The following is a 55,455-nucleotide window of genomic DNA, read 5'->3' on the forward strand; positions in this document are numbered from 1 at the left end:
TTACGGCGATCGCCGCCGGCCTCAACTTCCTCGGCTTCAATCCGATGAAGGCGCTGGTCTGGTCCGGCATCGTTCAGGGCTTCTCGACGCCGCCCTTGCTGCTGCTCATCATGCTGATGACGAACAGCCGCAGGATCATGGGGGAGCAGGTGAACAGCCGCAGCACCAACATACTCGGTTGGGCAACGACCGCCGCCATCTTCTCGGCGACGATCGGCCTGGTGGCCACCTGGTTCATGTAAATCCGGCAGGACAAGGGACGCCGCTAGTTGGATTACCCGTTCCCGCTTGCGGATTGCCCCAGCTTTGCCGACCTTGGAAACTCCACAACATCTCCCACCGGCCGCTTGTATTGCGCTGCGACAATTGCATCGATCAGGAGATCCAGAGCCGCACGAGCCGTGCGGCTCGTCTCGTCCTCGCCGCTCAAATAGTGGCAGGCTCGTTCAAGGTGCAGGTGTGCGGCGGCAAAGTCGCTTGTCATAGGCATCTCCCTGTTGCCCGCCCGCCGGCAAGATGACCGCCTCGATTTAGCCAAAAGCAAATATCCACAGCCGGATTTAAATCAAATTGACCTGATTCACCGCAGCCGCGGAGCCACTCCAGCGCCGTGGCCTGTGCCTTGCTTGCATCCTCCCCGAGGACCGCTAGGCCGTCGAGGGATTGTACCACAGGCACATGGTTCCCCGACGTCTCGCCGGGAGCGCCCGAGGGCGACTTGCCTGATATGTCCGGCCGGCTGTTTATGCGCTCTATCCGACGCGCTGCGCCATCGCGGCTGAAGGCGCTGCGGCGGATCTTGCAACGCGCTGCGGCGCGTTGAATGAACCAATTGCGGGCGATGTGCCGCAAACTCAGTTCGCTCATCACCCAGCTTTTGAAATTTTCTCGCTCTTTTAATTCTACAAACTCTCTAGACTTAAAATAGATCGCTAGACCCAAGATCTTGAAATAGAGCGCTTGAGAGGGAGCCAGGAATGTCGAAAAAGCTCGTGGTGGGGCTGTCGGGCAACTTGACCCGGCCATCGAAGACCAAGGCGTTCGTCAGCCACATTGTCGGGCAGGCCGCCGAAAGCATCGGCGCGGCCTCGGCCGTCTTCGACATCGAGGATCTCGGCGCGTCCCTGCCGCAGGCAAGGCGCCTCGGCGATCTCGACCCGGCGGCGCGCAACATCGTCGAACGGCTGCTGGGCGCCGACATCCTGGTGGCCGGCTCGCCGACTTTCAAAGGCAGCTATACCGGGCTTTTCAAGCATTTCTTCGACCTGCTCGATCCGTCATCGCTGAGGGGCAAGCCCGTCATCCTCGCCGCGACCGGCGGCGGCGAGCGCCATTCGCTGATCGTCGAGCACCAGTTGCGGCCGCTGTTCGGCTTCTTCGAGGCGCTGACCGTGCCGACCGCGATCTACGCCTCCGACAAGGATTTTGCCAATGGCGTGCTGGTGTCGGAAGCCATCCACGCCCGCGCCCGGCAGGCGGTCGCCGAGGCATGCCGTGTAACCGGGGTGCCCTACGGCGTCGGCCTTGCCGCCTGAACGCACCACTGACCCGAGATCCCCTTTCCGATCCGTCCAGGAGCACGCCGCGATGACCAGATCCACCAAATCCAGGCAAATCAAACTGGGCGCTTTCCTGCCCGGCGGCGGACAGCATATCGCCGCCTGGCGCCACCCCGAGGCGCCGGCCGACGGCGCCACCAATTTCGAGTTCCACAAGCAGCTCGCCCTGACCGCCGAGCGCGGCCTGTTCGATGCCTATTTCCTCGCCGACAATCTGACCGTCGGGCTCGGCGCCCGCGAAGGCGGCAATGCCAAGATCGCTGGCTTCGAGCCAGTGACGCTGTTTGCTGCGCTGGCGCCGCTCACCACGCATCTCGGCTTCATCGCTACCGCCTCGACCACCTACGAGGAGCCCTACACGCTCGCCCGCAAATTCGCCTCGCTCGATCATCTGTCGAATGGCCGCGCCGGCTGGAACGTCGTCACCTCGGCCGGCGACGAAACCGCGCGCAACTTCAATCGCGAGACGCAGCCTGCCCACGCCGAGCGCTATGCCCGCGCGCATGAGCATGTCGAGACGGTCAAGGCGCTGTGGGACAGCTGGGAGGACGATGCCTTCATCCGCGACAAGAAATCGGGGCGCTTCTACGACAAGGACAAGCTCCACGACATCGACCACAAGGGCGCGCATTTCAGCGTGAAAGGGCCGCTCAACGTGCCGCGCCCGGTGCAGGGGTACCCGGTCGTGGTGCAGGCGGGGCAATCGGAAGACGGTCGCAAGCTCGCCGCCCACTCGGCGGAAGTCATCTTCACCGCCCATCAGAACCTGGCGTCGGCGCAGGAATTCTATCGCGATATCAAGGCGCGCGTGACGGCCGCCGGCCGCAATCCCGAGCAGGTGCTGATCATGCCGGGCGTGGCACCCTTCGTCGGCCGCACCGAAGAAGAAGCGCGCGCCAAGTACCAGCAACTGAACGATCTCATCCTGCCCGAAGACGGCGTCGCCCTGCTCAACGGGCTGGCCGGCCAGACGCTCGACATCACCGGCTATCCGCTCGATGGACCGCTGCCGCCGAGCAAGGAGACCGAAGGCATGAAGAGCCGCCAGGCGCTGATCCGCCAGATTGCCGACGAGCACAACTTCACCATCCGACAGCTCTACCAATGGGTGGCAACGGCCCGCGGCCATTATACCGTCATCGGCAGCGCCACGCAGGTCGCCGATCAGCTGGAGGAATGGTTCGGCAACGAAGCCGCCGACGGCTTCAACATCCTGCCGCCCTGGCTGCCCGGCGGGCTCGACGACTTCGTCGAGCTCGTGATCCCCGAACTGCAGCGCCGCGGCCTGTTCCGCACCGCCTATGAAGGCAGGACACTGCGCGAGAACCTCGGCCTCAGGCGGCCGGAAAACCCCTGGACCGCCGCCCGCTCGGCGGTGCTGGCCGCCGAATAATCCCGAGAAGCCCGATATTTTCCAAGCAGGAGGCAAGACGATGACCTTGCAGCACATCGAACAGGCCGCCAGCCTCGGCACGCCTGACAGCACGACAAGCCTCGGCACGGACCTCCTGCGCCTCGGTGGCCAGGCGGGCATCCGCTTCCTGTCGCGCTACGGCGTCCTCATCGCTTTCCTCGCAATCTGGCAAGTGTCGAGCAGCGCGGGCTGGGTCAACGCGGCCGTGCTGCCGCCGATCGACATGATTGTCGCAGCACTTTGGAAGGGGCTGGCCGGCGGCACTCTGCTCGGCGACATCGCCATCAGCCTGCAGCGCGCCGGTCTCGCTTTCGCGGCCGCCGTGCTGGTCGCCATCCCACTTGGCCTGTTCATGGGTCAGGTGCGCACAGTCGAAACCGCGCTCGATCCCATCCTGCAGGTTTTCCGCCAGACCTCGGCGCTGGCGCTCTATCCCGTATTTATCCTGCTGCTTGGGCTCGGCGAGGCGTCCAAGGTATTCGTCATCTTCTGGGCGACGCTGTTCCCGCTGCTGCTCAACACCATCGGCGGCGTCAAGCAGGTCGATCCGAAACTGCTGGAGATGGCCCGCGTCTATGGTGCCAGGCAGCTCACCGTCTTCCGCCGCGTCGTGCTGCCCGGCGCTGTGCCCTCGATCTTCGTCGGACTGAGGCTCAGCGCCACCACGGCGCTGCTCCTGTTGATCGCCTCCGAAATGATCGGCGCCAACAAGGGCATCGGCTTTCAGGTGATGAACGCGCAGTACAACTTCCAGATCCCGCTGATGTTTGCGGCAATCGTCATCCTCGCCGGCCTCGGCCTGATCGCCAACCAGGCGCTGGTCAGCCTGCAGCGCCGGCTCTGCCGCTGGAGCAATGCCGTCGACTGACCACCCGCCCTTACCAATCTCAACCAGGCCAGAACTCAAATCAGGAAAGACCCGGACCATGAAAATCACCCGCCGTTCCCTGCTTGCCGGCGCGCCCTTCGCCGCCGGCCTTCTCGCCGCCGGCCTGCCGCGCTTCGCCTTTGCCGAAGCCGCACCCGTCAAGTTCCGCTCCCTCGCCAGCCGTGGCAGCATCTCTCCGCATGAGCTGGCCGGCGAGCTCGGCTATTTCAAAGGCCTCGGTATCGAGGTGGAGAATGTCGGCTATTCCGGCGGCGGCCCGGAATCATTGTTCGCGCTCGCCTCCGGCAGCGTCGATATCGGATCGGCCGCAACCGCCGCCGTGATCAATTCGATCTCCGGCGGCAACGACTTCGTCGCCGTCTATCCGAGCAACGGCATCAACAGCAAGGTGCGCAGCGTCTTCTACGTGCTCGACGACAGCCCGATCAAATCGATCGCCGACATTGCCGGCAAGACCATCGCCGTCAACACGCTCGGCGCCCATCTCGACTACACCGTGCGCGAGGCGCTGCACAGCGTCGGCCTGCCGCCGGATGCCGCCAATCTCGTCGTCGTGCCCGGACCGCAGCTCGAACAGACCTTGCGCTCCCGTCAGGTCGACATCGCGGCGCTCGGCTACTGGCAGGCGACGTTTGCCGGCGCCCTCGTGGACAACGGCGGCGTGCGTGGCGTGTTCAACGACACCGACGTGCTGGGCGAGCTGGCCGGCGGCTTCGTCGTGCTCAGGCGCGACTTCATCGCCGCGCATCCCGACGCCGCCCGCAACTTCGTCGAACAATCGGCGCGCGCCTCCGACTGGTCGCTGCAGAACCCCGACGAAGCGCGCAAGGTGCTGGCAAACATCCTCGACAAGCGCGGCGAAAACGGCGAGCTGGCGCGTTACTGGACCGGCTTCGGCCTGCGCCATGGCGCCAAGGCGACGGACCGCGACATCGACTTCTGGGTCAGCGTGCTCGAGCGCGACGGCCGCCTGCCAAAGGGTAAGCTGAAGGCAGCGGACATCCTCTACCGGCCGGGCGAAACCAAGACCAACTGACAAAAGCAACCGACCAACCAGTTGGGAGACGAGCGCGATGAGCAGCACAAGCGGCGGTCAGGTCAGCATACGCGACCTGTCCAAATCGTTCAGCATCAGTGGGCGCTCGCTCGCCGTGTTGAGGACCCTCAACCTCGACATCCGCTCGGGTGAATGCCTTGTCATCGTCGGCGCCAGCGGATCGGGCAAGACCACGCTGCTGCGCATCCTAGCCGGGCTGGAGGCTGCCGACAGCGGCGGCGTCGCCATCGACGGCAAGCCGGTGCACGGCGTTGGCGCCGAGCGTGCGGTGATCTTCCAGGAGCCGCGCCTGCTGCCCTGGCTGACCGTGCTCGGCAATGTCGCCTTCGGCCTCGAAGTGCGCGGCGTGCCGAAGGCGGAGGCCGAGGAACGGGCGCGCTTCTATATCGCGCTGGTCGGCCTCGCCGAATTCAGCGATGCGTTTCCCCGGCAGCTGTCGGGCGGCATGGCGCAGCGCGTCGGCATCGCCCGCGCCTTGACCGTGCAGCCCGAAATCCTGCTGCTTGACGAGCCGCTGGGCGCGCTCGACGCGATGACCAAGATCGGCATGCAGGAGGAACTGGCGCGCATCTGGAGCGAGGAGAACGTCACCATGGTGATGGTGACGCACGACCTCGAGGAAGCAATCTACCTTGCCGACAGGGTGCTGATCCTGCCCAAGGAGAAAGGCGGCGCGGCGCGCCTGATCGACATCGACCTGCCCCGCCCGCGCGAGCGCAGCGAAAGCCGTTTCGTGCGCTACCGCGAGGAACTGCTGCGCGAATTCGGGCTGCACTGAAAGCCGCCTAAGAGGGCTTGGATTCCTCGCCCCGCGAAGCGAGGAGAGGTGTCTCGGCGAAGCCGAGACGGAGAGGGGCCCTCCTTATAAGTGCCCTTAAGTGCCCTGCCCCCACGCTCTTCCTGGAACCGGATTCCCCGCCCCCGCATTTCCTTAACCGGGAGGCGAAGGAGCGCGGCATGAAAGCTTTGTTCGCAATCTTTGGCGGCTTCGTGCTGACGCTCGCCGTATTCGCCAGCGGCCTCGCCTTCGCCACCTGGCTTATAATAGCCAAGCCGGTACGGCCGGCCGCCCCGGTCTCCAGCGTCGCCGAACTGTGGACCAGGGACCCGCGACCGGTGAACCCGGCCTCGCAGCGCCTGGAGCGCCTCCCGGCCCGCCCGGTCCCCGTTCGCACCTCGGAAGTTGATCGCAGCTCGAAACCCGCCGATGCCGCAGCGTCGACAACCGATATCACCGCGACCGGCTCTATCCAGCCACCAGCGGAAGAGCAGCAGACGCTACCCGCCGCCCATGTCGAATGGTGCGCCAGCCGCTACCGCTCCTACCGGCCGGACGACAACCGCTACACGTCCTACAGCGGACAACAGCGCCCCTGCATCTCGCCCTATCTCGACATCACCGATGACGGCAGCTACGTCGAGGCGAGCGATAGGTCGTCACTGGAGGGCTACCCGCCATCGGACGAAACCGGCGCCGCCGAGCTCTCATTCGACCACGTGCAATACTGCTTCAGCCGCTACCGGTCATATCGACCGGAGGACAACAGCTATCAGCCGTATTCGGGCGGGCCGCGCAGGCAGTGCGAGTAGGCAGGCCGTGGGGTGGCTGGCGGCCGCAGTGCATGGCGCCTTGTGCGACCCCACCCAACGATCACGCAGATTTCTTGGATCGTTCGGGTTGGCGTGGCGTTCATCCGATACCCAAAGGAGAAATCAACATGGGCGACGACCGGGAAGACAAGATTCGTGAGCGCGCATACCAGATCTGGGAACGCGAAGGCGGGATCCATGGCGATCCCGAGCGGCACTGGCACCAGGCCGAGGCCGAGATCGACAGGGAGGCAGCCCTGCCGCTGACGGCAGGCGATGCTTTGCCGGAAACCCGCGAGGTCGCGAGCTCCGACGTTTTGACGGTGGAGGCCCTGGCGATACGCACCGGCATATCGGGCGAACAGGCGCAGGAGCTGATCGACAGGCTGGGCAACGACCGGGCGGCGATCGAGCAAGCCGCGCGCAACCTCAAGGGGAAGCAGCAACTCGGGGAGTGACAGATGATCAGAAAACTCAAAGACGGAAAATACCGCCTCTATTCGCGCAAGAAGGACGAAAAGACCGGCAAGCGCCGCAATCTCGGCACCTTCGATACCCGCGAGGCCGCCGAAAAGCACGAACGCGAGGTGCAGTATTTCAAGAGGCATTGAGGGGAGTGCTGTCGCTTCCCAGGCAGCCGCGCCGGAGGGCAGCCTCCTGGCGGCTGTCCAGCGTCACGATGTGGTCCTTGGCGGTGCCTCCAGCGTTCCTGTTGAAATTGAACAAAACGGGAACAAAAATGTCAAGAGCGAATTGACTCTGCGAGGAATGCCTTCCTATTTGTCAGTAGGCGGGGCGGTTGCTCACAAATCGAGGAGAGCCGCGATGGGCAGACGAAAAAGCCGGTTTGACAGGCTGTCGGCGAGGGATGCGGAGGCGATCATCAGGGACGCTTTGAGCCTGCGCAAGACGGTGCTGTCGTCGCAGCTGCATCTGAAGGCGCATGGCGAGCTGTTCTGGCAGCTTTGCGGGCTTCTCGAGAAATTGCACGGGGTGCTGGCCAGCGTCGCGGAGAAGGAGCCTGATTACCGGATGGCGGAGCTTGGCCTGCTTCCGCTGCCCGAGGATTACTCGACCCGGAAATGAGCCATGGCCGGGCCGATGGACAGCGTTGGGCGTGCCGCCAAGGCCAACATGCTGCTCATCGTGGAGTGCGGCCATTGCTACCATGTCGGACGGTTCAGGGCGAATGACGTGGCCCAGGTGGTGGGCTGGAACAAGCCGCTGGAAGCGATCAGGTTCAGGTGCAAGCGATGCAGCCGCAAGGACACGACGGTGAAGACGCAGTTCATCGACCAGGATCATCCGCCAAAGGGCTACATCTGGGTGCTGCAGAAGTTCAAGCGCTAAAATAATGAGCCTTGCACCGGCGCCTGTTGCGGAAACTTGATCTGCGTCGCCGGCTTGTCGACGATCACCAGCGCATCATCGGGCGCCGTGCGCTGCAGATGCCTTGCCTTGGACCATGGCGCCGTCAGCCAGGTCTCGGTTTCTTCCGGCGTGGCCAGGATCACCGGCATTGCCTTTTCGTGGATCGGCGCGACCAGCGCGTTGGGCTGGGTCGTCATGAAGCCATAGACCTGGTGATCGGCAGGGCGGTCCTTGACCTTGCGAAGGCCATGCCAGCGCGTCCACAGGCCGGCAAAGAAGAATAGCGGGCGGTCCTCGCCGAGTGCAAACCAGTAGTTGCGCTGAATGCCGGTCTCGGGGTCCTTGTCGCCGGGCGTCGGGCTGGGCTCGGCGAAGCTGGTGACGGGCACCACGCAGCGGTTCTCGATGCCGAGATATTGCTGCCAGTGGCCGTATTGCGGATTGCGGATATTAGTGGTGCCGTAGTCGGCCTTGCCCTTGACCCGCTCCAGTGGCGTCGGCATGCCCCACAGCAGATTGGCCAATTCGCGTTCGCCGTCCGGCGCGTTGCGCACCACCGGGCCGGGCTGGTTGGGATAGATGTCGATGGAGGGTTCGAGATTGCCGAGGATGTCGCGCAAGGCGCGGGTCCACTGGCGGATAGCCTCCTGGCTGGTCGTGATGTTGTAGAGATTGCACATTTTCAGGCCGTTCCCGGATGCTCAGGCATCTTGTTGGAAACGGCCTGGAATTTCCAGCGCTGTCCGTTGGGTTGCTGACACGGCAGGCCGTGTCAGCAATGGCTTTGTGAGACCTACCGCGCCGATTGTCTCATAGCTTGTGCGGCTACCGCCGCGAGAAAAGCCCTCGCCGCGGCATCGCAGGCCGCTCGAGACGGGCCTTTGGCGAAAAGAAGAAGCTCGGCGGCTCGAATGTTGAGCCCGTGCTTCCTTGCGAATGTGGCTAGATCGTAAGGCTTGTTGTCGTAAGGTTCGTCGTAGTCGATCGTCAGATCGTAGTTTTCTTTCATTTTCTTCCTCCCGTTAGCGATCTCCCCCCTCCTGTCGCTAACGCAAAATTAACGTCGATGGCGGCGGGCGAGTCCACCAATCAGAGATTGTGTAAAAAACGTACGAGCTCGCATGCTCGCCCTCGCAACGGGCCTGCGAGCAATCGCCGCCGACCGGACCGGTCGAAAGAGCCGATTATGATGGCAATGTTGGAAAGGCTGCCACGGCCTGGTGCTACGAGGTGTCCGCGACGCCTAGCGTGCCTAAATGGCCGGCATTTTCATCTTCCAGGCCCCGGTCCGCAGCCGGCCTCTTTGGGTCCGGCTAAAGGATAAATCCGGCTAATAACACCGTAAGGAGCAGCGACAGCGGAACGGCCGCAAGACACCAGATCTCCAACGTGTTGTTTTGCATCGGGTCCATCATCAGCCTCACTTTTTGGTTTGTCATTGTGACACTAACGGTTGGTCGGAGGTAGCGGTTCCAAGCGACCCCGTTCATAGAGCGCTGCCTGTGCTGCATATTAGCAACAGCTTGACGACCGCTGAGCCCGTACCGCTTGGACAACTTCACTGGCGCCGGTGGATGCGTATTCCGCAGGACTGCAAGCGCCCCTCGGCATCAGTCGTGCGGGGATCGATCGCCGCCCATCATCAGCGCCGAGCCGGTCATGCCCCGGAACCCAATGGCTGCATCTATCTCCGGCCGAAGTTTCGCTACCACCGAGCCGATCCGATGTTCACTCCAGCCAGCGATGCGCGTTTACAGGGACCTAAGTCTGACCTGCCTGCGCAATGGTCTTGTGTACGGCCGGCGTCGGGAACAACTGCGCCCGTCTTCAGTTGATGGCGTCACCTCCTCGAGGAGACATCGGCGCAGAATCAGTCCCTTCATGCGCTGATTAGGGTCCGCCTGCCATTGCTGGATTTGGCAGGCGGACCCTTGGTTCGGTACGCTCCAGATGGAAAGCGGGTAAGCTCGGGATCACTCATCATCCCAGAAATCCCGTAGAGACATATGGCGGAGGTCTTCCTCGCCCCTGAGATGCTTGACCTGGCTTGACATCCGAGACGACCTCCCAGCGCGCGCATGCAGCGGGGTCGCCCTCAGCCTTCCAGCGCCTCGTGCTGGTAAAGCTCGTCCATGCTGAGCGTCGCCAGGGCGGCGAACGGTGCCTGCTTTTTCACGCGGCCGTGGCTCAGGATCACGACGTCGTCGCAGAACGAGATGGTGCTGCGATGATGGCTGATGACGATGGTGGTGCGACGGCCGGCGCGCGACTTGAGCGTCTCGACGATTGCCGCTTCCGACAGGCCGTCCACCGCATTGGTGGCTTCGTCGAGGATGAGGATATCGGGATCGCGCACCAGCGCCCTGGCCAGCGCGATCCGCTGCCGCTGTCCCGCCGAGAGATTGACGCCACGATAGCCGACGACCGTCCAGTAACCCTGCGGCAGTTGCTCGATGAAGCCATGCGCTTCGGCCAGTTTTGCCGCGCGCTCGGCGTCATCGGCCGAGGCCGCGTCCTGGCCGTAGATGATGTTGTCGAAAATCGTGCCGTCGACCAGCTCCAGCTCCTGGCTGGCGAGCGCGATGTGCTTTCGCCATTGGCTGGGGTCGATGCGGTCCAGAGGCGATCCATCAACGAGAATCCTGCCGCTATCCGGTTCGACGAAGCGGCACAAAAGGTTGACGATCGTCGTCTTGCCGGCGCCCGACCGGCCGATCAGCGCGGTCGAGCGGCCGCTACCGATATCGAAACTCGCCGCATGCAGCACCACCGCGCGCTGCTCCGAGCCGGAATAGGTAAAGGTGACGTCCTCGAACTTGATGCCTTGGCTGAGCCCGGGGAACGCTGCGCTGCCTTGCGGCGGCTGGGGCTTGTCGGACGGGTCCAGCATCCACGTCACCTCTTCCAGCGATCCGCTGAGGCCCTGCAGCTGGCTCCAGGCCATTTGCAGCGACCGCATGTAGGGCTGCAGCCGGTAGAGCAGGATGACGAAGGCGACGATCAGCGGGAAGGAAACATTGGCGAACCAGGCGCCGATCACCACCGCCAGGAACAGCATGGCGTGCAGAACCTCGGTCAGCGGCGGCAACGCTCCCTGGCGGGTTAAAAGCACGAACGCCGCCCGGCGCACCGCGTCGGATGCCTGGTCGAAAGCCGCTTTCTCGCGTTGCTCCTGGCCAAAAATGCGGATCAGCCGCCCGGCATGCACCAGATGCAGCATCTGCGATGCGAGCTGGCTGTTGCGGGAGGCGACGCTGCGGCTCGGCGCCTTCAGATTGGCCGACAGCACGGCGTGCGCGACCTGGACCAGCGCCAGCCCCAGCGTCACCAGCAGCGTCATCTGCCACGACAGGAGCAGCAGGAAGGTCAGGAGGATGATTGCGGCCGACGCGTTGACGATTGCTCCCAGCGTGATCTGGATGGCATCCGAGGCCCGCCAGGATTCGTTGGAGATGATGTTGAGCAGCCGTCCGGGGCTTTGCTGCAGGAAGAACGGGTAGCCCACCCGCAGCAGCTGCTCCGACAGCGCGCTGCGGATCGAATGGCTTGCCTTGCCGTAGATGAAGGTGGTCAGCAGCGTGTTGGCAAAGGCGAACAGGTTCTTCAGCACGATCGAGCCGAGAATCGCGACCGAAATGACGATCAGCCGGTCGCGCTCGCTCAAGCTCGATCCGACATGCTGGAAGACGGCGGAGAAGCCAGCCATGCCGGTCTGCCCCTGTTGCCCCATGATTATGTTCAGCAACGGAATGATCAGGCCGATACCAAAACCTTCAAGCGCGGCGCTGAGCAGCCCGAGCACCACCACGGCAGGAAGCAGGCGCAACTGCTTTCTTCCGAGCGCGCGGCGCAGCATCGGCAGGCTGGGCGGCATCAATCGCATGGTGGCGGATCACCTCGCCTCGGCATTTGCCTGTTGCTCCTGTCGCATTTGCGCCGGCTGCGGCGATTTCGCCAGCAAAAGCACCGCGAATTTGGCTGCGCCGAGCAAATTCATGCCGACGATCGGCCAGTGCGACAGCTTGAGTTCACGGTCGAACAGAGGGCCTTTCACCAGTTCGCGCAAGGCCGCCCTCATCGACCAGTAGCAATGCCGAAGCAGCCACGGCGCGTGGCGGATATGTTTCAGGCAAAGCCCGCCATTACCCATGCTGTAGTCGCGGTGCAGCTTTTCGATGGCCTTGCGGTCGCGCCGGCCGTGATGGTGATAGATGGTCATGTCGGGCACATATTCGACCGGAATCCCAAGCAGCACCGCCCGCACCAGATAGTCCGTATCCTCGGCGGAGCGCAGCGGGCCGCCGGCGCCGAACCGTTCGTCGAAACGGCCGATGCGGGCGGCAACATCGCGGTGCATCGTCATGTTGCAGCCAAGCACGAAGCCGCCGGGATGGACATCCGGCGTAAGCCGCGCGCGCACCGGCGACCGCTTGATGGTGAACGGCAGGTCGCGAGGATCGCCGATCTCGACGCGGCCACCGCGGATGACCCGTTCGCCGGCCGCATAGTGCCGCTGCAGATCGCGCAGATAATCCTTGTGGACAGCGCAATCATCGTCGACGAAGACCAGCACGCGGCCCCGCGCCCGCTCCAGCCCGGCGTTGCGCGCGGCCGCCAATCCGGGTCGCGGCTCGCGAATGGCCGTGAACGGAATGTCCGAAAGTTCGGCTATGCCGGCCAGCCGTTTGGCCGTGCTGTCGGTCGAGCCATTGTCGACAACCACCAGTTCGGCAGAGAAGGCAGCGTAGGCGCGGCACGCGGCCTGGATCGACTTTATGCAAGGCTCGAGCACGTTGACGCGGTCGCGTGTGCAGACAATGAAGCTGACCTCCGGTGCCGGCCCGTGCTGCGGCCGGGGCGACATGGCCGCCGGCACCGTCGAGCGGCCGCGCTGCTGGAGCTGATGGGATTTGACGAACATGCGCTGCTAGCTCAACTGGTTCGAAGGCAAAACCGCCGCGGCCGGCACGGACTGCAGATACCGCGACAAGGCATCCACCTGCCTGGTGACCGACATCGAGGCGAGACTGAAGCGCGGCGCGAAGGCACCGGTGCGAAACACGTACTGCTCGCGCCGCCGGATGAGTTTCCATTTCGCCGTCCGCGTCAGGAATTCGTGCATCAGCTGCGGCTGCCTTTCCCCCGATATCAGCTGGTAGAGGAAATAGAACAGGTTCAGCGTGCCAGCCTGGTAGCTCGGCCTCGTCTCGGCCGGCAGCGCGGCAATCCTTTCTTCAAGCGCAAGGATCCATTCGGCGGCACGGCGAACCGTGTCCATCGACGGGACTTCACCGATGCCGCGGAGGTCCTGCGTCTCTTGTACGAGCCCTTCGCGCTCGAGGTTCTCGGCGACGATCTTCAAATGCGTCCTGCGCATTTCGCGCTTGTGCCTGTTGGTCACGCTGTCGTCATGGATACGATAGGCGATCAGGCTTTCGGGGATCATGGCCGCCGGGTAGCGGTCGGTCAGCCGCCTGAACAGGTCGAAATCCTCGGCATGCTTGTAGCTGGTATCGTAATATAGAACATCTTCTTCTATGACATTCCTGTTGTATACCACGGTGGAATGCATGAAGATCGTGAAGAACATCGACAATATACGCAGCGGATTGTCCTGGAATATCGGATCGGGCGAACCCCTGACGACGCGGTTGCCGAGCAAGGTATCGAAACCCGCGCCGCATAGAGCGAGGTCAGGCTGCTGGTTGAACAGCGCGACCTGCCGCGACAGGCGCTGGGGATAGGCGATGTCGTCGGCGTCCATCCTGGCGACCAGATCGCCGCGCGCCACGGCCAGGCCTTCGTTCAAAGTTGCGATCAGGCCACGGTTTTCGCGTGAGATGATCGAGATGCGGCTGTCGGCCTGGCGGTATTTCTGCAGGATCTGCAGCGAGTTGTCGGTCGAGCCGTCATCGATGGCGATGACCTCCAGACGATCGTAATCCTGCCGCAGGATGCTGCCCAGCGCAGCGGCGAGATAAGGTCCCGCATTGTAGATCGGCAGCAGAACTGACACCAAGGGAGCAGCCATGATCAGCTCCGATCGGTTCGTCGCAGCTTGCGTGGCAACGGTGAAGTGCCACCATCAAGCGGCCTGCCCAGATATGCTCCCGCCGCGAGCCATCCGGCATTGCCCACGTCAATGCCTGCCGGGATGGCGCCGCGGCCTTTTCGAGCAACATAGGGGAAGTGGCGCTTGAGGCTGTTGAGCGGCTTCTCGAAAAGCAGCCACGAGACCGAAGCCAGCATGAGCGTTGCCGTTCCCGCCACCAGAAACCGCCCGGGCCCTTGCTCCGAGACGTTGAGCGGGATCCACGGCTGCGATTTGACGACCAGCGCCAGCACTATGGGATGGTAGAGATAGACGCCGTAGCTGATGCGGCCAAGGCCAAGCAGCGGCGGCAGTTCGAGAAGTTTTCCGATATAGCCGCCAACCCCTGTCGAACAGCTTGCAACGATGACCACCAGCGGTACGAGAGGCAGGATCTGCAACAGCAGCCAGAGGCCCCATTCCTGCACCGGATTTGCCGGCGCCGGCGCAAACCACTGCAGAACGAAAAACGCCGCCGCGAGCCCCGGCCAGCCATTTCGAAGCCATTGCGGCAAGCCGGCTGTTCTTGACCGGTAGGCGGCAAGCAGCGCGCCTGACGCCAATGCGTCCATCGACGCCGGCGGCAGCAGGTCGCGTGCCAAACCCGGCGTTCCAGCGATCGGCCAATAAAACCGATAGGCCAGCGACAGCACGATAACGCCGATGCAGATCGATTCCAGGCGCCGGCGCGGCGCCAGCAGGACGATCAGCGGCCAGACGATATAGAACTGCTCCTCGATGCTCAGGCTCCAGAAATGGCAGAGCAGCCAGGGCGTCCATTCATTCTGCGCCGCGTACCAGAAATTCGACAGATAGAACGCATGCCAGACCAGCGATCCTCTAGACTGCTCCAGGTCCACCAACCAGACGAAACCCAGCACGGCGAAATAGGGCGGGAATATCCGCAGCGCCCGCCTGATATAGAAGGATCTCAGCGCCGGTCCGGCTTCGAATTCGGCGGCCGAGCGGGCTTCGAGCAGCAGGCGGGTGATCAGAAAGCCGCTCAGCACGAAGAACAGACGCACGCCGATATGGCCCCAGAACGAGGACCCTCCAGCCGCGAAGAAATGGGAGTACAGCACCATCGTCACGGCGATGGCCCTCAGCGCGTCCAATTGGGTGTCGCGCGCATTTCCCATTAGTGACGTACGCCGGCGGGACGGCGAAACTGCCAATCGGTCAATATAGCGGCTTCGTTCACGGCGCATTCCAATCGGAAGCGCCCCCCTTGCGCAGAATAGGACCACCATTGTGCAACGCAACACAAAAAGTTGACACATTTGAAACAGGAACGTGAGGCACGGCTAATAAAAGCCAAAAACAGCAGGAACCAGCCCGAATTGTCCATTTTTGACGATTTTCTCGCACTCCCTTGGCCCGCCGATATCGGCGGCAGGGTGCTGCGATGCAGCATGTTCGCCGCCATCACGGGCGCGCAAGATCTGGGTCTGGACACAGATGCCCCCCACAGGACCGGCCGGCAACCGACGCTCGGCGACCTTTTTGCTGCGCTGGCGCGGCCTGCTGTTAACGCGACAACAGTGGGAGCAAGCGCAAGCTTCCCGCCTCCGAGTTACGCCTCCTTGCTGGCATTCGCGAGCACCACTGCGCGACGCTCCGGGAGCCCCAATCCGACGAGCGCGCCGGCGAGCGAGAGCAGAGCGGAGACGTCGATTGCCGAGGTGAAGCCATCGCTGAACGCGTCGGTGGACGAGAAGCTTCCAGTGCCGGCGAACACCGCACCGGCGATCGCGATCCCGGATACGCCACCGAGGAAGCGGAATGTGTTGAACGTGCCGGCAGCCTTGCCGACCTCCGGCCGGGCGACCGCATTGAGAACCGCGTTCTGCGCGGCAGGCATGGCCATCGACACGCCGGCACCGGTAATGATCAGCGGGGCGACTAGCTGGATATAGGGCAGATCAGGTGCTGCGATCTGCGCCAGCCAGGCCATTCCAGCCGCTTGCAGGATCAATCCGGCCACGACAAGCCAGCGCTCGCCAACGCGGTTGATCAGGCTGCCGGCGATCGGTGCGACCACGAAAAGCGTGGCGGTCCAAGGCAGCAATCCCATGCCGGCGCCGAGCGGCCCACGGCTCTGGGCAAACTGCAGAAACTGCGGCAACAGGAACACGAGCCCGTACATGGCGGCGCAGAGCAGGAAGTTCGCCCCTACGCCCGAGGAGAATGCGCGCGCCTGAAAGAACCGCAAAGGCAGCATGGGCTCACGGGTACGCAGCTGCCAAAGGACGAATGCGATGGCCAGAAGCAGCCCGGCCGTCAGCGCCGACAGCACTTCAGAGCTGCTCCAGCCCACGATGTTGCCGCGCATCAGGCCCCAGACCACTCCGAATGCCGCCGCAGTTACCAGCACGACGCCGAGGACATCGATTGCCGTGCCCGGCCCGTAACTCTCCGGAATCCGACGCATCACCAGCGGGATGAGAACGATGCCGACCGGGACATTGAGCCAGAAGATCCAGTGCCAGGAGAGCCCTTCGGAAATCGCACCGCCCGCCATCGGGCCGATGATCAGGGCCAGGCCGGTGATGCTGCTGAAGATACCCAGCGCCTTGCCTCGCTCCTCCGGGGGAAAAGCGACGCTCAGCAGCGCCATGGCCAGCGGCATGACCATTGCGGCACCTGCGCCCTGGACCGCACGGGCCGCAATCAGCAATCCGGCATTGCCAGCGAGCGCGCAGGCAACCGACGCTGCGACGAACAACGCCAATCCGGCAACGAGCGTACGGCGGCGGCCGAACCGGTCACCGAGCGCAGCCCCGGTCATGAGCAGGACGGCAAAACTCAAATTATAGGCGTTCATCGTCCATTGCAGCGTCTCCAGCGAGGCATCGAGCTCGACCCGCATCGTGCTCAATGCGGTCGCCACAACCATCGCATCGAGAACGACCATCAAGGAGCCTATCGACGTGAGGGCGAGAACCCAGACCTTCGTTGATCCCGCACTTTGCTTGCTCATGACTATGGCGCCTCCGGCTTGAACAAAGGGCTAGCCAAGTTCACGAGCCCATGATCCAGAGACGCGTAGGGATCATGAAAAGATTCCAGCTAGAGAAAGTTTTTTCGACCGAATCCTTTTGCCATCGTCGAGCGTCTATAGGACGCTGCGCCCGATGGCGGGCGCCTCTGCCTGGGAGATACGCATGAAATCGACCCTTGTGCGATGACCGGATCCGCAATCGGCACGCCAGAAGGACGGGAGCCATTTGACCGGCTGCTCGGCGAATTACGGCCGAAACTGCACCGTTATTGCGCCCGCATGACCGGTTCGGTGATCGATGCCGAGGATGTCGTCCAGGAAGCTACGGTCAAGGCGCTCGAGGCGTTCCCCGGGACCGGGCCGATAGCCAATGTCGAGGGCTGGCTGTTTCGCATCGCGCACAATGCCGCGCTCGACCACCTACGCCGTCGTGCCAGGTTGGATGCCGCGCATATCGTTGAGGATATCGATATGATCCCTGACCCCGGTATGTCGGCCGAGGGTCGACACACCGCAGCCGCAAGCCTGCAGACCTTCATGCGCCTGCCCGCGACGCAGCGTAGCAGCGTCATCCTCATGGATGTGCTCGGCTATACGATCGAAGAGGTCGGCAACATTATCGACAGCAGCGTTCCGGCGGTGAAAGCCGCACTGCATCGCGGCCGTTTGCGCCTGCGCCAGGTCGCCGGCGAGCCTCACGATCGGCCTGTGCCGGTGTTGGCCGAGGCCGAACGGGCGCGTCTGGCAGCCTATGTAGAGCGGTTCAACGCCCGCGACTTCGATGCGATCCGCGACATGCTGGCCGAGGACGTCCGGCTTGACCTCGTCAACCGGCTCCGGGCGAGTGGCCGCACGAAAGTGGGCCGGTACTTCCATAATTACGCGGGTATCCACGATTGGCGGCTGCTTCCAGGCCTGGTGGATCGGCAGCCAGCCATTCTGGTGATCGATCCGGACGACTCGGCCAGAGGGCTAAAATATTTCATCATGCTGGAATGGGCCGGCGACAGACTGGCGAGAATTCGCGATTTCCGCTATGCGCGCTACACGCTTGATGGCGCCGAGGTGGTGCCTCTGCTTGCATAGCAATTCGCGTTTCATAATGCCGAACACTGCCAGCTATTTTTGGATCGCGGCCGCTTGCCATCCAAGCGGCCGCCCTTTTCCGCCGATCCTGCTTTAAGCCGGTTGCAACTCCCTGCGCGGCAGCGGCGGGAAGGCGATCGCAATCGCCATCGCGCCAAGCCCGACAAGGGCCGAGCCGATGAACAGCCAGGAATAGCTGGCATAGGCATCGAACACCATGCCGCCGGCGAGCGGGCCGAAAGCCATGCCGAGGCTGGACAGCATGGTTACGGCACCGAACACCGTGCCGAGGATGCGCTGGCCGAAATATTCCCGCGCCAGCACCGCATAGAGCGGCATGACGCCGCCATAGGTGGCGCCGAAGATGACGGCGAGCGTGTAGAATTGACCAAGCTCGCTGACCGCCAGATAGGCGGCGATGACCACGGCCTGTATGGCCAGCCCGGTGATCAGCACCGGCTTGACGCCCAACCGATCGGCAAGCACGCCGTAAAGCAGCCGGCCACCCAGCCCTGCCAGGCCCTCGATACTGTAGATGCTGACCGCCGCCATCGGCGCTATGCCGCACAGCATCGCATAGCTCACCATGTGGAAGATCGGCCCGGAATGCGCCGCGCAGCAGGCAAAGAAGGTCAGTCCCAACACGATGAATTGCGGCGAGCGCAGCGCCTGCGGAACCGTCATGCCGGCACCCTCGGCGGCAACGCTTGGGGTAGCGCTGTCGGCAGCGGGTTGGGGCGGCTGGCGCACCAGAAGCGCGGCCGGCAGTAGCAGCACCCACGCGGTTAAGCCGATGTCGAACATCGCGGTGCGCCAGTCGTAGGCCGAAATCAGCCAGCGGGCGAACGGCGAGATGGTCATTGGCGCCACGCCCATGCCGGCCGAGACCAGCGAGACGGCGAGGCTGCGGTTCGTGTCGAACCAGGCGGAGGTCAGCGCGATCATCGGCGCGAAGAAGGCGCTTGCCGCGAGGCCGACGAGCACGCCGTAGGCCAACTGGAAAACGAGCAGCGAACCGGTGCGGCTGGCCAGGACCAGCGCCAGGCCGAGCAGCACGGCGCCGGTCATGACGACGATGCGGGCGCCAAAGCGGTCGTAAATGGCGCCCCAGGCGAAGCCGCCGAGGCCCATTACCAGGAAGTTCAGCGTCATCGCACTCGATATGCCGGCGCGTGACCATTGTGTGTCGAGCGCCATCGGTTCGAGAAAGATCGCCAGCGAGAACATCGCCCCGAGGGCGACACAGGTCATCAGCGCGCCAGCCGCGACGATAACCCAACGATAGGGAAGGCTCATTTCACTTTTCTCCCATGCCGGAAGCGTTGATACGGCACGACCTTTTCGAGCTCCGCCGAGCCGCTTGCGTCCGAAGGACGTTGGACATGTCTTGAATCCGACAATCCGGTTGCATTTTTTATCCAGTCGGCGCGATGGCGCCGTTCCACGGCTTTCTGGATTGACCGCGCACCATTCGAAGCTAGATTTCCAACCGGCGATCAGGAGCTGTCAAGCATGGCAAATCAGGAACTTCATCGCGGCCGTCTCATCGACCACCTCCAGTTGGTGGTCAGGGATCTCAAGGCCAGCCGTCGTTTCTACGAGGCGGTTCTCAACGTGCTCGGCATACCGATCGGTGGCGCCGGCAATGATTATTTCTGGGCCGACGAGCTGTTCATCTCCAGCCCCGACAGCCCGGCGGCCCTGGGAAAGCTGACCGGGCGCCACCACCTGGCCTTCCAGGCAAAGGACCGCGCGATGGTCGATGCCTTCTACAAGGCCGGCCTCGACGGCGGCGGCACCGACAATGGCGCGCCCGGCGAACGATCCTACCATCCCGGCTATTACGCCGCCTTCCTGCTCGACCCCGACGGCAACAATATCGAGGCCGTCCACCACGGCCCGGCCAGCCGCAGCGCCGATTCAGTGAAGATCACCTTCTAGCTTCCGGTAAGGGTGGTTCGCTTGCGCAAACGGCCGGCACGGTTGGTCTCTGGCAAAAGCTGGGTGTTTGCGTCATAGACCATGCGTCTGTCCTATCGCGTCAGCGCAGCCATTTGGCCTGCAAGGAAATCGACGAACAGCCGCGCACGGACCGGCAGCTGTCGCCCGTACGCATGGACGATGTGCACCGGCATGGTTGGCATCGCCACCTCGGGCAGGATGCGGACCAGGCGACCCGTGTCGAGATCGTTCTGCACGGCAAACCGCATCAGATGCGCGATGCCGGCGCCGGCAAGTGCCGCATTGCGGATGGCGCCGCCGTCGTCGGTGTCTAACCGCCCATCCGGCACGATCATCGTACCGTCGGCAAACGTGACCGGATAAGGCCGGCCAGCCATCTGGTGGCGGACGAATTCATGGTCCCGTAAATCCTCGACCGATGCCGGACGGCCGCGCCGCTCGACATAGGCTGGTGAGGCCACCAGCATGATCGGCAGATTGGCGATCTTGCGCGCGACGAGCCCAGTGTCTGAGAGCGGCCCCATGCGCACCGCAACGTCATAGCCTTCGCGGATCAGGTCGGCGTGGCGGTCGGTGACGCTGAGCTCGACCTTCACTTCGCCATGCTGCGCAAGGAACGCTTGCGACCATGCGGCGATCAGGCCGCGACCGAGTTCGACCGGCGCTGTAACGCGCAGCAGGCCGCGCGCCGTATCGGCCATCTGGACGATGTCTTCGGCATCGTCCAGCGCCCTTAGCAGCGGCGCCACGCGCTCGTAGTAGGCGAGGCCTTCGCTGGTGAGCCCGAGCCGACGCGTCGAGCGCTGGATCAGCCTGACGCCGAGCCGGCGCTCGAGCCGCGCCACGCTTTTCGACACCGCCGACGGGCTGGAGCCGACCAGCCGGCTGGCGGCATGGAAAGAGCCGGCATCGACGGTTCGGACGAAGGCGACGAGACCGGCGGTCTTTTCGAGGATGGTGGTCATTCCGGAATTCCAGGCACGAAAGAACGGATTGTGGGCACCATAATACGCGTTTCGATCATGATTAAATACCGCTCATCGCCAACAAAGGAGAGATTTGATGAGCAAACTGAACGGCAAGGTCGCCATCGTCACCGGCGCCTCCAAGGGTATCGGCGCCGCCATCGCCAAGAGTCTTGCCACGGCCGGCGCCGCAGTGGTCGTCAACTACGCCTCGTCACGGGAAGGCGCCGACCGCGTCGTCGCCGAGATCGAGGACCGTGGCGGCCGCGCCGTCGCCGTCCAGGGCGACGTGTCGCAAGCGGCTGATGTGCGCCGCCTGTTCGAGGCGGCGAAATTGGAGTTTGGCGGGCTCGACATACTGGTCAACAATGCCGGAGTCTTCGCATTCGAGCCGCTGGAAGCGGTTACCGAGGCCGAGTTTCATCGCGAGTTCGACACCAATGTGTTGGGCATCATTCTGACCACGCAAGCAGCGGTGAACCATTTTGGCGCGGGCGGCGGCAGCATCATCAACATAAGCTCGGTCGCCAGCCGCAATCCGCAGCCGAACTCGCTCGTCTACGCCGCGACCAAAGGTGCGGTGGACACGATCACGCTGTCGATGTCGCGGGAGCTCGGCGCACGCAACATCCGCGTCAACGCCATCGCGCCCGGCGGCATCGATACCGAGGGCCTCGCGCGCATCGGCATCGTCGGCAGCGAATTCGAGAAGCAGATCATAGCCATGACGCCGCTCGGTCGCTTCGGCCTGCCCGACGACGTCGCCCGCGTCGCGGTGTTCCTCGCCTCCGACGAAGCGTCCTGGCTGACCGGCGAGCGCATCACCGCCTCCGGTGGCTGGCGATAGGCATGGAGGGCGCGAACCTGCCGGCTCGCGGACCGTGCTACTCGCGGCGCGACGCACTGCAATCGATGACGAGAGCGATCTAAGCCCTATGTAGCAGCGAGGGAGGAGCGCCGTGCGCCATCGATGACGGCGAGATGCCAGGGAGGTAACGGATGACGGGCGACGAAAAAGCAATCCGAAAGCTGGTCGAGACGTGGATGGATGCGAGCAAGCGTGGAGACATCGCGACCGTCCTCAGCTTGATGACGGACGACGCGATCTTCATGGTTCCCGGCCGGGAACCCTTCGACAAGGAGATCTTCGCGGCAGCCGCGCGGGAGACGGCCGGCGTTCATATCGACGGCACGAGCGATATCGTGGAACTACAGCTTCTCGGCAATTGGGCCTTCATCCGCAGCCGCATCAATATGACCGCGACTCCGCCGAATGGCGAGCCGGTCCATCGATCGGGATATGCGCTGACGCTCCTGCGCAAGGAGGCGGATGGTGAGTGGCGGCTCGCGCGCGACGCAAACCTGCTGACCCAGCAAGGCTAGAGCCGGTCTCCGGCATCTCTGCACCTAGGCGAAGATGCGATGCAGGTCGCTCTGATCCCCCTCCACCTGATCACACCGGCAAGAGGGCGTTCGGCTTGACATCGGCGATGGAGGCGAAAGTGTGCGTTTCGCGCACGCCAGGCAGTGGCAGGATGACCCGCTGCAGGAAATCCTGGAACACCGCCATATCGGCGATCCGCGCCTTGACCAGATAATCGAAACCACCAACCACCATATGGCACTCCAGAACCTCCGGAGCTTTCGCCACGGCTTCGGCGAAGCGGTCAAAGACATGCGGCGCCGTGTGGTCAAGCCGGACCTCGATGAACACCAGCGTTCCCCGGCCGACCTTGCGCGGATCAAGCACGGCCCTGACCGCGGTGATGAACCCGTCGCGGAACAGGCGCTTCACCCGCTGGCTGGTTCCGGTCGGCGACAACCCGACGCGCCCGGCAAGATCAAGCGTCGTCCGACGGCCGTCTTCCTGGAGCAGCCTGAGCAGGCTGCGGTCTATCTGGTCGAGATCCTCCATTCCACAATCCACGCTATCTCAGAGATTTTTGTGCTTATTTCACGCAGAGATGCCAAAAACAACGTATTTCATCACATAAAACGTCGCAATAACCTGCGCTTCCCTCTCTCACCTAAGCAAACGCGGTGAGCCGATTTCGACGACCACAGGAGTGCAGGATGACCAAACAAGCGTTCAGCCCAGCCGGCAGGAGTGCGGCGGAAATCAGCAAGGGAGCGACCGAGATCCTGGTGCTGAGCGAAGCCGACGTGATGGCATGCATCGACCTCAGCCAGCTTCTCGATGTTCTGGAAGACGGCTTCAAGGTGCTGTCACAAGGCAAGGTCGTCAATCCACCCCGACCACAACTCGACATCCCCGGGGCCGGCTACAGCCTCGCCATGCCGGCCTGGATGGAGGGCATGAACCTGACCGTCAAGATCGTCAACGTCTTCGAAGGCAACCTGGCCAAGAACCTGCCCAGCCACCTTGCCACCATCAGCCTGTTCGATCCGCTGTCCGGCCTGCCGGTCTGCATCATGGACGGCACCTTCATAACCGCAGTGCGAACCTCCGGCTCCGCCGTGCTGTCGGTGCGCGCGCTTGCGCGCCGGGATGCCAGGATAGCGACCGTGGTGGGCGCCGGCGTGCAGGCCAACCAGCACCTGCATCTGTTGCCGCTGGTGCGCGACTTTGCCGAAATCCGTGTCGCTTCAAAGAGTTTCGACGATGCGGCAGCGCTTGCCCGGCTGCATCCGTCGGTGGTGGCGGTCGCCGACCTCGAGGCGGCAGTGCGCAGTTCCGACGTGGTGTGCCTGGCGACCCACTCCTACCAGCCGGTGATCGACGCAGGCTGGGTCCAGCCGGGCACGCATGTCTCGTCGGTCGGGGTGGCACCGCCCGGCGGTGAAATGCCGATCGAGCTCATCGGCAAATCCAGTCTTTTTGTCGAAACCAAGGATGCGTTCAAACCGACCCCGGTCGGCTCTTGCGAGCTTGCCGGCTTCGATCCGGCTTTCGGCACCGAGCTTGGCGCCATGCTGCTCGACCGCGCGCCGGGTCGCGTTTCGGATCAGCAGATCACCACCTACAAGGCGATGGGCATTGCCATGGAAGACATGGTCGCCGCCGACCTCGCCTATCGTTGCGCCCGGCGTCTGCGCAAGGGAAAGCTCATCGTGCTGTAGGCGCGCGCCGCGAGCCATGCGGGATCGACGGTGCTGACAATGGCGCTTTCGCGCAAGCGGCCGAGCTAAAGGCCGGCCCCTCAGGCCGGCTCGCGCTTCAGCGCCTGCGCCATGCAGTGAATGCCGCCGCCGGTCTTCGAGATCTCGCTCATGTCGATGGCCGCCACCTCGAAGCCGCGCGCCTTGAGCTGACCGATCAGCGTCTGGCTCGAGGTCGGCGCGATCACCCGGTCCTTGCCCAGCGACATGAAGTTGCAGCCGAGCGCCATGGTATCCTGGAACGGCACGTCGATGATTTCGTGGCCCTTGCCCTTCAGCCAGTCGACGATGCCCGGCTCCGTGCAGGCGAGGCAGACAGCGGTCAGTTTTTCAGCGATCGGCACCACCATCAGGTCGATATGGACATAATATTCGTCGATGAAGGCGATGCGGGTCTCCCAGCCCTCCTTGTCGAACCAGGCCTGCACTTGGCGCGCGCCCTCCTCCTGCGTGCGGGCGCCACCGCAGCCGATCAGCACGACGCCGTCCTCGATGACGTTGAAGTCGCCGCCCTCGAACGTGCCCGCGGTGACCATGTCGTAGATCGGGATGCCGAGCTTCTCATAGGTGCGGATCGCCGCGTAGTTCTCGCCGCGCCGCCACCATTGCGACATGGCGGTGATGATGGCGCCATACGGCGTCATGACGCTGGAATCGCGCGAGTAGACCTGCATCGGCAGCTCCGGCGTCGGCTCGTGCCAGTGGATGTTGACGCCGAAATGCTCATAGGCGGCGACCAGGTCCTTGTGCTGCGCCTGCGCGATCTGGACGTTGCATGGCGCTTCGCGCAGATGCTTGCGCGACAGCGAGCTGGTCGAGAGATGGCGCAGGAAATTCGGCGAGCCGAGCAGCACGTCGGTCAGCACGTCGGTCTCGTTGGCGAAGCCCCAGGCGGTCAGCGGCTTGGTTCCGCCGGCCGGGTTGCGGCGCTGCAGCGAAAACGGCTCGGTGACGATGCGGTCATGGACGGTCATGGGGTTTCTCCTCGTGAAGGGCGGCTTGGTTGATCATGCGGCTTGGTTGCCTGGTATCCACCAATCCCGTCCGCGCGGGGTGGTGATGTATTCCGGCCAGCGAAATCCGATTGGCGGATCGTAGTCGCAGAGCGGCGCGATCCAGTTCGAGCCACCGATGCCGCCGCCGGTGCGGGTGACGAATTCATCCATCGCAGCGTCGCGCGCAGCCTCGTCTTCCAACAGGCGAAGTGCTGCCAGCGCGACCGTCTTTGCGGCGCAGATGACCATCGGATCGATGGTGGCAGAAATGCCGCCCAGCGCATTCATCGCCCAGGACGGAAACGCGTGGCCGTTCTCGGATCGCAGCGCCGGCCGGGCGACGTAGAATCGTGCCGTCGGCGTGTGCCACGACATGTCGGTGTAATCGTCGGAGGTCGAATTGAGCTGCGACGGCGGCAGGTCGCGGCGCAGGATCGCCTCTGCATCCTGCGGCGCAATGAGCTGCTCCAGCTCGGCGATGAACGGCTCGTCGGTCGCCGCCCCGCCGGCATTGACCTGGATCTCGCGGGCGATCGCCTTGGCCGCCTCGTCCCAATGCGGCGGCCCAACTGTCGACAGCGCTTCATAGGCGATACTTGCCATGGCATGGTTGGCCAGCCCCGGCCGCGACTTCGACACCCAGTGCCGCTCATGGCGGCAGCCGCTCATCTTGGCTGCGGCTTCCGCATTGCGGTCGAGCATGGCGGTGACCTGCTCGGCCATCGCCAGCGTCGGCACGCGGATCATGTATTGGATCTCGGCCAGCCCGGCCGGCAGATTGTCGGCGGTCGCCTGGCCCGCCGTCAGGATCGCCTCGCTGATCGACCAGCCGCCCTGATGCGGCAGCATGGAATCGCGTAGCGCCTTGGAGGCCATATACATCATCATCAGCGCGTCGTTAGCGCCGGGCGCCCTGACCGCCGAATGCGCCTGCGGGATGGGTGCTGCATCGCTTGCGCGAACCCAATTTTCGGGTTCGTCGCACACAAAGCGGTAGATCATCGCATAGGCCGCACCGCAATGCGTGTCCCAGCGCGCGGTATTGCAGAGCGGCAGCATATAAAAAGGATGGAAGGAGACCATGCCCGCCAGCCCATCGTAATAGCCCTTCGCGGCATGGATCGGCTTCGATCCCCTCACCTTCTCCGCCGGCTCGCCGGTGAAGCGCAGCGTGCCTGATATGCCGTGGCGCTGCATCGCAGCCTTGGTCGCCAGCAGCCCGCCGAGGCTGGCAATGCCGAGGCCGGAATGCGGATCGGTGTGGCCGCCGGCCTGTTCGCCGAAGCCCGGACGCGGTCGCTTCACCGTCGCCGCATCCTGGCAATTGCCAGGCACCGCGTCGTACTCGGCATACATGCCGATGGTCGGGCCGGTCCCGTTGGTCCAGTGGGCGCAGAAGGCGGTCGGCATGCCGCCCGATCCTTCCTCGACCGAAAACCCTTCGTGCTTCAACTGCTCCACATACCAGGCCGCCGACTGGTATTCGCGCCAGGCGGTCTCGCCGAAATCGAAGATCGTCCGCGTCCACGCCGACAGCGACGGCTGGATGTCGTCCAGACAGGCAAGCGTGGTCGCTTGCGCGGAGGTCACCGGTATCTTCATCCGTCAAAGAAAGCAGTGAAGCGCCTCGCCAAAAAGTGATATGTTTTTCCGGCTCATGCAAATTCGGTTCACCTCTTGAGAATTCCCTCGACGCAGGCGCTGCGCGCCCTCGACAGTTTTGCCCGCCACGGCAGCGTCTGGCGCGCCGCCGACGAACTGCATCTGACCCGCAGCGCAGTCAGCCATCAGCTTCGCCTGCTCGAACGCGATCTCGGCTTCGACCTGCTCGAGCGCATCGGCAAGGGCGTGGCACTGACGCCGCGCGGCCAGCGCTATGCCAGCGACGTGCGCAAGGCGCTGACGGTGCTGGGCGACGCGGTGACGCGCCATGCCGGCACCGGCATCGGCGGCTCGTTCAGCGTCAGTTGTACGCCGGGTTTCGCCTCGCTGTTCCTGTGCACCCATATCGGCGAGTTCCGGCAGATGTACCCCGATGTCGCGCTGCGCATCCTGACGCCGCGCCGTCTCGACGACGTCAGCAATGCCGAGGCCGATGCCTTCATCGCCTTCGGCGTCGGCAATTGGCCGAACCGCGCGGTCGAGCTGTTGTGCGGGATCTCCTTTACGCCGCTGTGCAGCCCGACGCTGCTCAACAAGATCGGCGGCTTCTCCAAGCCGGCAGACGTGCTGCGCGCCAATCTCCTGCATCTCGGTGACACCGAGGACTGGGCGCGCTGGCTGGCGCTGTCCAAGGTCGAGAACCCCGACCCGGAAGGCGGCATCTTCTTTTCCGACATGAACCTGGTCTTTTCGGCGGCGATCGCCGGCCAAGGCATCGCTATGGGCGACGAGCTGACCAGCGGCCGGGCACTGAGCGAAGGCCGGCTGGTCCGCCCCTTCGACATAGCGATCAATTCACCGCGCTCGTATTTTCTGGTTTCCGAGCACGCCAAGGCGGCGCATCCGGTGCTGGAGGCGTTTGGGCGGTGGCTGAGGTCGAAGCTGTCGGAGAACCAGCGTTAATCTCCCCCCTCGAGGGGGAGATGGCCGCGAAGCGGCCAGAGGGGGTCGGTCCAACTGGGCTCGGCCTGCTGCTGCAGAGGAGGTTGGCACTTCAAGCGAAGCGACCCCCTCTGTCGCCTTCGGCGACATTTCCCCCTCGAGGGGGGAGATTGGCGCATAGATGAATCAAATTTGCCGATCAGGCGAAAACTATTCGGTTGCGGTGAGCCGCCGCCCTGCCTACGATTTCGCCTACGCTAAGGAAAGGGCAGGATGCAGCAACCCGGCCGGGCCGCAGAGATCAAGGCAATCGGGATCGGCAAGAGCTTCGGCTCGTTCCGTGCGCTGGACGATCTGACGCTCGATATCGGCCGTGGCGAGTTCCTCACCTTGCTCGGCCCCTCCGGTTCCGGCAAGACCACCTTCCTGATGATCCTTGCCGGCTTCATTCAGCCGACCGACGGCCGCCTTTACAGCGACGGCGTCGACATCACCGAGCGGCCGGCCGAGCAGCGTGCCGCCGGCATGGTGTTCCAGGGCTATGCGCTGTTCCCGCATATGAGCGTCGAGGCCAACATCGCCTTCCCGCTCAAGGTGCGCAAGAAACCGGCGGCCGAGATCAAACGCCGCGTCGGCGAAATGATCGAGCGCGTCGGGCTCAAGGGCCACGAGAAGAAACTGCCGTCGCAATTGTCCGGCGGCCAGCAGCAACGCGTGGCGCTGGCGCGGGCGCTGGTGTTCGAGCCGGGCGTACTTTTGCTCGATGAGCCGTTTTCGGCACTCGACAAGGGCCTGCGCGGCCAGATGCAGGCCGAGATGAAGCGGTTGCACCAGGAGACTGGCACCACCTTCGTCTTCGTCACCCATGACCAGAGCGAGGCGCTGGCGTTGTCATCTCGCGTCGCCATCTTCAACCATGGCAAATTGCTGCAGGTCGGCGCGCCGGACGAGGTCTACGACCGGCCGGACAACCGCTTCGTCGCCGAGTTCCTGGGCGAGATCAACATGCTGCCGCTGAAGGGCGTGCGCCCGGCCGACAATGGCTCGACGGGCCTCTGCGAAGACCGCGCGATCAGCATGCGCTGCAGGGCAGAGAAGGTCCGTGGCGATGCCATCCTGGCGATCCGGCCGGAATACATGTCGATCGCCCGCGAAGCCGCGGCAGGCGAGAACGGCATTGCCGCGACTGCCGTCGCCTCGACCTATCTCGGCGCTGCAACGCGGCTCGATCTGACGACGCGCCAAGGCGCCAAGGTGACGGTCTCGGTGCCGAACGAGGTCGCCGCCTCTGCCCTCAGCAAGGGCAATTCCGTCTGGCTGACCTGGCCCGCGGAGAAAGGCTTCCTCCTTCCGGATGGAGAGCAATGACGATCGGCGTGGCGAATTCGCCAAGCTGACATTCAGGAAATACCAACGACAAAAAAGGGGAACTGACATGACAAACCAAACCAAGAAAAATTCCATCGAGGCGCTGTCCGCCAGGGCAGTGCGCGGCGAGATCTCGCGCCGGCAGTTCACGCAGCTGGCCGCACTGGTGCTGGCCGGCACGCCGATGCTGCTGCGCTCGACCGGCGCCTTTGCCGCGGCTAAGGAACTGGTGCTGGTCAACTGGGGCGGCGACGCCATTACCGCCTATGACGCCGCTTACGGCCAGGCCTTCACCAAGGAGACCGGCATCACCGTCAAGATGGACGGTTCCGGCCCGACCGAAGGCGCAATCGCAGCGCAGTTCAAGAGCGGCGCGCCGACCTGGGACCTGGTCGACGTCGATCCGTTCTCGGCCATCACACTCGGCGCCCAAGGTATGCTCGAGCCGATCGACTATGCGGTCGTCGACAAGAAGAAGATGCGGCCGGGATTCGGCTGGGAGTACGCTGCCTCGACCTATTTCTTCTCCTACGTCATCGCCTACGATGCCGAGAAATACGGCAGCCAGGCACCGACCGGCATGGCCGACTTCTTCGACGTGGCAAAATTCCCCGGCAAGCGCTCGCTCTACAAATGGGGCGTGTCGAGCTGGGAAGCGGCACTGCTCGCCGACGGCATCGCGCCGGCCTCGCTCTACCCGCTCGACCTCAAGCGCGCGCATGACAAGATCGCCGCCTTCAAGGAAAACGTCGTCGCCTATTGGGGTGGCGGCGCCGAAAGCCAGAGCGTGCTGCTCAATGGCGAGGCCTCGATGGCGATCGTCTGGTCGACCCGGGCTTCGCTCATCGAGCAGGATTCCGGCGGCAAGATCAAGTTCATCTGGGACCAGGGCCTGATCTCGCCCGGCGCGCTCGCCGTGCTCAAGGGCAATCCCGGCGGCAAGGACGCGGCGATGAAGTTCATCGCCAGCACCCAGGACCCGGAGAAGGAACTCATCATGTTCGACAAGCTCGGCCAGGGTCCGGCCAATCCGGCCACCGATGCGCTGATCCCCGCCGACAAGAAGCGCATCAATCCGGTCGATCCCGAGAACATGAAGAAGCAGATTCCGCTCGACATGGATTGGTACGCCAAGAACTACGGGGCGGCACTCGACGAATACACGAAGATCATCTCCGCCTGACAAGCCGGGATAATCGGATGAGAGCATACCTCTCCGACAGGATGGGCGCGGCGCTGTTGATGGCGCCGCTGCTCCTCTTTCTTGTGCTGGCCTACGCCTGGCCATTCCTTGGCGTGGTCAAATGGAGTTTTACGCTGCCCACGCCGGGGCTGGGGCAGTACAATGCGCTGCTCACGGATCAGTTGGTGCAGTCGGTCTTCATCCGCACGCTGCGCATCGCCGCGATCGTCACCATCGTTTCGGTTGCCGCCGCCTACGCCATCACCGTTGTCTGGGTACGCGGCACGCCGGTGCAGCGCGTCGTGGCCGAGTTCTGCATCCTGGTGCCGTTCTGGATCTCGGTGCTGACGCGCGCCTTCGGCTGGGTGGCGCTTTTGTCCAATCGCGGCCTGATCAACACCTGGCTGCAGGCGGTCGGCTTCATCTCGGAGCCGCTGGCGCTGGTGCGCAACGAGTTCGGCGTCATCGTCGGCATGACGCATTTCCTCATTCCCTTCGCCGTGTTTCCGTTGGCCTCATCGATGCGCAGCCTCGACGATCGCGTGCTGCTGGCGGCGCGTGGCCTCGGCTCCAGCCGTATGCGCACCTTTTGGTCGGTATTCGTGCCGATGACCCGCTCCGGCATCATCGGCTCGGCGCTGATCGTCTTCGTCTTTTCGCTCGGCTTCTTCGTCACGCCGGCGATCCTCGGCGGCGGCCGCAGCGTGATGATCGCCGAGCTGATCTATCTCCGCATCTTCCAGAGCCCGGACTGGGGCCTGGGTGCGGCAATCAGCGTGGTGCTGGTGCTGTTCGTCGGCGCGCTGATGGCGCTGCTTTTCCGCTATATCAGACCAAAGCAATTGGTGTAGCGCGATGCCGACCTACCGCCCCGGTCCCGTCTCGCTGATCCTCGCCGCCCTGGTCGCGCTCTTCCTGCTGCTGCCGCTGCTCGCCGTCATCCCGGTATCGCTGACGCCGAGCCGCATGCTGGCGATGCCGTCGGGCGAATTGTCGCTGCGCCATTACCGGGCGCTGATCGAGGATCCGCGCTGGATCAATTCGATCCTGCTCTCGATCAGGATCGGCATCGTCAGCAGCGCCTTTTCCACCGTGCTGGCGCTCTGCTTCGGCCTCGGCATCTGGATGTTCCAGCCGCGCTTCACGGCAGCATTGGTCGGTTTCGTGCTGCTGCCGATGGTGGTGCCGCCGGTGGTCTCGGCAATCACGCTCTACTTCCTGCTGACCTCGATCTCGGGTTTCTCGTCGTTCTTCGGCTATGACACCTGGCTGGGTGTCGCCATGGCGCATGCGGTGATGACGGTGCCCTTCGCCACGGTGCTGATCCTGGTGTCGCTCAGCCAGTTCGACCGCCGCATCGACCTCGCCGCCCGCGGCCTCGGCGCCACCGTGTGGGAGCGCGCCACCCGCATCATCATGCCCAATATCAAGTTCGGCATCGTCACCGCGGCGTTGTTGTCCTTCGTGCTGTCCTGGGAGGAGATCGGCGTCACCCTGTTTATCACCTCGGTCAACGCCATCACGCTGCCGCGCTTGATGTGGATGGGCCTGCGCGACAACATCGACCCGGCGATCGCCGCACTCTCGGTGATCCTGATCGTCATCACCGTGCTGGTGCTTGTGGCGCGCAGCGTCGTGGTCAGGCTGCGCGAGGCGCAGTGAGGGCCGCCTCACGCCGTGGTGACTGGCGCGAATGAAACCTTGCGCTACGATTTTCGTTATAGATGGTTCAACACGTCGAGGGCTCTGCCATGAACCAGGGATGGTTTGCCAAGCCGGTTGCGGTTGCGGTCGGCATCGTGGGAGATATCCGCAACATTTCCAACGCACGGCAGGCTGTCGAGTTGCTGACAGCCCACTGGCGTGACGCCGGCAGCGCCAAACACGGCTTGGCACTGCGCACATGCCGCCGTGCCATGAGCGACGACCGCTGGACCGAAGCCGCCAGGGACGCGTTCATCGAGGCCGCGCGGGAAGCGCATGTCCTGGTTGAGCGAGCCGTTGAACCGCAGGACCGGTCCAGGCAGGCGGGACCGTGATCGATTTGTGAGAGCCTCGGTGGTTCGGCCGATCTATTGCATCTCAGGCAGCATGCAGCCTTGGAATGGCGCTGACGTCAACCTCGCGTTCCGCGTGCCAGGCATCATAGGCGGCCTGCATCCTGAGCCAGATCGCGGCGCCGTCGCCGAACATCTTTCCAAGACGGGCAGCGACAGCCGGCGACACCGGCTTCTTTTCGCGGATGATGTCATAAAGCTGCTGGCGCGAGATTCCGAGCAGATTGGCGATCTCCACCTTGGTCTTTCCGGTTGCCGGGATAATGTCGTCAAGCAGCGCTCCAGGGTGGGATGGGCAGCGCTCCATCGGACGCATCGGCTCATACACGCTCATAATCGATTCTCCAATCTAAGCCGTCTCAATGGTACTGTTCGAAATCGACGCGGGCAGCATCATTGGCGTCGAATTCGAATGTGATGCACCACGGCCCGTTGACATGCACCGTGTAGCGGGTCGGGTTAAAGCCCTCCAAAGCGTGGAAGTCGAAGCCGGGCAGGTCCATGTCATCAGGCCTTTCCGAGACTTCCAAGCGGTCAAGACGGACAAGGATGCGCTTATGCATCTTGGCGTCTATCTTTCCGGTCTTTCCGGTTTGAAAGAGGTCCGCCAGCGCCTTGTGCTTGAACGACTTGATCATGCAACATGTAAGCATATTGCTGACGCGGGTCAAGCAGGTGTAAGCAAATGATTTACAGAATGGTCCAGCCAATCGGAGGCAATAGCTACGCCCGCTGGATGCTGAGCCGGGCCAGCCGAATACCTGGCGGACCTATGTCACGGCATTATCCGCTATCCCATGGCGTGGCGAATAGTCTTGGACAGGCGGCTCAAAAATGCCGGCCTCGACGATGCGTCGAGCTTCCACGACAGCACTGCCGTCGCCATTTTCCGCGGCAACAGCCCGACCGACAGGAACCAGGCGGCAAGGATGGCGCGCCGCCGCAAGGATGCGGTCATTTCGAGGCTGGCGACGGCGCCGGCCGCCCCGAGCGCCAGCCGGGAATCATCGGCCACGGGGTGTCGGCCGCTGTCGGCGCAGAGCGACGCCAGCCGCTCTTCCAGGTGGACCGGATCGTGGCGGACAGCATCCGACGGCACGATGGTCAGGCCGATCCCCGAGGCCTGGTCCGACAGCGCCTGCATGCGGCGGAAATCGTGGGTTACCCGCCAGCGTGCCCGCTCGGCGAGCTTTTCACCGAAGACTGAATGGTTGGCGCCGTGGATCCGGTAGGCGCCGAGGCATTCGTCGATCGATTGGACATGCCCGTACATCGGCGCCAGCGTTGCCAGATAGCCGTCGGCGCCCTGGCGGAATTCCGGCTCCGGTATCGGCATGATCGATTCGAGCGTTGCGCGGTCAAAGGCCAGCCCGCTGGTCACTGTCGTCTGATAGCGGCCCTTGTGCAGGAGTTTCGGCATGACGTCACCGCTGTCGAAAGGCAATTCGGGCGGCGGAAAGACATCCTTGATGCGTTGCCCCTCGTCGACGATATGCAGTCTGGACTGGACCTGAGCGGTTGCCTCGTCCCAGGTTTCGACAATGGTGGAGACGGCGGTTGGATAAAGATAATCGTCGGCGTCGAGGAACAGGACGATCTTGCCCGAGCTCGCCGCGAAGCCGGTGTTGAACGCCGCCGCGTGTCCGCCATTTTGCGCCCGCGGGCATGCGAGGATCTCGTCGCGATAGGATTCCATGATTGTCGTGGAATTGTCCTGCGATGCATCGTCGACGACGACGACTTCGACATCCGCGTAGTCCTGCTCGAGGGCGCTGTCGATGCTGCGTTTGAGGAACCGCGCATAGTTGTAGTTCGGGATGATGATGGATACCGGAATGACAGGCTGCATCGCGTTTGACCTCGCATCTTGCTTTGGTTCGGCAAAGGCCCTCATGGGCCTGCCCCTCTTCAAGTGCCCCTCTTCAGGCGCGACGAGTTCCCCTCAGAAAAGCTTGCGCTTTCCACCAGGAGACGGGTCACGTTTCGCTTGCGACTTCGCAGTGAGGCCGCCATTGCCTTCGAGGGCTGCCGCCATAGTCAGAACGCGGTCGGCAGCAAAAGCTCCGACGGTTCGGCAAGGATGATGTTGCAAACCGAGCCCGACGGAAATGTCTCGCCTCGCGATCAGGTCGGGAGCGAAGCGGACGGTGCCATGAAGGCACGGCGGATACTGGCCTGCAAATGCGGCTGGAACAAGCCCCGCATCGAAAATAGCGCCACTTCAGGTTGCGTTTCAGGCGGCATGCCGCGACCGCCGCCGCTGTTGCCCCGAAGCCGGCGAACCGCCTCCGGGGCCTTGTGGTCATGTGGCCTAGACGGTCAGGCGGCCTGCAAACCCGGCAGCGACAGGTCGACTTCCTCCGGCAAGTCGCCGGCCATGGCGGCGGCAAACTTCGTCTGGTCGAGTTCTCCCTCCCAGCGTGCCACCACCACTGTCGCCACCGCATTGCCGATGAAGTTGGTCAGCGCCCGGCATTCCGACATGAAGCGGTCGACGCCGAGGATCAGCGCCATGCCGGCGACCGGCACGGTGGGGACGACCGAAAGCGTCGCCGCCAGGGTGATGAAGCCGGCGCCGGTGATGCCGGCGGCCCCCTTGGAGCTCAGCATGGCGACGGCGAGCAGCAGGATCTGGTCGCCGTAGGTGAGCGGCGTGTCGGTCGCCTGCGCGATGAACAGCGCCGCCAGCGTCATATAGATGTTGGTGCCGTCCAGATTGAAGGAATAGCCGGTCGGGATGACCAGGCCGACCACCGAGCGGTTGCAGCCGGCGCGCTCCATCTTGGCCATGAGGCCCGGCAATGCCGCTTCCGAGGACGAGGTGCCAAGCACCAGCAGCAGCTCTTCCTTGATGTAGCGGATCAGCGCCAGGATCGAGAAGCCGTTGTAGCGGGCAACCGCGCCGAGCACCACCAGCACGAACAGCAGCGCGGTCAAGTAGAACGTGCCGATCAGCATGGCGAGGTTGGCGATCGAGCCGATGCCGTATTTGCCGATGGTGAAGGCCATGGCGCCAAACGCACCGATCGGCGCGGCCTTCATCAGGATGGCGACGAGGCGGAAGATCGGCGTGGTCAGCGCCTGCAGAAAATCGACGACCGGACGGCCGCGATCGCCGACCAGCGCCAGGGCGACGCCGAACAGCACCGAAAAGAACAGCACCTGCAAAATGTCGCCCTGCGCGAAGGCGCCGGTGATGGTGTCGGGGATGATGTTCATCAGGAAGCCGACGATGGTTGTGTCGTGCGCCTTCTCGGCATAGGCCGCCACCTTGGTGGTATCGAGCGTTGCCGGATTGATGTGCATGCCGGCGCCGGGCTGGACGACATTGGAGACGACCAGGCCGACGACCAGCGCCAGCGTCGAGAACACCAGGAAATAGATCATCGCCTTGCCGGCGACGCGGCCGACCTTCTGCAGGTCGGAAACGCCGGCGATGCCGGTCGCCACGGTCAGGAAGATCACCGGCGCGATCACCATCTTCACCAGCTTGATGAAGGCGTCGCCGAACGGCTTCATCGCCTCGCCGGTTTCGGGATAGAAATGGCCGAGCAGCACGCCGGCGGCGATCGCCGCGAGCACCTGCACATAAAGATGCCGGTATAAGGGAAGTTTGCCGCGCGGCTCGGCGGCAGCGATTGCTGTCTGCATGACGTCCTCCATGGCGCCCCGATCGAAAGCTCGACTCCCCGGGGCAGTTGTTTTGACCAGCAGCCTCGCGACTGCTGAATTCGTGTTTGCAACACCCGTGCCAGATACGCAGAAGAGTGCTTCAGCATTGATTTTATTGAGCATTCGCAAACGTCCGCACTGCCGGACGCATGGTCAAGTGCGACTCTCCGCATAGGTCGAATTGTGTTTTGTGCGAGTTCATGCACAAATGGGCGATGCTGCAACGCCCCGCCGGTGCCTTGTCTTCGACGCCCGAGCAACTCGCCAGGCGGGCGCGCCGAGCCTGGCTGCTGTTTGCGGCCGTCGCCCTGCTGATCGTCACCGCAGCGCTCTACGGCGCCGGCCTCTACGGCCGCACCGCCGAGGTCGGGACCCTGGCGGCGCAGGGGCGTACCGACGCCAATCTGAAGGTCGCGCTGCTGCGCGCGGTGCTCGAAAGCCCGCGCGCCCTGCCGCTGCTTTTGTCCGCAGACCAGCAAGTGCGTGACGCGCTGTCGCAGAAGAATGCCGCGGCAATCGATGTGCTGAACCGCAAGCTCGAGGGGCTGGTCTCCGGCACCAAGGCGTCGGTACTCTATGTCGTCGGCACCGATGGACTGGCGATCGCCTCCAGCAACTGGCGCGAGCCGATCAGCTTCGTCGGCAATGACTACCGTTTCCGCGATTATTTCTCCGGCGCGATGCAGGCCGGAACCGCCGAGTATTTTGCGCTCGGCAATGTCAGCAAGCGCCCCGGCCTCTACATTTCGCGGCGCGTCGGCGACACAGACGCACCGCTCGGCGTCGTCGTCGTCAAGATGGAGTTCGACCAGCTCGAAGCCGACTGGCGCGAGGCAAACGGCCCGGCCTATGTCAGCGACGAGAACGGCGTCGTGCTGATCACCAGCGTGCCGTCCTGGCGCTTCATGACAACCGCACCGCTGGCCGCACCTAAGCAAGCCGCGATCCGCGACAGCCAACAGTTCGGCGACGCGCCACTTGTTCCGTTGCCGATCATGCACCCGCAGGCGCTCAGCCCGGATGTGTCGATCGTCCACGCGGTGACGCCCGGCGGCAGCGACACGGAGTATCTCAGCCTTTCAACACCGATCCCTTCGACCCCCTGGCGGCTCGACTATCTGATCCCGGCTGAAGCGCCGATCGCCGCCGCCGTCCGCGAAATGCGGCTTCTGGCGCTCGGCGTCGTCGTCCCGCTGCTCGGCCTTGCCGCGTATCTGTTGTGGCGCCGGCAGTCGGCGCAGATGCGGATTGCCGCCGAACAGGCGGCCCGCACCGAACTCGAACGCCGCGTCGTCGAACGGACCGAGGATTTGAGCCGCGCCCGCGACCGGTTGCAGGCCGAGATAACAGGCCACCGCAGCACGGAAGCCAAGCTCCAAATCGTGCAGCAGGATCTGGTCCAGGCCAACCGCCTCGCCATCCTCGGCCAGGTCGCTGCCGGCGTCGCCCATGAGATCAACCAGCCGGTCGCCACCATACGCGCCTATGCCGACAATGCCCGCACCTTCCTCGACCGCAAGCAGACCCGGCCGGCCGAGGAAAACCTCGGCGCTATCGCAGCCCTTACCGAACGCATCGGCTCAATCACCGAGGAGTTGAAGGCATTTGCCCGCAAGGGCCGCACCGCCGCCGAGCCTGTCGAATTACGTGGTGTTATCGAAGGCGCCGTCATGCTGTTGAGAAGCCGCTTTGCCGGCCGGCTCGACGCATTGGCCATCGACCTGCCGCCGCCGAGCCTCAAGGTCATGGGCAATCGGGTGCGGCTAGAACAGGTGCTGATCAACCTCTTCCAGAACGCGCTCGAAGCACTCGACGGCCGCGACGACGCTCATGTGCAGGTGTCGGTCGAGGAGACCGCGGACGGCGTGACGGTCGGCGTGTCCGATAACGGACCCGGCATTCCACCCGCGATCCTCAAATCGCTGTTCACGCCATTCAACACCTCCAAGGAAAAAGGCCTTGGCCTTGGCCTCGTCATCTCGAAGGACATCGTCGCCGATTATGGCGGCCGCATCGAGGTCTCAAGCGACGACAGCGGCACCCGCTTCACCATTCATCTCCAGACAGCAGCGTAAGCCATCATGACGAACGATAATGCCGCGCCGGTGATCCTGATCGACGACGACCGCGATCTCCTCAAGGCCACCGTGCAGACGCTGGAGCTTGCCGGCTTCTCGGTCTCCGCCTTTGCGGTGGCGGCCGAGGCGCTGGCCGGGCTCGACGCCGGTTTTACCGGCGTCGTGGTGTCGGATATCCGCATGCCTCAGATCGACGGCTTGCAGCTTTTCAATCGCATCCTGCGGCTGGATGCCGACATTCCCGTCATCCTCGTCACCGGCCACGGCGACATCGCCATGGCCGTCAAGGCGATCAAGGACGGCGCCTACGACTTCATCACAAAGCCCTTCGCCGCCGACCGGCTGGTACAGAGCGTGCGCCGCGCAGCGGAAAAGCGCCGCCTGGTGATGGAGAACCGCGCCTTGCGCGAGGCGGCCGGAGAGGCGCAGGACGGCCTGCCGCTGATCGGCCAGACGCCGGCGATGGACAGGCTGCGCCGCACACTACGCCAGATCGCCGACACCGACGTCGATGTGCTGGTGACCGGCGAGACCGGCTCTGGCAAGGAGGTGGTGGCAAGCCTTCTGCATCGCTGGAGCCGCCGCGCCAAGGGCAATTTCGTCGCGCTGAATTGCGGCACGCTGCCGGAGACCGTCATCGAGAGCGAGTTGTTCGGCCACGAGGCCGGCGCCTTCACCGGTGCGCAGAAGAAACGGATCGGCCGCATCGAGCATGCCAGCGGCGGCACGCTGTTCCTCGACGAGATCGAAAGCATGCCGGTCTCGACACAGGTGCAGATGCTGCGCGTGCTGGAGATGCGCGAGGTCACCCCGCTCGGCACCAACGAGGTGCGGCCGGTGGATCTGCGCGTCGTCGCCGCCGCCAAGGTCGATCTCGGCGATCCGCGCCAGCGCGGCGCCTTCCGCGAGGACCTCTACTACCGGCTCAACGTCGTGACGATCTCGATCCCGCCGCTGCGCGAACGCCGCGACGACGTCGCCCTGCTGTTCTTCTACTTCGCCGAGCGCGCCGCCGCCCGTTTCCACCGCCAGGTGCCTGCAGTGCCGGCTTCGGTGCATCGCCATCTGAGCGACCATGACTGGCCGGGCAATGTGCGCGAACTGGCGCATTTCGCCGAGCGGTTCGTGCTTGGATTGGAGGAAGGCGCCGAAGCACAACCCCCTGCCCCGACCGAATCGAACGCCGCCATGAAGCTGCCGGAGCGGCTGGAGCGCTACGAGGCCGACATCATCCGCGAGACGCTTGGCCGCAACGACGGCGACGTCAGGCGCACGATCGAAGCGCTGGGGATTCCGCGCAAGACTTTCTACGACAAGCTCCAGCGCCACGGCATCGTGCGCAGCGATTTTTCCAGGTAACCGCCGCCGGGCCTCGACCGGGCGGCTCGGTTACTTGGCGTCGTGGAAGATGATGCCGACAGTGTGGCGCATGCCGGAGCGAAGCCGGCTGACGCCGTGCCTGAGATTGACCCGGTAATTGCCTCGTGTGCCCTGGACCGGACGATTGTGGACCGCGAAGGCGACCGCATCGCCCAGGCGCAGCGGCACCACCTCGGCGCGGCTCTGCATGCGCGGACGCTGCTCGGTCAGCACGAACTCGCCGCCGGTGAAATCCCTGCCTGGTTCGGACAACAGGATCGCGACCTGCAACGGGAACGCCAGATCGCCGTAGAGATCCTGGTGCAGGCAGTTGAAGTCGCCGGGAGCATATTGCAGCAGGAGCGGCGTCGGCCGCGTCTGGCCCTGCTCGTGGCATTGCTCGAGGAACGCGGCGTGTTCGTCGGGATAGCGCTGCGCGATACCCATGCGCTCGTTCCAGTCGTTGGCGACCGCGGCCAGGCGCGGATAGAGCGCGGTGCGCAAGCCGCCGATCAAGTCGGGCAAGGGATAGCGGAAATAGCGATACTCGCCCTTGCCGAAGCCATGCCGCGCCATATGGACATGGCTGCGGAAATGGCTCTCGTCCGAATAAAGTTCGGCAATCTGCCGGCACTCCTGCGGCGTCAGCAGCTTTTCCATCACCGCGCAGCCATAGCCGCTCAGCTCATCGGCCAGCGTCCGCCAATCATATCCGGCAACGCGCAGCTCCGCCGATTTCACCGCCGCTTTCGCGCCTATCGAATGGATGGTCATGGCTTCGCCTCCTGTGGCTTCTCTGTCATTGAGATGGGTGAAACGGCGCGCGCGGACCACCCGTTTCTTGCCGGGTGAGCTCGTTAGCGATTGTCTCGGGGATTTCGTTGAATACAATGCAGCTGGGCTTGCCGCGATGGGGGGCGATTTGATCGGACGGGTTCGACAAAGGGACGGGGCAGTCCGGCAATTCCTCGTTTGCCTCGTCGTCATGCTGGTCTCGGCGCTCCCGGCCTTGTCCGCCAGCAGCGACTGCGTCAGCGACGACGAGGTCGAGGCCAGCACGCGGATCGCCGCCTGCACGCGCATGATCGAGGATCCCACGGAGCCTGTGGCCAACCGCGCGACTGCCTACTACAAGCGCGGCGAGGCACGGGCATCACAAGGCGACTACGACCGTGCGATTGCAGATTTGGGCCAGGCGATCGACCTCGATTCGAAATTCGCCGGTGCTTACTATGTCAGAGGCGCCACAATGGTCGAGGAGGGCGAAAATGATCGCGCCATCGCCGATTTTGGCCAGGTGATCAGCCTCGACCCGACAAACCCCGAGGCGTACAACAGCCGAGGTGTCGCCTGGGAGCACAAGGGCGACTACGACCGCGCCATTACAGACTATGGTCAGGCCATCAGCCTCGACCCGAAGCATTCCGATGCCCACAGCAACCGGGGCAACGCCTGGGCAGACAAGGGCGACTACGATCGTGCCATCGCCGACTACGACCAGGCAATCAGCCTCGATCCTAAAAATGCGGGAGCCTACAACAACCGTGGCGTTGCCTGGAAACAGAAGGGCGAATACGACCGAGCCATCGCCGACTACGAACAGGCGATCAGTCTGGATGCGAAAGACGCCAAAGCCTACAGCAATCGTGGTGCTGTCTGGGTACTAAAAGGCGACTATGACCGAGCCATTGCCGACTACGCTAAGGCGATCGGCCTCGATCCTCGCGATGTCGATGCCTATCAAAGTCGAGGCATCGCCTGGGCACGCAAGGGCGACTACGACCGCGCCATCGCCGATTACGACCAAGCGATCAGCCTCGACTCGAAAGACGCCAGCACCTACTACAACAGAGGCGTGGCTTGGTCGCACAAGGGCGACTACGACCGCGCCATCGCCGATTATGACCAAGCGATCGGCCTCAATCCTCAGGACGCTAGTGCTTACAACAATCGAGGCGTTGCCTGGAAACACAAGGGCGATTACGACCGCGCTATCGCGGATTATGACCAAGCGATCGGCCTCGATTCCCGGGACGCCACCGCTTACAACAACCGTGGCATTGCCTGGAAGAAGAAGGGTGACGACGACCACGCTATCGCCGACTACACCCAGGCAATCAGCCTCGACCCAAAAAACGTTAATGCCTGGTACAACCGGGGCCTCGTCTGGTCTGACAAGGGCGACTATGATGGCGCCATCGCCGACTTCAGCCAGGCAATCACGCTCGATCCTAAAGACCCAACTGCCTACGACAACAGAGGCAATGCCTGGGCACGCAAGGGCGACAATGACCGTGCCATCACCGACTACGGCCAGGCGATCATGCTCGATCCAGCACATGCCAAAGCCTTCAGGAACCGAGGCCGGATCTGGCAAAAGAAGGGCGAGGACGACCGCGCCATCGCCGACTACGACAAGGCGATCAGCCTCGATCCGAAAGGTGCCCCTGGTTACGACGGCCGCGGCTTCGTCTGGTCGGCAAAGGGCGACTACGCCCGCGCGACCGCCGACTACGATCAGGCAATCAGCCTCGATCCGAAATATGCCTATGCCTATCTTGGCCGTGGCATTCTCTTCTTCTATTCCGGCGCGCTGGCCAAGGCGCAAGCCGATTTGGGACAGGCGGCCACGCTCAAGCCCGACAATGCCTATTTTGCGATCTGGCTGGAGATGACCGAGCGTCGCAGCGGCGCGGCGGGCCACTTGAAGGAAGCGACTGAAAAGCTCGATATGACCAAATGGCCGGCGCCGGCGGTTCGCATGCTGCTTGGAGAACTGACGCCGGCCGAGGTATCGGCGGCAGCCGACGACCCGGACCCGGCCAAGAAACGCGGCAATCTGTGCGAGGCGAATCTGTTCATAGCCGAGTTCGATCGGCTGCAACGACATGACGACGAAGCCTTGCGGCTCTACCGGGTCGCTGCCAGCGATTGCCCCGCGGAATATTACGAATACGTTGCGGCCAAGGCCGCTCTGCACGAGTTGGGCGCGGTTCCGTGAAGACAATTTCCAAGACTTTTTGATGACCCGAGGAGCGAATTGACCGGACCGGTTCGAGAACGGCACAGGTTTTTCTGGCGCACGCTGGCTGGTCTCATCCTCCTGCTTGTCACGGGGCTTCCGGCGCTGGCCGCCAGCAGCGACTGCGTCAGCGATGATGAGGTCGAGGCAAGCACGCGGATCGCCGCGTGCACGCGCATGATCGAGGATGCGACAGAGCAAGGCATACGGTCAGCTATTGTCCAAAGAGTTTTATCGAATACCGTGCCGCCAACGCTGCATTACGCGAGTTGGGTGTTTCGCCGTAACTCTGCCCGACGGATGTTCGTTTGCTAAGAAGACTAAGGCGAACAACACGATAGAGGTGCATTCTGCCAGATTGATTCAGGCTGTGCCGCGTCCATATGTCAGGAGCCTTCGCCAGCGCGATTCCGGTTTTCACTGGCCCGCGCTAGACTGGCAGCAACCGCAACCGGACTGCCCCTGGCATGATCGTCCAGACCTGCATCAATGGCGCGCGCAGCGCCGATTTCCACCCGCAACTGCCGCTGACGGCGGAGGCCATGGCGCGTGACGGCGCGGCCTGCATCGCTGCCGGCGCCGCCGAACTGCATGTTCATGCCCGCGGGCTGGACGGTCGGGAAAGCCTGGCTCCGGCGGCGATGGATCGGACGGTGCTGGCGCTCCGCCGCGCCTGCCCGGGGACGCTGATTGGCGTGTCGACGGGTGCCTGGATCGAGAACGACGACCAGCGGACGCTGGTTGCGATCGCCGGCTGGAGCGAGCTGCCCGACTATGCCTCGGTCAATCTCAGCGAGAATGCAGCACCGGCAGTCATGGACCGTCTGCGCCAGCGCGGCATTGGCATCGAGGCCGGGCTCGCCTCCGTTGCCGACGCCGAACGCCTGGTGAGCCTCGACCATGGCAACCGCGTGCTGCGCATCCTGATCGAAATCTCCGAGCAGGAGCCGGACGCTGCGCTTGAGATCAGCGACGATATCGCCGCCGTGCTCGACGGCGCCGGAATGCGCCGGGCAATCCTGCTGCACGGCGCCGACGCCACGGTCTGGCCTTTCGTGCACCAGGCGCCGGAACGCCGTTGGTCGACGCGCGTCGGACTGGAAGACGGCAAGGAGCTTCCTGATGGAACAGTATCACCCGGTAACGCTGCGCTGACAGCGGCAGCCGTCGCTATCTTCGAGTCCAGCCGTTAGCGCGGGAACGGCCAATCTCCTCTTCACTGGGGAGATGCCAAGTTTGGCAACGAGGCAGGCCAAAGTCGGCCGAGCATAAGTGTGGCGGCACGCTATATCAATAAAACTTATCTAAACCTTCACGTGTTAATTAAACCAACAATTAATCGGCACATCAACGATCACGTATGTTAATGCTCTCCTGCACCGGGGACCATTTTTTGATGAACATCATTCCACAGAATGATCACGCTGCGCCGCGTCGGATTCAACAGTATACATCGATACAGGTACTGCGGGGGCTGGCAGCTCTCATGGTTGTTATCTATCATCTTCCGGCCGCGCTGGGCATGCTCGATCTGCGTATTCCCGTTCTAAACAGCGGCGTCGACCTGTTTTTCGTCATTAGTGGTTTTGTAATGGTTCTCTCGACAGAGAACAGACGCGCCGACCACCGTGCTTTTTTGATGCAGCGCTTCACGCGCGTCGTTCCGTTCTATTGGGTTATGACCTTCCTTATGGTCGCCGCACTTTGGTTGTTTGCCGGTCGTGCAGTGTTTCTTGAGCAGATCACCAATAGCCTGCTTTTCATAGCCTATCTCGATACGGTCACAGGCTATGTCCAACCGGTGCTTGGCGTGGGTTGGACGCTCAATCTGGAAATCCTGTTTTACATTCTGTTCGCAGCGACTATGCGTTTCGGCACGCTGACGCAAATGGCCATGGTCGGCGTTGTCTTTGCAATCGCCGTAGCGGCGCGCATCGTCTTCAAACCCGCCGCCGACACTGTGCTGTTTTTCTATACCACGCCAATCCTGTTTGAGTTCCTTGCCGGCATGGCGCTCGGCCACCTGGTCGGCAGACTGGCGCGTTTGCCGACCGTCCTGGGTGTCTCGGCGCTCGTGTTCGCCATCGTGTCCATGCTGGTGATGGTACTTGGCTTCAACTTGCCGCGAACCCTTGCTCAGGGAATCCCGGCCTTGATCCTTGTCGCCGGTTGCATCAGCCTGGAAAGCTACTTCCGGCTTTTTGCTCCTCGCCTGCTGGCAAGGTTGGGCGATGCCTCCTACTCTCTCTATCTGACGCATCCTATCGTGCTGCTTGCGACCGCTCCTGTCGTTGCAAGCGTCAGCGTATCACCATGGCTTGCTGGCATGGTTATTGTCACCGCCTGCATTGCCGTCTCCCTGGCCAGCTACAGTTTTGTTGAAAAGCCGATTTTGGCCATTTCGCGGATGAGCCTTTCCGCCCGTCACGTGAAGGCATGAGTTGCGGCTGCGCCCCGCGGAACCACGCTGTCCCGCCAATCTTAGACCGGCGGCGCTGAACCTTCAAAAGATCCGGAAACAAAAACCCGCCTCGGGAGGACGGGTCGTTGGAGCCAAATTGGCACCATATCCAAATTAATAGCATAGCTGCCGGCACAAAGCAAGAACAAAATGTGGCGCACTCGACGAAAATTGCCGACAGGCACAGAGCCATGGCGGATGACATGGCTCTTGCCGTTGTTAAAAATCTCTCATAAGGTATTTTCATATCTGAAAGAAAATCCAATCGTTTCTTTCCTTTTATGAAAGCCTGAGCGTTTGCGGGAACATCTCGATCAGACCGACCGGCGACTGGTCAAGCTGCTGTCGCAGGACGCGCAGCTTGGCGTCAACCGCCTTGCTGAGAAGATGGCGATCTCGGTGCCGACGGTGCGCATGCGGCTGCGCAACCTGCTCGACCGCAACCTGCTCAAGATCGTTGGGCTGCTCAACCTGACCGAGCGCCCCGAACTGATCTCGGCCATCGTCGGCATCAACGCGCAAGGGCGCGGCCGGGCCCGGGAACTGGCGCAGCGCATCTCCGAATTGCCTTTCGTGAACTCGGCCACCGTCGTCACCGGGCGCTTCGACATCATCGTCGACGTGACCGTGGCCGGCGATGTCGCCGATCTCTACCGCGTCACCAGCGAGCTGATCCCCGGCGCCGGCGAGCCGGGCGAGGTCGTGCGCAGCGAGACTTTCGTCGTCATGGCGTCCTGCAACAAATGGGTCAGCCTGCCGGAAGGTTGCTGGTCGGACGAGACGCGGAAGGAAATGGCATGAAGATCGCGGTTCTCGGCGGGCTCGGCCTGCAAGGCCGGGCGGCTATCGCCGACCTCGTTGCCAGCGACGGCGTCGAGCAAGTGGTCTGCGTCGACACTGCAACCGGCGGCGCTGCGCGGCTCGGCGGCCTGACCGACCTTGCCCGCGTGCGTTTTGTAGTGCCGGAGGGCGCGATCGGTCCGGCGCTGGCCGAGGTGATGAAGGACGTCGGTGCGGTCATCGACCTGTTGCCGCAGCCGCTGATGCGCGACGCGGTGCAGGCGGCGATCGCGACGCGCACGCCGCTGGTCACCACCAATTACGGCAAGGCCATCGCCGATCTCGCTCCCGAGGCCGAAAAGGCCGGCGTGTCGATCGTGACCGAATGCGGGCTCGACCCCGGCATCGACCTGGTGCTCTACGCGCGCGCCGCCAGCCAGTTCGACACCATCACCGCGATCGATTCCTACTGCGGCGGCATTCCCGAGCCGAAGGCGGTGGTCGAGCCGCTGCGCTACAAGGTGAGCTGGAATTTCGACATGGTTCTGGTCAGCCAGAACCGCGACAGCGTGCTGGTCGAGGACGGCAAACGGGTCGATGTGCCGGCCGCCCGCCAGCACGACAATCGTTTCATCCACGAGATCGAGGTGGCGGGACTGGGCAGGCTCGAAGCCTTCCCCAATGGCGACGCGCCGCATTATGCCGGCATGCTCGCCGCCGCCAAGGGGCTGCAGCGCTCCGGCCGCTATTCGCTTCGCTGGCCCGGCTGGTCGGCGTTCTGGGCGCCGCTGAAGCAGCTCGGCTTCCTGTCCGAGGACAAGGTGCAAAGCACCGGTGCCAGCCCACGCGAATTCCTCGGCCGGCTGCTTGGCCCGCAACTGCAATATGGCGCCGACGAAAAGGACCTTTGCGTCATGCGCAACGTCTTTGTCGGCAGCGAAGGCGGCCGCCGCAAGACGGTGACCTCGGAGCTGGTCATCGAACGCGACCTCGCCTCCGGCCTGTTCGGCATGAGCCTTGGCGTCGGCTATCCCGCCAGCATCGTGGCGCAGATGCTGGCACGGCGCGAGATCGCCACGCCCGGCCTGCTCAACCCGCTGCTGCATGTGCCGGATGGCCGCTTCCTCGATGAGCTCGCCAGGCGTGGCATCAATGTCGCCGAAACGGTGAGCTGGGATTGAAGATTTTCGAACGGTGGTTGCCGCCGGCAACGGCGCCGCCGCTCAAAAGCGCCCCCCAACGGAAATCAAAGGGGTGAAACAACAAGTGGAACAACAAACGACAACAAGGAGGAATGCCCAAATGAAGATTGCCAAGCTTTTCATCGCCGGCCTTGCGCTCGCTGGCCTTACCGCTGCCGCCAGTGCGGGAACGCTCGACGAGATCACCAAGCGCGGTGAGTTGCGTGTCGCCGTGCAGACGCAAGGCCCGCCCTTCTCGCTGGTGGGTGCTGCCGGCGAACGCACCGGCAGTTCGGTCGAACTCGCCGAACTGATGGCCAAGGAAATGGGCGTCAAGATCACCTTCCTCGACTTCGACTGGGACGGCCTGATCCCGGCGCTGCTGTCGGGCAAGGCCGATCTTCTGGTCGCCGACATGACCCCGACACTGGCGCGTGGCATGAAGGTCGCCTTCACCAAGCCTTACATGTACACGGGCAGCACAGTCTTCACCAAGGCTGGGACCGCCTTCAAGTCCACCGAGGACTGCAAGGCCAAGGGCACCAAGATCGCGGTGCTGCTCGGCGCCACCGGCGAGAAGGAAGCCAAGGCCGCCTTCCCCGATGCCGATATCAAGAGCTACAAGGGCGGCGGCCCGCTGTTGCTCGACGCCGTCAACAACGGCCAGGCCGATTGCGGCGTCAACGACGTCTCGGCGGTCAAGGGCCAGTCAACCGCTTACCCGGCCGGCAGCTTCATCATCATGCCGGACATGCTGTCGAAGGAGCCGCTGGCCTTCGCCACGCGCTATGACGAGCAGGACCTGCTGGTCTGGATGAACCTGTTCCTCGACCAGGTCAGCCTCGACGGCCGCCTGCAGAAGAACCTCGATTACTGGGTCAATTCCGACGCCTGGAAGAAGGATCACTAAGCGGCAATAGATTTCGGGCGGTTTCGCGCGCGTTCACGAAACCGTCCGAAGTCGCTTGTCCGCTAGAGGAACCCCGCCCCACCATGCTCGAAAACTTCAGCTTCCGCACCATCGTCGAATATCTGCCCCTGTTCGGGCAGGGCCTCGTCACGACCGTGTGGCTGTCTGTCCTCTCCTTTGCCGGCGCACTCGCCGTCGGCATCGTGCTCGCCGCCATGAACCTGCAGCGCGGCCGGCTGTTCCGCGTCCCGGCCAAGGCCTATATCGACGCGGTGCGCGCCACGCCGCTGCTGGCGCAGCTTTATTTCCTCTATTTCGGCCTGCCGCGGCTCGGCTTCGTCCTGCCCGAGCTCGTCGTCGGCATCTTAGCCCTGTCGCTGAACAGCGGCGCCTACGTCGCCGAGATCATCCGCGCCGGCATCCTGTCGATCCCGCGCGGCCAGGTCGAGGCCGGCGTCGCCTCGGGCATGACCTATGTCCAGCGCATGCGCCTCGTCATCCTGCCGCAGGCGTTCAAGGTGACGATCCCGCCGCTGCTCGGACAGGCGATCGTGCTGGTCAAGGATTCCGCGCTGCTGTCGCTGATCTCGGTCGCCGAATTGACGCGCGCCGGACAATTGCTCGCCTCCGACCGCTTCATGCCGGCCGAAGGTTTCATCACCATCGCCGCCTTCTACCTGCTGCTCTATTACGGGCTGAAGGGGTTGGCGGCGCTCTCCGGGCGCTGGCTCGGCCTGGCGGGGGCACGGACATGATCTGGCAGCAGCTGCAAAGCGTCGCCGGCAGCTATCCTCTCGCGCTACGCGGCCTCGGCATGACCGTGGTGCTGTCGTTGATCAGCCTGGTGCTGGGCACCTTGCTCGGCTTCGGCCTCGGCATCCTGCGCACCGGCGGCAACCGGTTGATCAGCGGCGCGATCGGCGCCTGGGTCGACCTGATCCGCGGCACGCCGTTCCTGGTGCAGATCTTCCTGATCTTCTTCATCCTGCCGGAACTCGGCATCGAGCTCGACGCCTTCACCGCCGGCATCATCGCGCTGACCAACCTGGCCGCCTGCTTCATCTGCGAGATCGTCGTCGCCGGCATCCGCTCGGTGCCATCAGGCCAGGTCGAGGCAGCACTTGCGTCCGGCCTGTCGCGCTGGCAGCGCATGCGCCAGGTGGTGCTGCCGCAGGCGATGCGCATCGTGCTGCCGCCGCTGGTCGGGCAATATGTGCTGCTGATCAAGGATTCCTCGGTCGTCTCGGCCATTGGCCTCACCGACCTCACCCGCGTCGGCTGGCTGGTGGTGCAGCGTGTACCCAATGGGCTGCTGGTCTTCTTCCTCGTCGGCCTCAGTTACTTCATCGTCTGCTACCCCCTGATCATGCTGGCCCGCCGGCTGGAGCAACGCATGGGCGCGGCGCATGGCGAGGTGCAATTGTGATGTCGAACCCCAGCAAAAATGGCACCGGCATGATCGAATTTCGCGGCGTCAACAAATGGTTCGGCCAGCTCAACGTGCTCAGGGATATCACGCTGAGCGTCGAGCCGCGCGAAGTGGTCGTCGTCTGCGGCCCGAGCGGCTCGGGCAAGAGCACCTTGATCCGCTGCATCAACGGGCTGGAGACGATCCGCGACGGCGACCTGACGGTCGACGGCCAGCGCCTCGGCGACCCCGCCACCAACATGACGCGGCTGCGCACCGAGATCGGCTTCGTCTTCCAGTCGTTCAACCTCTACCCGCACAAGACGGCGCTCGAGAACGTCACCCTGGCGCCGATCCATGTCCGCAAGATCCCGCGCGCTGAAGCCGAGAAGGCCGGGCGCGAATTGCTCGCCAAGGTCGGCCTCGCCGACAAGGTGAACGCCTATCCGGCGCAGCTGTCTGGTGGCCAGCAGCAGCGCGTGGCGATCGCGCGCTGCCTCGGCATGCGCCCCAAGATCATGCTGTTCGACGAGCCGACCTCGGCGCTCGATCCCGAGATGATCTCGGAAGTGCTCGACGTCATGGTCGCGGTGGCCGAGGAAGGCATGACCATGATGGTGGTGACGCACGAGATGGGCTTTGCCCGCAAGGTCGCCCAGCGCGTCGTGTTCATGGACGCCGGCGCCATTGTCGAGAGCGGCACCCCGGACGAGTTCTTCTCGCACCCGAAGACCGACCGCAGCCGCGCTTTTCTGAGCAAGATCCTGCGGCATTGACAGCAGCGACAATACGCACCGAACCTGCCGTCGCCTTTGCGCCGAGGTTGCGCACGAGCCTACAATGAATCATCCGCAGCGGCGCACTATGGCGACACACCGAGCGCGCGCAGTGCCTTGCCTGCCGCGACATATTCGATGAAGTCGTGGGGGCAGTCGCGTACCGCAAGCCGGTACCGCCGCAAGGCTTCATCGTCACGGCCGTCGAGCCGGTAAAACTCCGCGACATAGAGATTGGCCTCGCATAGATTTCCGCGTTTCTTGGCCGGGACCGGGACGGGATCGTCGGCTGCGGCCAACGCTGCTTCGGGCGTCTGTTCGCCAAGAAACATGCGAACCAGCGGCGCCGGCCAACTTCACGGCCGCGGCCAAGACACTTCGGGTCTCGCCGTCGGCGATCAGCAAGATGATCAGGCAACTGGAAGCGCGGCTTAGCGCGACCCTTCTGACGCGGACCACGAGGGCGACGAGCCTGACTGAAGCCGGCGAGAGGTTTTGAGCCAGGCAGGACCGGCGCTGGAGCTCATCCTTGCCGCAATGAGGGATGCGGGAAGCTTTGCCGAAAAGCCTGCCGGCCGGTTGCGGTTGAATGTCCCGCAGATGATCTATCCGAACTTCCTCAAAGTACCAGAAACTTAGGTAATTATACTTTCTAAATCCCTGCCCAAAGCGCCGACCTGGTTCCTTTCTTGGCTCCTGCGGACGTGGCCGCGCTGTTCGCGATCAAATCTTGCGCCGGGTTAACGTCCGCTCTGGGCCTAATATCTGCCGAAGCGTTCAGCCGACCAAGCGGCAGCAACGGGTGGCGAGCCGACGCTCCATGCGAACGCATGGAATGGCCAGCTTGCTGGGCTAGCGGACGTTGAATGTGGATCAATTCGGGCTGAAAAGAAGCACAGTTCCGGCTCGATGACGCCGGCAGAGCCGATGGTCCCGCCAGCGCAATTCCTTTCTCTGCCCGTTTCGGACCGACGCTTCTTAGAACGCGAAATCCGCGGACTGAACGACATCGGCTGGCAGCCAGGTTTCATGAACTTGCAAGATCTCGGGCCCCCGGCTGTAGCCGCGATCGCGGACCACCACCGTCGTGACCCGGCCATTGTTCGGTTGATCGGAGTCCTTCGCGTCGCGTTGCCATTCGTGGTAGTTCACGACCGCCAGGTCGGCGCTTTGATGGCTGATCCGGATGTCGCGTATCTTGATACGGAAGGCCGGATTCGATCCGTAGATGCTCTTCATGTAACCTGCGAAGTCTTTTTTCCCGAACGCCCTGCCGCCTGGCATGATGGCGACCAGATCTTCGCTGATCCGGTCGAGCGCGTTCTTCTTGAACGTCGCATCGTCGCCACGACATCGGCCCGTCACCCAGTCGGTGAAGAATTCGTGGATGTCGTGGATCGTCGCTTCGATTTCCTTCGTTTGAAGGGACATTTTTTCCTCCTGTCTTAAGATGATGCTGGATCAGGCGCTTTGTGCTGTGGCTTGCCCGACCGGACGCTCCTTGAGGACAGCCCGTACCACGCGAGCCACAGGCACATGAGAAGCGAGGAAATCAGCCAGATCGGACCTCCGATGCCGATCCCGAGCTGCTCACCGAGTGTCCACCCGGTTGCCGAAAGGATACCGAACGCCGAGCCGACGATCGCGGCCCATCGGGGCAGTATCCCGACGTCATCGCGGGCGTCGTGATACGCGACAAGCGCTGTCGCCAGGGCGAGCGCCCAGAATCCGTTACCCATGCCGCCGGAAAACGCCCACCAGGTCATGAAGGCGTTGGTGTCACCCCGGTCGGCCGCGACCGCGACCACCGATGCCTCGGCGACTGCGGTGGAGAACGTGGTCAGGGCGCCGAGAGCCATCACCATCCAGGCAGAACTCAGCATCGGCGAATGCCGGACCCGGGGGTTGAGCGCCAGGTTCAGGAACGAAGCGCCGGCGATCAGGAACAGCGCCGCTGCCGCCGTCCAATGGACCGTAGCCCATCGCCCATGGCCCTCGGCGATATTCTGCATCTGAACAGACAAATCCGCGTCCGGTGGCCCGTGAAAGACGAGCGCAGCCGCCAGCAGTAGCGTTCCGGTGGCGAGCCAGACACCGCCCGGCCCGCTCATGCTGTTATTATTCGTTGGCATCGGGAAAACGTCCTGTGGCCTTTACCACCCCATGAGGTTTAGACCCGCGCCACGGTTGCCCGCTTCGGCGTAAGTACCCACGCAACGAGAAATTTTGGCTTGGGTAGGATTACCCAAACACGTCCATGCCGATCAGGGCGTGCTCGACCGCATAGGCCGTGGCTGCCGCGCGCGTGCGCACGTTCAGCCGCGTCAGGATATCGCTAACGTGACGGTCTACCGTCCGCTGGCTCAGACCGAGCTCGCCGGCAACTTCCGGGTTGGTCAGGCCTGACGCGATCAGGCGCAGAACCTGCGTCTGTCTGGGGGTGAGAACTTCGCTGCCTGTCGCCGTCATAGTGACCCGCAGCTTGCCGGCAACGGCTTCGTCGGGGCGCGCGCCGAGCTCGCGGAAAAGTCTTATCGCTTCGTCCAGTTCGGTCCGCGCCGCTTCAGTATCGCCGGTTGCGAGACAGGCCCGCGCTGTCAGCACCCGCATCCGGGCAAGATGATAGGGCGCCCGAAGCTCCCAGAGGATCGCTACCGCGCGCCGGATATGGGCCAATGCCTCCGCGGCTCGACCAGCATGGATCAGCACCCGCGCGGTAGCCTCAGCGGCTGCGGCGCGGACTGCATCCGCGGAATATTGGCGCGCGCAGTCGTGCAGTGTTTCGCACAGCTCCCAAGCGTCATCGGCCGAACCGACAGCGAGAGTGATTTCCACCGCAGCCGGCAAGAGGCGGAGTTTGCCCGGCATGTCGTCGACGGACTGCAGTGCGCGGCGGATCGCCGAAAGGGCCGGCTGCTCGTGCCCCTGCTGAAATCGCATAAGCGCCAGCCCCGGCTGCGGATCGAACCCGAGCCTGCTCGCTGCGCGATAGGCGGCATCGGCCTCGTCCCATTGGCCGCGGAGGCGAAATACCTCGCCCTTCTGGTAGAATGCCGGACCGGCGTGGTGCTTCGAGGGCCCCTGCTGAAGGCGGATGCTGGCGACACCGGCCTCGCGGCCGGCCTCGTCCCAGTGGCCGTCGAGGATCAGGATTTCGGCCCGGTGGATCAGGCATCTGCCGGTGAAGGCAACGATGTCTGGCTGTCCCGCGCACCATCCGACCAGCGCCGATGTCCATTCCCTCGCCCGGCCCGTGGCATGAAATTTCTGACAGATCTCGATCACGCTGCAGTAGACCAGCCCGGTGACGATTGGTGAGAGCCGGCCCGAGGTGACCGAAACCATCACCTCGTCCAGCAGTTCGAAGCCGCGCACATAGTCGCCGCGCAGGATCAATATCCGCCCCTGAAGGTGGCGCGCGATAGCCAAGAGGTCCGGATCTTCGCAGCGCTGTCCGATCTCCGCGGCACGTGTTGCGTGCGCGAATGCTTCGTCCGGACTGTCGGCGGCGAGGCTTTGTTCGACCATTGGGAGCTGAAGGTAACCGTGTTCTGCACATTCCTGCGTATGATCCTCGACCAGCCGGTTGGCGCGCGTCAGCCATCCGCTGCCTTGGGCGAATTCACCGCGAAACATCAGGGTGAGCCCGATCCAGAAGCCGCAACGCGCTGCGGATCGTTCGCGTCCGTTCCGGAGATGCTCTTCGAAGGCCCTTTCGTAGTCCCGAACGAATTCCTCCTCGCGCCCAAGCATGTAGGCGGCTTCCCCGAGGCGCTGGAGCTCGGCGCCGCCAAGTTCACTGCAGCGGTCTCTGTCTGACAGTTCGCGGTGAAGCCTGGACCAATCGCCGCGATTGGCTAGCTCCGCATACGGATCCGATGCAACTGCACCGTCTTCCGGCGACTTGTCGGGTGATCGGTCGGAGGGCGCGGGCATAGCCTCAGAATAGCACATATCTTGCTGAGGAGGTGGCGCCAGGTTACCAACGTGACAGAAGTTCGTTTCGGGCTCAATCGAGCCGTTCATCGCGTCCGCCGCCGAGGACCGGGAACGGTGATGGAATGCTGCCATTCGTCTCGTCGATGGGAACGAGTAGGTAGCGCCAATATCGCGACATTCATGGCGCTTCTCAAAGCTCCCCTCGCGCAACGGCTCGATCGACCCATTTCTGCCGTTCCGATATCGGCCTCACCACCTCCAAGGCGGACATTCACCCATTATTCGGCGAAAAATTCGGCGAAAAATCTCGTTCCGATCAAAGCCGCCCTACTTCGTTGCAGCGGCTGCGGTTTCCCCCGGCGGCATAATCCGCATCATGAAGGTCGACACCGCTTCCCCGGGTTTGAACGGGCCGGGAACCTGGTGGCTGACCGGCTTCACACTTTGGAGGAATGCCGCGATCGCCATGGCGTCATCCGCGGTGAGATGCGCAAAATCGCGCCAAGGCATGATCGGCGCCAGGATGCGGCCGTCCGGCCGTTCGCCGGTCTGGATCGCGGTGACGATCTGCTCCGGGGTCCAGCTTCCGATACCGGTCTCCTTGTCAGGCGTGATATTACGGCCGACAAAGACACCAAGGCCAGGAATCTCGAAGCCCACATCTGAACCGCCAAGGAAGTGCGACATGTCGGGCTTCCCGAAGAAGTAACCGGATGTGTGACAGTCGCTGCAGCCGGCAATCGTAACCAGATATTCGCCGCGCGCGATCTGTGTGTCATCGGCCATGGCCGCGTAAGATGGCAGGGCAACAATCGACGCTGTCAAGAATGCAAGATGAACTGGTGTCCGAAACATTGCTTCCTCCCTGTGGTCTGTTCGTGGTTTGTCCGTCGACCTCCCGCGCCGTCAACCGGTCGCAATTCCCCGATTTTAACCGCGTCGGGGACGCTGAATTCTAGCATGGCCAGCACGTAGTAACTATCAGCGATCAATTGGACCGTCGGCACTTGTCGTGCCCCGTTGAGCGCAAGTGTGATGGAGCGTGCTCAGCCGACGCACAATGCCTTGTTTTGGCGCGATCGAGCCACGCACGGTGATGGATCGACTTCGTCGCCTGAAATGCCTTGTACGGTCGGACCGGGTCGAACTCGGTCGTTCAGAATGATTGGGTTTTGACCTAAAACGTCAGCCGGCTGTGGCCGGCGGCTTCAGCCGAACGTCGCCAAAGGTTCGGTTCGGACCTCGACCCACTGGCAGCGCCGGCTCTCGTGATAGAAGGACAGGAAGGGCGGCGGGAACGCAGGGTCCGCGAAAGCGCCCACCGGGATGACGGTCAGACCGGGCTGCGTGTCGATCCGGTAATGGACGGTGGTGCCGCAATCCGGGCAGAAGCTGTAGATGACGCGGCCGCCCTCGTCGCCAATGCGCGTGAACTCCGCCGAGCGGCCCTGGACAAAAACGTCACCTTCCTCAAACCACGCGTTGAAGCTGAACGCGCTGCCGGTGCGTCGCTTGCAGGCCAGGCAATGGCAGACGAGACGCGTACCGGCTCGCCCGAGCAGGTGGCTGACAGCTGAGCGCAGGAACATTCGGCGCGCCGCGTGATCATGGCTGGCT

Annotated in this window: 59 protein-coding genes (2 of these 59 cut by a window edge); 35 read left to right on the forward strand and 24 right to left on the reverse strand. The window is 63.5% G+C overall.

The annotated features are described in order from the left end of the window. From NKI67_RS13055 to NKI67_RS13105, 11 genes are all read left to right on the forward strand, one after another. Positions 1-242: the final stretch of an Nramp family divalent metal transporter gene (locus tag NKI67_RS13055; RefSeq protein WP_031211955.1), read on the forward strand. Its footprint begins 1,051 nt before the window's first position; the window shows 242 of its 1,293 coding nt (coding positions 1,052-1,293); the start codon falls outside the window, past its left edge; it ends in the stop codon at positions 240-242. Positions 243-977: 735 nt separating this feature from the next. Then, positions 978-1,535, forward strand: a complete 558-nt coding sequence (gene msuE, locus NKI67_RS13060; protein WP_023677302.1) for an FMN reductase — start codon at positions 978-980, stop codon at positions 1,533-1,535. 52 nt (positions 1,536-1,587) lie between these two features. Then, positions 1,588-2,952: an LLM class flavin-dependent oxidoreductase gene (locus tag NKI67_RS13065; RefSeq protein ID WP_352645505.1), complete on the forward strand. Its 1,365-nt coding sequence runs from the start codon at positions 1,588-1,590 to the stop codon at positions 2,950-2,952. 40 nt (positions 2,953-2,992) lie between these two features. Continuing rightward, positions 2,993-3,841, forward strand: coding sequence for an ABC transporter permease (locus NKI67_RS13070; protein WP_352645507.1), 849 nt, complete (start codon positions 2,993-2,995; stop codon positions 3,839-3,841). 58 nt (positions 3,842-3,899) lie between these two features. Continuing rightward, positions 3,900-4,898: an ABC transporter substrate-binding protein gene (locus tag NKI67_RS13075; RefSeq protein WP_352645509.1), complete on the forward strand. Its 999-nt coding sequence runs from the start codon at positions 3,900-3,902 to the stop codon at positions 4,896-4,898. Between the two features lie 37 nt (positions 4,899-4,935). After that, positions 4,936-5,697, forward strand: coding sequence for an ABC transporter ATP-binding protein (locus tag NKI67_RS13080; protein WP_352472198.1), 762 nt, complete (start codon positions 4,936-4,938; stop codon positions 5,695-5,697). A 179-nt stretch (positions 5,698-5,876) separates the two neighbouring features. Further along, positions 5,877-6,509, forward strand: a complete 633-nt coding sequence (locus NKI67_RS13085; protein WP_352645511.1) for a BA14K family protein — start codon at positions 5,877-5,879, stop codon at positions 6,507-6,509. A gap of 128 nt (positions 6,510-6,637) precedes the next feature. Next, the gene (locus tag NKI67_RS13090) at positions 6,638-6,967 is read left to right on the forward strand and encodes a DUF2934 domain-containing protein (RefSeq protein ID WP_352645513.1); all 330 of its coding nucleotides are present in this window, start codon (positions 6,638-6,640) and stop codon (positions 6,965-6,967) included. A 3-nt stretch (positions 6,968-6,970) separates the two neighbouring features. Further along, positions 6,971-7,120: a hypothetical protein gene (locus NKI67_RS13095; protein WP_023677295.1), complete on the forward strand. Its 150-nt coding sequence runs from the start codon at positions 6,971-6,973 to the stop codon at positions 7,118-7,120. A 214-nt stretch (positions 7,121-7,334) separates the two neighbouring features. Further along, entirely contained in the window at positions 7,335-7,595 is a 261-nt protein-coding gene (locus NKI67_RS13100) for a hypothetical protein (RefSeq protein WP_352569131.1), read from the forward strand. A gap of 3 nt (positions 7,596-7,598) precedes the next feature. Then, complete coding sequence (locus NKI67_RS13105) at positions 7,599-7,859, forward strand: hypothetical protein (RefSeq protein WP_023677293.1); 261 nt, start codon at positions 7,599-7,601, stop codon at positions 7,857-7,859. Here the strand turns inward: NKI67_RS13105 and NKI67_RS13110 are convergent. The 7 genes from NKI67_RS13110 to NKI67_RS13140 form a co-directional block, all read right to left on the reverse strand. Next, positions 7,856-8,560 (reverse strand): SOS response-associated peptidase, encoded by a 705-nt coding sequence (locus NKI67_RS13110; RefSeq protein ID WP_352569130.1) that lies wholly within the window; start codon positions 8,558-8,560, stop codon positions 7,856-7,858. The genes NKI67_RS13105 and NKI67_RS13110 overlap by 4 nt on opposite strands. A 113-nt stretch (positions 8,561-8,673) precedes the next feature. After that, on the reverse strand, positions 8,674-8,889 hold the full coding sequence (locus NKI67_RS13115) for a hypothetical protein (RefSeq protein WP_023677289.1): 216 nt from the start codon (positions 8,887-8,889) through the stop codon (positions 8,674-8,676). A 1,086-nt stretch (positions 8,890-9,975) separates the two neighbouring features. Continuing rightward, entirely contained in the window at positions 9,976-11,763 is a 1,788-nt protein-coding gene (locus NKI67_RS13120; RefSeq protein WP_352645515.1) for an ABC transporter ATP-binding protein, read from the reverse strand. 9 nt (positions 11,764-11,772) lie between these two features. Then, entirely contained in the window at positions 11,773-12,801 is a 1,029-nt protein-coding gene (locus NKI67_RS13125; RefSeq protein WP_502894491.1) for a glycosyltransferase family 2 protein, read from the reverse strand. 6 nt (positions 12,802-12,807) lie between these two features. After that, a complete protein-coding gene (locus NKI67_RS13130) occupies positions 12,808-13,911 on the reverse strand; it encodes a glycosyltransferase family 2 protein (RefSeq protein WP_352645517.1) in 1,104 nt (367 codons plus the stop codon). A 2-nt stretch (positions 13,912-13,913) separates the two neighbouring features. Continuing rightward, on the reverse strand, positions 13,914-15,110 hold the full coding sequence (locus NKI67_RS13135; RefSeq protein ID WP_023677284.1) for an acyltransferase family protein: 1,197 nt from the start codon (positions 15,108-15,110) through the stop codon (positions 13,914-13,916). Between the two features lie 434 nt (positions 15,111-15,544). Continuing rightward, positions 15,545-16,951: a DHA2 family efflux MFS transporter permease subunit gene (locus NKI67_RS13140; protein WP_352587156.1), complete on the reverse strand. Its 1,407-nt coding sequence runs from the start codon at positions 16,949-16,951 to the stop codon at positions 15,545-15,547. A 204-nt stretch (positions 16,952-17,155) separates the two neighbouring features. On the opposite strand from NKI67_RS13140, the gene NKI67_RS13145 reads away from it, so the two are divergent. Beyond that, complete coding sequence (locus tag NKI67_RS13145; protein ID WP_352645519.1) at positions 17,156-18,058, forward strand: sigma-70 family RNA polymerase sigma factor; 903 nt, start codon at positions 17,156-17,158, stop codon at positions 18,056-18,058. 93 nt (positions 18,059-18,151) lie between these two features. Here the strand turns inward: NKI67_RS13145 and NKI67_RS13150 are convergent, their stop codons facing one another. Continuing rightward, entirely contained in the window at positions 18,152-19,354 is a 1,203-nt protein-coding gene (locus tag NKI67_RS13150; RefSeq protein ID WP_352645521.1) for an MFS transporter, read from the reverse strand. A gap of 216 nt (positions 19,355-19,570) precedes the next feature. Here NKI67_RS13150 and NKI67_RS13155 point away from each other — a divergent pair, with 216 nt between their 5' ends. Beyond that, positions 19,571-19,999, forward strand: a complete 429-nt coding sequence (locus NKI67_RS13155) for a VOC family protein (RefSeq protein ID WP_352636021.1) — start codon at positions 19,571-19,573, stop codon at positions 19,997-19,999. 92 nt (positions 20,000-20,091) lie between these two features. Here the strand turns inward: NKI67_RS13155 and NKI67_RS13160 are convergent, their stop codons facing one another. Next, positions 20,092-20,985 (reverse strand): LysR family transcriptional regulator, encoded by an 894-nt coding sequence (locus tag NKI67_RS13160; RefSeq protein ID WP_352636019.1) that lies wholly within the window; start codon positions 20,983-20,985, stop codon positions 20,092-20,094. Positions 20,986-21,082: 97 nt separating this feature from the next. On the opposite strand from NKI67_RS13160, the gene NKI67_RS13165 reads away from it, so the two are divergent. Both NKI67_RS13165 and NKI67_RS13170 read left to right on the forward strand, forming a co-directional pair. After that, the gene (locus NKI67_RS13165; RefSeq protein ID WP_023677277.1) at positions 21,083-21,832 is read left to right on the forward strand and encodes an SDR family NAD(P)-dependent oxidoreductase; all 750 of its coding nucleotides are present in this window, start codon (positions 21,083-21,085) and stop codon (positions 21,830-21,832) included. A gap of 152 nt (positions 21,833-21,984) precedes the next feature. Then, positions 21,985-22,368, forward strand: a complete 384-nt coding sequence (locus NKI67_RS13170) for a YybH family protein (RefSeq protein ID WP_023677276.1) — start codon at positions 21,985-21,987, stop codon at positions 22,366-22,368. Positions 22,369-22,438: 70 nt separating this feature from the next. Here the strand turns inward: NKI67_RS13170 and NKI67_RS13175 are convergent, their stop codons facing one another. Continuing rightward, a complete protein-coding gene (locus NKI67_RS13175) occupies positions 22,439-22,900 on the reverse strand; it encodes an Lrp/AsnC family transcriptional regulator (RefSeq protein ID WP_352455438.1) in 462 nt (153 codons plus the stop codon). 158 nt (positions 22,901-23,058) lie between these two features. Here NKI67_RS13175 and NKI67_RS13180 point away from each other — a divergent pair, with 158 nt between their 5' ends. After that, positions 23,059-24,066: an ornithine cyclodeaminase family protein gene (locus NKI67_RS13180; RefSeq protein WP_352621386.1), complete on the forward strand. Its 1,008-nt coding sequence runs from the start codon at positions 23,059-23,061 to the stop codon at positions 24,064-24,066. An 80-nt stretch (positions 24,067-24,146) separates the two neighbouring features. On the opposite strand, the gene NKI67_RS13185 is transcribed toward NKI67_RS13180, so the two are convergent. Next, entirely contained in the window at positions 24,147-25,079 is a 933-nt protein-coding gene (locus NKI67_RS13185; protein WP_352645523.1) for a dimethylarginine dimethylaminohydrolase family protein, read from the reverse strand. A gap of 33 nt (positions 25,080-25,112) precedes the next feature. Further along, positions 25,113-26,702, reverse strand: a complete 1,590-nt coding sequence (locus NKI67_RS13190; RefSeq protein WP_352645525.1) for a zinc-binding metallopeptidase family protein — start codon at positions 26,700-26,702, stop codon at positions 25,113-25,115. A 75-nt stretch (positions 26,703-26,777) separates the two neighbouring features. Here NKI67_RS13190 and NKI67_RS13195 point away from each other — a divergent pair, with 75 nt between their 5' ends. From NKI67_RS13195 to NKI67_RS13220, 6 genes are all read left to right on the forward strand, one after another. After that, on the forward strand, positions 26,778-27,665 hold the full coding sequence (locus tag NKI67_RS13195; RefSeq protein WP_023677271.1) for a LysR substrate-binding domain-containing protein: 888 nt from the start codon (positions 26,778-26,780) through the stop codon (positions 27,663-27,665). A 252-nt stretch (positions 27,666-27,917) separates the two neighbouring features. Further along, a complete protein-coding gene (locus tag NKI67_RS13200) occupies positions 27,918-29,012 on the forward strand; it encodes an ABC transporter ATP-binding protein (RefSeq protein WP_352455434.1) in 1,095 nt (364 codons plus the stop codon). Between the two features lie 67 nt (positions 29,013-29,079). Then, positions 29,080-30,195: an ABC transporter substrate-binding protein gene (locus NKI67_RS13205; protein WP_352587178.1), complete on the forward strand. Its 1,116-nt coding sequence runs from the start codon at positions 29,080-29,082 to the stop codon at positions 30,193-30,195. Positions 30,196-30,212: 17 nt separating this feature from the next. Continuing rightward, on the forward strand, positions 30,213-31,046 hold the full coding sequence (locus NKI67_RS13210; protein WP_031194462.1) for an ABC transporter permease: 834 nt from the start codon (positions 30,213-30,215) through the stop codon (positions 31,044-31,046). 4 nt (positions 31,047-31,050) lie between these two features. Continuing rightward, the gene (locus tag NKI67_RS13215) at positions 31,051-31,857 is read left to right on the forward strand and encodes an ABC transporter permease (RefSeq protein WP_352645527.1); all 807 of its coding nucleotides are present in this window, start codon (positions 31,051-31,053) and stop codon (positions 31,855-31,857) included. Positions 31,858-31,946: 89 nt separating this feature from the next. Further along, entirely contained in the window at positions 31,947-32,234 is a 288-nt protein-coding gene (locus NKI67_RS13220; protein ID WP_352501284.1) for a DUF982 domain-containing protein, read from the forward strand. Positions 32,235-32,277: 43 nt separating this feature from the next. Here NKI67_RS13220 and NKI67_RS13225 read toward each other — a convergent pair whose 3' ends face one another. From NKI67_RS13225 to NKI67_RS13240, 4 genes are all read right to left on the reverse strand, one after another. Beyond that, positions 32,278-32,586 (reverse strand): HigA family addiction module antitoxin, encoded by a 309-nt coding sequence (locus NKI67_RS13225; protein WP_352455430.1) that lies wholly within the window; start codon positions 32,584-32,586, stop codon positions 32,278-32,280. A 25-nt stretch (positions 32,587-32,611) separates the two neighbouring features. Continuing rightward, complete coding sequence (locus NKI67_RS13230; RefSeq protein ID WP_023677264.1) at positions 32,612-32,890, reverse strand: type II toxin-antitoxin system RelE/ParE family toxin; 279 nt, start codon at positions 32,888-32,890, stop codon at positions 32,612-32,614. 152 nt (positions 32,891-33,042) lie between these two features. Continuing rightward, positions 33,043-34,101 (reverse strand): glycosyltransferase family 2 protein, encoded by a 1,059-nt coding sequence (locus tag NKI67_RS13235; protein WP_023677263.1) that lies wholly within the window; start codon positions 34,099-34,101, stop codon positions 33,043-33,045. Positions 34,102-34,571: 470 nt separating this feature from the next. After that, positions 34,572-35,903: a dicarboxylate/amino acid:cation symporter gene (locus NKI67_RS13240; RefSeq protein ID WP_352587190.1), complete on the reverse strand. Its 1,332-nt coding sequence runs from the start codon at positions 35,901-35,903 to the stop codon at positions 34,572-34,574. 236 nt (positions 35,904-36,139) lie between these two features. On the opposite strand from NKI67_RS13240, the gene NKI67_RS13245 reads away from it, so the two are divergent. Both NKI67_RS13245 and NKI67_RS13250 read left to right on the forward strand, forming a co-directional pair. Continuing rightward, positions 36,140-37,999, forward strand: coding sequence for a sensor histidine kinase (locus NKI67_RS13245; protein WP_352645529.1), 1,860 nt, complete (start codon positions 36,140-36,142; stop codon positions 37,997-37,999). A 6-nt stretch (positions 38,000-38,005) separates the two neighbouring features. Next, complete coding sequence (locus NKI67_RS13250; RefSeq protein WP_352645531.1) at positions 38,006-39,361, forward strand: sigma-54-dependent transcriptional regulator; 1,356 nt, start codon at positions 38,006-38,008, stop codon at positions 39,359-39,361. Positions 39,362-39,391: 30 nt separating this feature from the next. On the opposite strand, the gene NKI67_RS13255 is transcribed toward NKI67_RS13250, so the two are convergent. Beyond that, positions 39,392-40,135, reverse strand: coding sequence for a 2OG-Fe(II) oxygenase (locus NKI67_RS13255; protein ID WP_352645533.1), 744 nt, complete (start codon positions 40,133-40,135; stop codon positions 39,392-39,394). Between the two features lie 235 nt (positions 40,136-40,370). On the opposite strand from NKI67_RS13255, the gene NKI67_RS13260 reads away from it, so the two are divergent. The 9 genes from NKI67_RS13260 to NKI67_RS13300 all read left to right on the forward strand — a co-directional run bounded on the left by NKI67_RS13260 (position 40,371) and on the right by NKI67_RS13300 (position 49,899). Next, a complete protein-coding gene (locus NKI67_RS13260; RefSeq protein ID WP_352645535.1) occupies positions 40,371-42,362 on the forward strand; it encodes a tetratricopeptide repeat protein in 1,992 nt (663 codons plus the stop codon). Positions 42,363-42,850: 488 nt separating this feature from the next. Continuing rightward, positions 42,851-43,576 (forward strand): 3-keto-5-aminohexanoate cleavage protein, encoded by a 726-nt coding sequence (locus NKI67_RS13265; protein WP_352569109.1) that lies wholly within the window; start codon positions 42,851-42,853, stop codon positions 43,574-43,576. 203 nt (positions 43,577-43,779) lie between these two features. Continuing rightward, positions 43,780-44,823 (forward strand): acyltransferase family protein, encoded by a 1,044-nt coding sequence (locus tag NKI67_RS13270; protein WP_352569108.1) that lies wholly within the window; start codon positions 43,780-43,782, stop codon positions 44,821-44,823. Between the two features lie 318 nt (positions 44,824-45,141). Beyond that, positions 45,142-45,645, forward strand: coding sequence for an Lrp/AsnC family transcriptional regulator (locus NKI67_RS13275; RefSeq protein ID WP_352569107.1), 504 nt, complete (start codon positions 45,142-45,144; stop codon positions 45,643-45,645). Beyond that, a complete protein-coding gene (locus tag NKI67_RS13280) occupies positions 45,642-46,805 on the forward strand; it encodes a saccharopine dehydrogenase family protein (RefSeq protein ID WP_352569106.1) in 1,164 nt (387 codons plus the stop codon). Before NKI67_RS13275 ends, NKI67_RS13280 begins: the two co-directional genes overlap by 4 nt. A 121-nt stretch (positions 46,806-46,926) precedes the next feature. Further along, positions 46,927-47,715: an ABC transporter substrate-binding protein gene (locus NKI67_RS13285; RefSeq protein WP_352541231.1), complete on the forward strand. Its 789-nt coding sequence runs from the start codon at positions 46,927-46,929 to the stop codon at positions 47,713-47,715. Positions 47,716-47,798: 83 nt separating this feature from the next. Then, complete coding sequence (locus NKI67_RS13290) at positions 47,799-48,470, forward strand: amino acid ABC transporter permease (RefSeq protein WP_023720609.1); 672 nt, start codon at positions 47,799-47,801, stop codon at positions 48,468-48,470. Then, entirely contained in the window at positions 48,467-49,141 is a 675-nt protein-coding gene (locus NKI67_RS13295) for an amino acid ABC transporter permease (protein WP_352645538.1), read from the forward strand. Before NKI67_RS13290 ends, NKI67_RS13295 begins: the two co-directional genes overlap by 4 nt. A 29-nt stretch (positions 49,142-49,170) precedes the next feature. Continuing rightward, positions 49,171-49,899, forward strand: coding sequence for an amino acid ABC transporter ATP-binding protein (locus tag NKI67_RS13300; protein ID WP_502907141.1), 729 nt, complete (start codon positions 49,171-49,173; stop codon positions 49,897-49,899). 86 nt (positions 49,900-49,985) lie between these two features. Here NKI67_RS13300 and NKI67_RS13305 read toward each other — a convergent pair whose 3' ends face one another. Beyond that, a complete protein-coding gene (locus NKI67_RS13305; RefSeq protein WP_352645542.1) occupies positions 49,986-50,231 on the reverse strand; it encodes a hypothetical protein in 246 nt (81 codons plus the stop codon). Positions 50,232-50,305: 74 nt separating this feature from the next. On the opposite strand from NKI67_RS13305, the gene NKI67_RS13310 reads away from it, so the two are divergent. Beyond that, complete coding sequence (locus NKI67_RS13310; RefSeq protein WP_352473773.1) at positions 50,306-50,398, forward strand: LysR family transcriptional regulator; 93 nt, start codon at positions 50,306-50,308, stop codon at positions 50,396-50,398. 479 nt (positions 50,399-50,877) lie between these two features. Here the strand turns inward: NKI67_RS13310 and NKI67_RS13315 are convergent, their stop codons facing one another. From NKI67_RS13315 to NKI67_RS13325, 3 genes are all read right to left on the reverse strand, one after another. Continuing rightward, positions 50,878-51,330 carry a nuclear transport factor 2 family protein gene (locus NKI67_RS13315; RefSeq protein ID WP_352645544.1) on the reverse strand — a complete coding sequence of 151 codons (453 nt, stop codon included), beginning with the start codon at positions 51,328-51,330 and terminating at the stop codon, positions 50,878-50,880. A 14-nt stretch (positions 51,331-51,344) separates the two neighbouring features. Beyond that, the gene (locus tag NKI67_RS13320) at positions 51,345-52,010 is read right to left on the reverse strand and encodes a hypothetical protein (protein ID WP_352645546.1); all 666 of its coding nucleotides are present in this window, start codon (positions 52,008-52,010) and stop codon (positions 51,345-51,347) included. A gap of 130 nt (positions 52,011-52,140) precedes the next feature. Then, on the reverse strand, positions 52,141-53,427 hold the full coding sequence (locus tag NKI67_RS13325; RefSeq protein WP_352645548.1) for a LuxR C-terminal-related transcriptional regulator: 1,287 nt from the start codon (positions 53,425-53,427) through the stop codon (positions 52,141-52,143). On the opposite strand from NKI67_RS13325, the gene NKI67_RS13330 reads away from it, so the two are divergent. Further along, entirely contained in the window at positions 53,416-53,718 is a 303-nt protein-coding gene (locus NKI67_RS13330; protein ID WP_198023562.1) for a hypothetical protein, read from the forward strand. The two genes, NKI67_RS13325 and NKI67_RS13330, sit on opposite strands and share 12 nt — an antisense overlap. Before the next feature lie 447 nt (positions 53,719-54,165). Here the strand turns inward: NKI67_RS13330 and NKI67_RS13335 are convergent, their stop codons facing one another. The 3 genes from NKI67_RS13335 to NKI67_RS13345 all read right to left on the reverse strand — a co-directional run. Next, entirely contained in the window at positions 54,166-54,693 is a 528-nt protein-coding gene (locus tag NKI67_RS13335) for a c-type cytochrome (protein ID WP_031211934.1), read from the reverse strand. A 353-nt stretch (positions 54,694-55,046) separates the two neighbouring features. Beyond that, the gene (locus tag NKI67_RS13340; RefSeq protein WP_352587219.1) at positions 55,047-55,427 is read right to left on the reverse strand and encodes a GFA family protein; all 381 of its coding nucleotides are present in this window, start codon (positions 55,425-55,427) and stop codon (positions 55,047-55,049) included. A 16-nt stretch (positions 55,428-55,443) separates the two neighbouring features. Further along, a protein-coding gene (locus tag NKI67_RS13345) for a Gfo/Idh/MocA family protein (protein ID WP_352576507.1) crosses the window boundary here: on the reverse strand, positions 55,444-55,455 show its 3' portion. It continues 1,077 nt past the right edge of the window; 12 of the gene's 1,089 nt are visible here — the last part of the coding sequence; its start codon lies beyond the right edge, outside the window — the gene reads right to left on this strand; it ends in the stop codon at positions 55,444-55,446.

Source organism: Mesorhizobium sp. M0408, assembly GCF_040321495.1.
Classification (GTDB): Bacteria; Pseudomonadota; Alphaproteobacteria; order Rhizobiales; family Rhizobiaceae; genus Mesorhizobium.

Bases quoted from the DNA above. Each gene is read 5' to 3' on its own strand.
- msuE (WP_023677302.1), top strand. From the start codon at position 978: ATGTCGAAAAAGCTCGTGGTGGGGCTGTCGGGCAACTTGACCCGGCCA.
- NKI67_RS13065 (WP_352645505.1), top strand. From the start codon at position 1,588: ATGACCAGATCCACCAAATCCAGGCAAATCAAACTGGGCGCTTTCCTG.
- NKI67_RS13070 (WP_352645507.1), top strand. From the start codon at position 2,993: ATGACCTTGCAGCACATCGAACAGGCCGCCAGCCTCGGCACGCCTGAC.
- NKI67_RS13075 (WP_352645509.1), top strand. From the start codon at position 3,900: ATGAAAATCACCCGCCGTTCCCTGCTTGCCGGCGCGCCCTTCGCCGCC.
- NKI67_RS13080 (WP_352472198.1), top strand. From the start codon at position 4,936: ATGAGCAGCACAAGCGGCGGTCAGGTCAGCATACGCGACCTGTCCAAA.
- NKI67_RS13085 (WP_352645511.1), top strand. From the start codon at position 5,877: ATGAAAGCTTTGTTCGCAATCTTTGGCGGCTTCGTGCTGACGCTCGCC.
- NKI67_RS13090 (WP_352645513.1), top strand. From the start codon at position 6,638: ATGGGCGACGACCGGGAAGACAAGATTCGTGAGCGCGCATACCAGATC.
- NKI67_RS13095 (WP_023677295.1), top strand. From the start codon at position 6,971: ATGATCAGAAAACTCAAAGACGGAAAATACCGCCTCTATTCGCGCAAG.
- NKI67_RS13100 (WP_352569131.1), top strand. From the start codon at position 7,335: ATGGGCAGACGAAAAAGCCGGTTTGACAGGCTGTCGGCGAGGGATGCG.
- NKI67_RS13105 (WP_023677293.1), top strand. From the start codon at position 7,599: ATGGCCGGGCCGATGGACAGCGTTGGGCGTGCCGCCAAGGCCAACATG.
- NKI67_RS13110 (WP_352569130.1), bottom strand. From the start codon at position 8,560: ATGTGCAATCTCTACAACATCACGACCAGCCAGGAGGCTATCCGCCAG.
- NKI67_RS13115 (WP_023677289.1), bottom strand. From the start codon at position 8,889: ATGAAAGAAAACTACGATCTGACGATCGACTACGACGAACCTTACGAC.
- NKI67_RS13120 (WP_352645515.1), bottom strand. From the start codon at position 11,763: ATGCGATTGATGCCGCCCAGCCTGCCGATGCTGCGCCGCGCGCTCGGA.
- NKI67_RS13125 (WP_502894491.1), bottom strand. From the start codon at position 12,801: ATGTTCGTCAAATCCCATCAGCTCCAGCAGCGCGGCCGCTCGACGGTG.
- NKI67_RS13130 (WP_352645517.1), bottom strand. From the start codon at position 13,911: ATGGCTGCTCCCTTGGTGTCAGTTCTGCTGCCGATCTACAATGCGGGA.
- NKI67_RS13135 (WP_023677284.1), bottom strand. From the start codon at position 15,110: ATGGGAAATGCGCGCGACACCCAATTGGACGCGCTGAGGGCCATCGCC.
- NKI67_RS13140 (WP_352587156.1), bottom strand. From the start codon at position 16,951: ATGAGCAAGCAAAGTGCGGGATCAACGAAGGTCTGGGTTCTCGCCCTC.
- NKI67_RS13145 (WP_352645519.1), top strand. From the start codon at position 17,156: ATGACCGGATCCGCAATCGGCACGCCAGAAGGACGGGAGCCATTTGAC.
- NKI67_RS13150 (WP_352645521.1), bottom strand. From the start codon at position 19,354: ATGAGCCTTCCCTATCGTTGGGTTATCGTCGCGGCTGGCGCGCTGATG.
- NKI67_RS13155 (WP_352636021.1), top strand. From the start codon at position 19,571: ATGGCAAATCAGGAACTTCATCGCGGCCGTCTCATCGACCACCTCCAG.
- NKI67_RS13160 (WP_352636019.1), bottom strand. From the start codon at position 20,985: ATGACCACCATCCTCGAAAAGACCGCCGGTCTCGTCGCCTTCGTCCGA.
- NKI67_RS13165 (WP_023677277.1), top strand. From the start codon at position 21,083: ATGAGCAAACTGAACGGCAAGGTCGCCATCGTCACCGGCGCCTCCAAG.
- NKI67_RS13170 (WP_023677276.1), top strand. From the start codon at position 21,985: ATGACGGGCGACGAAAAAGCAATCCGAAAGCTGGTCGAGACGTGGATG.
- NKI67_RS13175 (WP_352455438.1), bottom strand. From the start codon at position 22,900: ATGGAGGATCTCGACCAGATAGACCGCAGCCTGCTCAGGCTGCTCCAG.
- NKI67_RS13180 (WP_352621386.1), top strand. From the start codon at position 23,059: ATGACCAAACAAGCGTTCAGCCCAGCCGGCAGGAGTGCGGCGGAAATC.
- NKI67_RS13185 (WP_352645523.1), bottom strand. From the start codon at position 25,079: ATGACCGTCCATGACCGCATCGTCACCGAGCCGTTTTCGCTGCAGCGC.
- NKI67_RS13190 (WP_352645525.1), bottom strand. From the start codon at position 26,702: ATGAAGATACCGGTGACCTCCGCGCAAGCGACCACGCTTGCCTGTCTG.
- NKI67_RS13200 (WP_352455434.1), top strand. From the start codon at position 27,918: ATGCAGCAACCCGGCCGGGCCGCAGAGATCAAGGCAATCGGGATCGGC.
- NKI67_RS13205 (WP_352587178.1), top strand. From the start codon at position 29,080: ATGACAAACCAAACCAAGAAAAATTCCATCGAGGCGCTGTCCGCCAGG.
- NKI67_RS13210 (WP_031194462.1), top strand. From the start codon at position 30,213: ATGAGAGCATACCTCTCCGACAGGATGGGCGCGGCGCTGTTGATGGCG.
- NKI67_RS13215 (WP_352645527.1), top strand. From the start codon at position 31,051: ATGCCGACCTACCGCCCCGGTCCCGTCTCGCTGATCCTCGCCGCCCTG.
- NKI67_RS13220 (WP_352501284.1), top strand. From the start codon at position 31,947: ATGAACCAGGGATGGTTTGCCAAGCCGGTTGCGGTTGCGGTCGGCATC.
- NKI67_RS13225 (WP_352455430.1), bottom strand. From the start codon at position 32,586: ATGAGCGTGTATGAGCCGATGCGTCCGATGGAGCGCTGCCCATCCCAC.
- NKI67_RS13230 (WP_023677264.1), bottom strand. From the start codon at position 32,890: ATGATCAAGTCGTTCAAGCACAAGGCGCTGGCGGACCTCTTTCAAACC.
- NKI67_RS13235 (WP_023677263.1), bottom strand. From the start codon at position 34,101: ATGCAGCCTGTCATTCCGGTATCCATCATCATCCCGAACTACAACTAT.
- NKI67_RS13240 (WP_352587190.1), bottom strand. From the start codon at position 35,903: ATGCAGACAGCAATCGCTGCCGCCGAGCCGCGCGGCAAACTTCCCTTA.
- NKI67_RS13245 (WP_352645529.1), top strand. From the start codon at position 36,140: ATGCTGCAACGCCCCGCCGGTGCCTTGTCTTCGACGCCCGAGCAACTC.
- NKI67_RS13250 (WP_352645531.1), top strand. From the start codon at position 38,006: ATGACGAACGATAATGCCGCGCCGGTGATCCTGATCGACGACGACCGC.
- NKI67_RS13255 (WP_352645533.1), bottom strand. From the start codon at position 40,135: ATGACCATCCATTCGATAGGCGCGAAAGCGGCGGTGAAATCGGCGGAG.
- NKI67_RS13265 (WP_352569109.1), top strand. From the start codon at position 42,851: ATGATCGTCCAGACCTGCATCAATGGCGCGCGCAGCGCCGATTTCCAC.
- NKI67_RS13270 (WP_352569108.1), top strand. From the start codon at position 43,780: ATGAACATCATTCCACAGAATGATCACGCTGCGCCGCGTCGGATTCAA.
- NKI67_RS13280 (WP_352569106.1), top strand. From the start codon at position 45,642: ATGAAGATCGCGGTTCTCGGCGGGCTCGGCCTGCAAGGCCGGGCGGCT.
- NKI67_RS13285 (WP_352541231.1), top strand. From the start codon at position 46,927: ATGAAGATTGCCAAGCTTTTCATCGCCGGCCTTGCGCTCGCTGGCCTT.
- NKI67_RS13290 (WP_023720609.1), top strand. From the start codon at position 47,799: ATGCTCGAAAACTTCAGCTTCCGCACCATCGTCGAATATCTGCCCCTG.
- NKI67_RS13295 (WP_352645538.1), top strand. From the start codon at position 48,467: ATGATCTGGCAGCAGCTGCAAAGCGTCGCCGGCAGCTATCCTCTCGCG.
- NKI67_RS13300 (WP_502907141.1), top strand. From the start codon at position 49,171: ATGATCGAATTTCGCGGCGTCAACAAATGGTTCGGCCAGCTCAACGTG.
- NKI67_RS13305 (WP_352645542.1), bottom strand. From the start codon at position 50,231: ATGTTTCTTGGCGAACAGACGCCCGAAGCAGCGTTGGCCGCAGCCGAC.
- NKI67_RS13310 (WP_352473773.1), top strand. From the start codon at position 50,306: ATGATCAGGCAACTGGAAGCGCGGCTTAGCGCGACCCTTCTGACGCGG.
- NKI67_RS13315 (WP_352645544.1), bottom strand. From the start codon at position 51,330: ATGTCCCTTCAAACGAAGGAAATCGAAGCGACGATCCACGACATCCAC.
- NKI67_RS13320 (WP_352645546.1), bottom strand. From the start codon at position 52,010: ATGAGCGGGCCGGGCGGTGTCTGGCTCGCCACCGGAACGCTACTGCTG.
- NKI67_RS13325 (WP_352645548.1), bottom strand. From the start codon at position 53,427: ATGGTCGAACAAAGCCTCGCCGCCGACAGTCCGGACGAAGCATTCGCG.
- NKI67_RS13335 (WP_031211934.1), bottom strand. From the start codon at position 54,693: ATGTTTCGGACACCAGTTCATCTTGCATTCTTGACAGCGTCGATTGTT.
- NKI67_RS13340 (WP_352587219.1), bottom strand. From the start codon at position 55,427: ATGTTCCTGCGCTCAGCTGTCAGCCACCTGCTCGGGCGAGCCGGTACG.